The sequence below is a fragment of the Pelagibacterium limicola genome (assembly GCF_015694405.1).
Lineage (GTDB): Bacteria > Pseudomonadota > Alphaproteobacteria > Rhizobiales > Devosiaceae > Pelagibacterium > Pelagibacterium limicola.
The window spans coordinates 229,002-286,672 of the sequence record NZ_JADQDB010000005.1; the positions used below are offsets into that span (position 1 = coordinate 229,002).

The following is a 57,671-nucleotide window of genomic DNA, read 5'->3' on the forward strand; positions in this document are numbered from 1 at the left end:
GAGAACGCCAAGCTCAATGCGCTGCTGGGCGTCTGTCAGACCGCCTCGTGCCGCCGGCAGGCGATTCTTACCCATTTCGGAGAAAACCATCCGGGCAATTGCGGCAATTGCGATACGTGCCTCAATCCTGTCGAGACCTGGGAAGGAACGGAAGAGGCGATCAAGGCGCTGGCCGCGATCTACCGCACCGGCCAGAGGTTCGGCGCAGCCCACATCATCGATGTTCTGGTCGGGCGGGTGACGGACAAGGTCACGCGTTTCGGGCATGACAGCCAGCCGGTGTTCGGGGCGGGGCGCGAGCTGGACGCCAAAATCTGGCAGTCGGTCCTGCGGCAGTTGACGGCCATGGGGCTGCTCCATGTCGACCACGATTCCCACGGCGCGCTCAAGCTCGATGAGGGCGCGCGTGCAGTCTTCAAAAAAGACCGTCGGATCATGTTCCGGCGCGATCCGGTGCGCAAATCAGCGGACGTCAGAAGAGCGCTGAGCGCCACCGCCGATCTCGACCCTCAGGCCCGCGGCGTGTTTGAGGCCCTGAGAGAAACGCGCGCAAAACTCGCCAAGGCGCAGGGCGTGCCGCCCTATGTGGTCTTCCACGATTCAACGCTCAAGGCGATGGCGATGGCGCGCCCTGCAACGCTTGAGGCGATGGGCACGCTTCCGGGCGTCGGGGCAGCCAAGCTCGAACGCTTTGGCAGGGCGTTTCTTACTGCGATCGCGGGCGTTTAAAGCGATGTCGCCGTTATGATCGCTGGCGCCATGATGACGATGAACAGCACGGGCAAGAAGAAAATGATCAGCGGCACGGTCATCTTGGGGGGCAGGGCCGCCGCCTTTTTTTCCGCTTCCATCATGCGCTGATCACGACCTTCCTCGGCCATGACGCGCAACGCCTGGCCGACCGAGGTACCATAGCGATCGGCCTGGATAAGCGCGGTCATCACCGAGCGCACCCCATCGAGCCCGGTGCGACGCCCCAGATTTTCAAAGGCCCTTGTCCGATCCTCGAGAAAGGACAGTTCGGCGGTCGTGAGCGTCATTTCTTCGGCAAGTTCGGCGCTTTGAAGACCGATTTCCTTGGCCACGCGCTTAATGGCATGCTCGATCGACATGCCAGCTTCGACGCAAAGCAGCATCAGATCGAGGGCGTCGGACCAGGCTTTCCGGATTGATGCCTGGCGCTTGTCGATCCTGTTCTTGAGGAGCAGCACCGGCAGGTAGGCGCCGACGAGCCCCACGCCTAGAGCATAAACCACATTGAGGAAGGGCGGCCTGTCGCCCGGCATCACAACAATCAGGTAGAACGCCGCGACGATAAACAGTGCAATCGGGCTTACGAAGCGAAGAAACAGGAAGCGGGTCAACGCTGCCTGTCCGCGCAAACCGGCCTGGGCGAGCCGGTCGGTGGTATTCTCGTCCATGAAGGCCTTTTGCAGTGAAAACCGCTCGACCACGTCCTTCATGTAGGACTTGCTCTCGGCGCCACGGATATTGCGTCCGCCCTGTCCCTTGGCCGCTTCCTGGTTGCGCAGGCGCGCCATCTCCTTTGCGCGCATCTGTTCGCGCTCGGTGGCAACCCGCTTCATCCGGTCATTGCGTTCGAACCGCTCGGCCATGTGCGCGCCGAAGGTGAAGACGATCGCTGCAGCCGAAATCGCCGCAAAGAGCGCGGTCAGGAATTCGGGTTTGACGATCTGATCGACAAGGCTCACGCGGGGAACTCCTAGTAGTCGAACTGGATCATCCGGTTCATCACGAACATGCCGGCGGCGAGCATGAGCCCGGCGACGCCAAGGCAGATGATACCGACATTGGTCGTGATCAGCGGGAGAAGATATTGCGGGCTGATTACCGAAACCGCACCGGCCACGAAGATCGGCAGCGAGCCGATGATAATTGCGGAAGCCTTGGCTTCCGAACTCATCGCCTTGACCTTGGCCTTCATCTTCTTGCGATCGCGCAAGACGCGCGCAAGGTTGCCAAGCGCTTCGGAGAGATTGCCACCCGCCTGCTGCTGAACGGCAATAACGACAATGAAAAAATTGACCTCGGGCAGCGGGACACGTTCGAACAGCACCTCCACCGATTCCTGGATTGTTCGGCCCACCGACTGCTGTTCGAGAACGCGCGTAAATTCGGATCGGACCGGCTCCTTGACCTCCCGGGCGACGAGGCGGATCGAATCGTTGAGCGGCAGGCCCGATTTGACACCGCGCACGATCGCCTCAACGGCATTAGGCAACTCATCGAGGTATTTGCTCTGATAGGCCTTGCGCCGGTTGGCCAGATACATGTTGGGCAGCACGTAGGCGCCAGCAGCGGCAAAAACCGCCGCATACCAGATCGGCACTTGCAGGACGATGAGGACGACGAAAAGAACCACCCCAAGGATTATGCAATTGCGTATCCAGGCGCGCGGGTCGATCTTGATGCCGGACTGAAAGATGCGGGCCCGCAACGTTTTCTTGGCCTTGCGGGCATTGAGCTGCTGGCTCTGAGCCTTGAGCGCATCCTGCACAGTGCGGCGGCGACTGTCGCGGGTCTTCTGGGCGCTTACGGCCTGACGCTGGACCGTCACGTCGCCTTTGAGTGCTTTCTTGCGCTTCTCGGCCCGACCGGAGCCGGCCAGTTGGGGCACAAACGCAAAGCCCAGCGCCCCGACGCAGACCATGACCAGAATTGCCAAAAGGAGGGGGGACATCGTCTAGATATCCCTGAATTCGACATTGGCGCGCTCGAGTGCCTCGACAAGGGCTGCCTCCTCGTTGAAATAGCGCGCCTTTTCGGTGAAGTTGGGCTTGGTGATACCGGTCGAGCGATGCCGTCCGATAAGGTTGCCCGCCGCGTCCTCGCCCATAATGTCGTAAAGGACAATGTCCTGGGTCACGATCACGTCGCCTTCCATGCCCAGCACTTCGGAAATGTGCGTGATGCGGCGCGAGCCATCGCGCAGACGGGCAGCCTGAACGATGACGTCGATTGAAGAGACGATCATTTCGCGAATCGTGCGGCTGGGCAGGGCAAAGCCTCCCATCGTGATCATCGATTCGAGACGGGATAGCGCCTCGCGCGGAGAGTTGGCGTGGAGCGTGCCCATCGAACCGTCGTGACCGGTGTTCATGGCCTGTAGCAGATCGAACGCCTCGGGTCCGCGCACTTCGCCCACGATGATGCGTTCGGGCCGCATACGCAGGCAGTTGCGCACCAGTTCGCGCATGGTGATCTCCCCCTCGCCCTCGAGGTTGGGTGGGCGGGTTTCGAGGCGCACCACGTGAGGCTGCTGGAGTTGAAGCTCGGCCGAATCCTCGCAGGTAATGACGCGCTCGTCCTTCTCGATAAAGCCGGTGAGGCAGTTCAAAAGCGTTGTCTTGCCCGAACCGGTACCGCCTGAAATCAGGATGTTGGCGCGTATACGCCCCAGAATACGGAGCACTTCGGCTCCCTCCGGGGAAATCGAGGCGAATTTGACGAGCTGAGCGAGTGTGAGCTTGTCTTTCTTGAACTTGCGGATGGTGAGCGCGGGTCCATCGATCGAAAGCGGAGGCGCGATGACGTTGACGCGCGAACCATCGGGCAGGCGCGCGTCGCATATGGGCGAGGATTCATCGACGCGGCGGCCGACCTGGGAAACGATGCGCTGGCAGACATTCATCAGGTGTGCGTCGTCGCGGAAGCGCACATTGGTGAGCTTCACCTTGCCGCCCACTTCGATGTAGCACCTCTGCGAGCCGTTCACCATGATGTCGGCGATGTCGTCGCGCGCGAGCAGGGGCTCGAGCGGGCCGTAGCCCAGCACGTCGTTGCAGATATCCTCGAGCAGGTCTTCCTGCTCGGCAATCGACATCACGAAATTCTTGAGCGCGATGATTTCGGCGACGATGTCGCGGATTTCCTCGCGCGCCGAGACCTGATCCATCGCCGCGAGTTGAGAGAGATCGATCGAATCGATCAGGGCGTTGAATATCGAGGACTTGGTCTGGAAATAATTCTTGTCGCGCGCCGCGGACTCGGTCGCGTGGATATCCAACACTTCTTCGCGCGCCGGGCGAACGGGGGTGGACGGGGCTGCGTCCGGCCTGGCGGCGGGCGCGGCGCGGGGGACCTCGGCGCGCGGAGGAGGCGTCTCTGCCACGGGCCTCGGGACCGGAGGCGTCGCCTGCGTGTTACCGCCAAAACTCGTGCGCTTGCCAAACATCTCAGGTTAGTCCTTCCCTCGCCTTCCCTATGCGCGCTTGAGCTGGCGCAAAAGGTCGGGGAGCTTGAAACCCGCGGAACGCGATTGAGGCGCGGAAATGGTGCGGCCCGTAGCCTCGAGCCCGATGGTCTTGAGTTGGTCGTTGATCTTGTGGGTAGCGGAAACCTCGGAGATCATCTGTCCGTTATTGGCCGCGGTGCCGAATATGGCGGCATCGAAGGGAATCTGGCCGATCAGGCGACATTCAACGGCGCCGGCGAATTCGTCGGCCGGAATTTCCGGTCTTTTCGGAATGCCGGCCTTGTTGATGACGAGAAGGGGTTCGTGTTCGCCCGGCCGCAAACCTTTGACGATATCCGCGATGTTCTTTGCGTTCCGCAGGTTGGCAAGGTCAGGCTCGGCGACGATCACGATCTCGTCGACAGCGGCCAGCGTGTAGCGCACCCACTCAGTCCACACATGCGGGATATCGAGAATGACGCAGGGAACCTGCTTCTGGCTCAACTCGATGATCTGCTCAAAGCTGCGCTCGGAAAGATCGTAGGTCCGGTCGAGGACTGCAGGCGCCGTCAGCAGATGGACGTGGGCGGCGGCCTTGCTCATCAACCGCTCGAGCATCACCACGTCCATTTTTTCGTTGGCGAATACGGCATCGCCCATGCCCTGGGGCGGATCCTGGTTGAAATCGAGCCCCACGGTGCCGAAGGGCAGATCGAGATCGAGCACCAGAACGTCCTGACGGATGGCACGCGCGATCGACCAGGCGGTATTATGGGCGATGGAGGACGAGCCGGCGCCCCCCTTGGCCCCGATAAAGGCGATGGTGCGCCCGATCGGGGCTGCACCCTCCCCGGCGAACAATTCGGAAATGGCGTTGACGAGGACAGGCGTCGTGGCCGGCATAACGATATAGTCCGACACGCCCGAGCGCATCAGCTCGCGGTAAAGCACCACGTCGTTGACGTGACCGATGACAATGACGCGGGTCGAGGCATCGCAAACCTCGGCAAGCCGCTCAAGGCCCGCGAGCATGGTTTCTGAGGGAAGGGTCGTTTCAACGATGATGAGGTTGGGAGTCGGGTTGCTCCTATAGGTCTCGACCGCGCCTTCGAGCCCCCCGTTATGGGTTGTCAGGGCAACCTTGGCCATGCGCCGATCATGGGCCGCATCCTCGATCATCTGGGCGGTCTGGGATTGCTCGCAGAAGGCCTGGATGGTTATGCGCGGCACCAGCCGCGCCCCGGTCGGCGCTTCGGCCGCGGGCGCCTGATTGGCGGGATCGGACTTGTCGTTGTCGATAAAGCTCATCTTTTCTTCCGCCTTGCCCTTAATCCAGAACGAAGCCGACAGAACCGCGGAACTGTCCGCCGCCTTGCCCGCCGCCAACCCCGTAAAGGCTTTCCATACGACCAAGGAAGATCGCTTCGGCTTCGGTTGGCAGAACATAGGTGTCGGTCGGCAGTTGCGGCTGGGCATAGCTCGGCTGCACGATCATGGGGGTAACGAGAATGACCAGTTCGGTCTGCGAGTGGACAAAGTCGCGGCTGCGGAACAGCGCACCGAGGATCGGGATGTTACCCAATCCGGGCAGCGCGTTGATTTGCTGGCGCACACGGTCCTCGATCAGCCCGCCGATGGCCAGTGTTGCGCCATTGGGCAGTTCGACCGAAGTCGAAGCGCGACGTTCGCGCGTGGCCGGTATGGTCACGATGGGTGTGTTGATGCCACCCTCGGTGGTCAGTTCGGAAACCGAGGTTTCAACCACGAGGCCCACGATGCCGTTCGAGCGCACCGTCGGCGTGAAATTGAGCCTGACGCCGAATTCCTTGAATTCGTAGGTGATCTTGCCGTCAGCGTCCACCGAGACAGGAACGGGGAATTCTCCGCCCGCGAGGAACTCGGCCGACTGGCCGGAAATGGCGGTCAGCGTGGGTTCGGACAATGTGCGCATCGCACCGCGCCGTTCGAGCGCGCGCAACTGGGCGGTAAGCGAGAAATTGCCGGCGCCGATATTGGCGGTCAGCAGGTTGGGGTTGCCCGAGACACCGGAAGCGCCACCCAGAGACGGATTGGTCTGGAGAATTGCCGAGGTCCCGAAGGAGGCGTTGAGATTGATTCCAAGCTGGCGCACCGCCTCGCGGCTGACTTCGGCGACGGTCACCTTGAGCATGACCTGCTGGCCGCCCGCGACATTGATGACGCTGGTCACCGAATCTGGCCCGCCGACGAACTGGCCGGCTATGGCGACGGCCTTTTCGAGGTCGTCTGCGGAATTGACCTGCCCGGAAAGCACCACGGCATCGGCAAAGGACTGCACCTGCACGCGCGCGCCGGGGATGAGTCGGTTGATGGTGGCGGCGAGACCGGTTGCATCCTGCGCGACGGAAATCTCGATCACAGCAATGCCTGAGCCGCGGGAATCGAGGAAGAAGATATTGGTTTCGCCGGCCGCGATGCCCTGAATGACGGCCCGCGAGCGGGTGCGCATGATCGCGTTGGCCACCCCCGGCTGGGAAACGATCACCTCACCGGCTTCGACCGGCAGATCGATGATGATCGACTTGTTGACGCCGATCTGGATGTGCTGGGTGCGCCCGATCTCGTTATGCCCGATCAACAGATGGGCCGAGGAATTGGCAACCGCCGGCGCGGCCGCCATTGCCAGGCCAAGCGCGGCTAATCCCGCCAGAAGGAGACGGCGGACGCTGAGAGGGATGCAGGCGCTGTTCATTATTTTCGTCGGCATCTTGAACACCTATCTCAGCTCGCCCGGCGCGGCGTCGGGTGGGGTTGAATCGAACATGGGAACGGGATCGGACTCCGACCCCGAACCAGACTGGCTGAAGCCGGCAGACTGCCCTGAATCCGAACCCTGATAGCTACCGGCCATCACGGCTTGAGTTTGCCCGTAGCGAATGAGGCGGACGGCCTGGGTGCGACCTTGCTCGGCGCTCGGGGCCTGCGCGAAATCGATCACCGAGCGCAGCACCAGCGCGAGCCTTCCGGCGGTCGTCGCATTAAGAATGGTTTCAGCCTGAACCGGCGTCAGCTCCAGCGTCGCCACCTGATTGCCATCGAAGACCTGAGACGTAGGCTCCTGAGGATCGGCCGCGCCGGCAGTGGTCCCGACCTCGCCCAACCGCTTGCCGATGGCGAGAACGCGCACATTGGCCAAAATGGTTTCCGAATAGGCCGAGCCCGAGCGGGTGAGAACGACATCGACCCGATCGTTGGGCACGATATAGCCGCCCGAGGCCGACTCCGGTGTGACAGGGATTGAGACCGCCCGCATCCCTTCGGTGATGACGGCGGAAAGATAACCCTGCTCGGAACGGACGAGCTTGGCCTCGCGGATCGGCTCACCGGGGAAAAATTCGAACCGCGCCACCGAGCCCGCAATTTGCGCCGGTGCGTCGGGGATCTGTTCTGCTGTCAGGTATTCGGAGCGGATGGCGCCTTGCGGCCAGTCCTGCCAGGAAACATCGTTCGCCGTCAGCCGTTGGCCGAGGCCGATGGCACGAGTGGCCACCAGCACGCGTGTCTTGGGCTCTTCCCGGATCTGGGTGACCTCGACGGTCTGCGGCTGGGGTGTGTTGCCGCCCCGGGTTGCAAGAAACGCCGCCAGGCCTCCGGCCACAAGGGCAACAACAATAAGCAGAATACGCGCCGGTTTCATAGCCTTACTCCAACAACCGCCGCTCGCGGCAGGCAGACTTTGGGCGCAACTATGGGGTTCAAAGGGTCAAAACTTGGTTAACCGTGGCTTTTTTCTAAAGGTTAACCAATGGTTTAATGGATGCTTTAACAGGGTGCAGCGAACGGCCACCGAAAAAGCCGCCTGGGCAGTACTTCACTTCGCGGTCGGTTATTTCACCAATGCAAGAAAAACCGGGCTCGCGGGATAGACCATCAAGGCGGCGGCAGCGAGGGCGATGCCGTAGGGAATGCCGGTCTTTTCGTTGTGCAGGCGCTCTATCCAGCCAATCTGCATCAGGGGCGCCGGAAGCATGTAGCGGCGGCCTATGAGAATGAGAAGCGTCAGCGCGCCGCCATAGATCGAAGCATAAAGCAGGAAGGGCAGCATCGGCTCGAACCCGAACCACAGCGCGATGGCCGCTGCGAGCTTGGCGTCGCCGCCGCCGATCCATCCGGCGGCAAAAAAGCCGAAGGTGATGGCGAGCACCAGGGCACCGGCTGCGATGTGCCAGCCGATCTGTGCGATATCGAAGCCCACAACCAGCGCCAGGACAAAAAAGCTCGCCGCCGTCGCCAGCACGAGCTTATTGGAAATGCGCATGGTCAGAAGGTCAGAAAAGGCCGCGAAGGCCATGAGGGCGGGGAAGACAAATAGCAGAGCCCAAGCCACGTGCAATCGGGTCCGTCAACCAAATGAAATATTCGAGAAATACTCGGGAATTCTTCCAAATAAGCCGCCGACCGGCGTATTAATCAGCGAAACCGCAGCCAGAACTATGATCGACAGCAACGCTGCGATAAGGCCATACTCTATGGCTGTTGCGCCAGATTCATCTGCCAACATCCTTTTCACGGCTCTACCGAACATGAAGCGCCCCCTCAAACGGTTTGCAAGCTCTACGCAGACCCTAGGGTTGTGGAGTGAATTTGCCGTTAATATCAAACCCAATATATACAATAAAAAGGGGGGGCAATGCCCCCCTTCTCGACTGCACGCAAATGCGCACTTAGCCGCCGGTACCAGCGCCGGTCAGCGTGTTGCCGATATTCTGGAATGCCTGCTGGAGGGGTCCCCCAATCAAACCGATAGCGGTGATCACTACCACAGCCATCAAAGCCGCGATAAGACCATACTCAATCGCGGTTGCACCGGATTCGTCAGCGGCAAACTTCTTGAAGAGATTCATAACTTGCTCCTTGTTCGTGCGTCCATGAAGTGACTGCATCGTTCGACGCGTCACACATCGAACTCGGGCATGACGCTAGACTTGAGCCGTTGAAATTGAGTTAATCGAAAGCCCCAAAACTGTTGCTCTCAGGCCAATAATTCCTATGATTATTAAGTCGTTACGGCGATAGATAAAGTTGAATGAATTGCCGACCTTGAGCCTTAACTGGCGCTCTTTCCAGCCGAGACGAAACGTTGCGACCGTTCTCCGGTTCCACGCCCATGGGATAATTGCCCCAGGTGCAAACGGCTGCCGCCTGCTCATTTGCCAAATATAAACCATTGCCCGCCATCATCGGGTAACCATAGCGGGGTTGCCCGCGTATCCACGGGAATAAGTCATGCCGCGTTTCGTTCGCAGTGCGTTAATAGCCGCAAGCCTTGCCTTACCAGCCCTGGGAGGCGTCGGCCCGGTTGTGGCCAACGAGGAAACGACGCTCGTTTCGGTTAATGCCAATATGGCCCGCGTCCTGCGCCTTTCAGCTCCCGCGGCGACGGTCATCATCGGTAACCCCGCGGTTGCCGACGTCACCATCCAGGATCCGCAGACGCTGGTATTGACCGGCAAGAGCTATGGGCGGACCAACATGATCATTCTCGACAGCCGGGGCGACCCGATTGCCGATACCATCGTCGAGGTGACCCAGCTGGTTAGCGATACTGTGACCGTCTTCATGGGGAGCCAGCGCACCTCGCTTTCGTGCGCACCGGCCTGCCAGCCCACGATAACGCTTGGCGACGACGGCAGCTACACCTCGACCGTCATCATGTCGAGCTCGATGGTGAACGACGCAGCGCGGTAGAACGGCTTTCACAAGTCCTGCAATCTCATACGTTCACTTCGTCGGCCTTCACCCGAACGGCGAAGACGAAAGCGAGGCTGCTTGCTTAATAGTAGTGACAGACAAGCATTCTGGCGCCGTACTTAACTCCGGATTCACCCTTCCCCTAATTAGGCCGCACTTTAGGAATTGGTCTAAGGGTGCATTAGGGTAGCCGTGCTTAAAGTCTTCCCGGTTTTCGGACAATCGTTACCGGCTGTGGACGCAAATGAAATCGGCGCATCGTTCCCCCCTTTCGCTGGCGAGGCTTTTTGCGCGACGCGTGATGCGCGCCGATGGCGGCGCCACCGCGGTCGAGTTCGGCCTCCTCGCGCCCATCTTTTTCGCCATTATCGGAGCCGCGATGGAGACCGCACTGGTCTTTTTCGCCGGACAGGCGCTCGACAGCGCGGTCCACGATTCCTCGCGCCTCATTCGCACCGGGCAGGTACACCAGCAAGCATTGTCGGCCAGTCAGTATCGGGCCGATATCTGCGGGCGGCTTCTCGGCATGTTCGATTGCAACCAGTTGCGCATAACGGTTCGGGAGATTCAGGCGTTCACCAATTTCTCCACCGGCAATCCGCTGGACGCGGAAAGCGGGGAGTGGAGCATTCAGGAACAATACCAGCCCGGCACGGGGGGCAGCATTGTCGTCGTCGAAGCCTATTACAAGTGGCCCACGATCATTGCTGTTCCGGGCCTGATGACCGGGGTGACCGCCGATGGAAAGCGGTTGCTCGCCTCAGCGCGCGTGTTCCGCAACGAACCCTTCACCTTCCCCGCGCCGCCCCCCGGCAATTCATGAGGGTGGCGATGTCGATGTTCCGCGTTCGTTTCCGCAAATTGCTTGCCCTCCTCCAGCGCTCGGAGAAGGGTGTCGCAGCGGTGGAATTCGCCCTGGTTGTCCCGGTGCTCCTCGTCCTCTATCTCGGTTCGGTCGACATTTCCCAAGGGATACAGGCCGATCGCAAGCTAGCCTCGGTGGCGGGCACGTTGGGCGATCTCGTCGCGCAAACGCGGACCACGTTGCCGGTTTCGACGCTGAACGACTATTTCTCGGCCAGCCAGGCGATCATGCTGCCGTTCGACGGCAGCCAGACTTCGATGCTGCTGACCATCGTCTACGTCGATGCGGATGGCACGGCACGGGTACGAACCAGCCGTGGCGCAAACGGTGCCACCCCGCAAAGCCAGAACGCGACCTACCCACTCCCCGCCGAAATCACCAATCTGGCGCGCGACAACTATGTGGTCGTCTCGGAGGCCTGGTACACCTACCATCCGGTGGTCGGCTATGTGATCACCACCGATATCCAGCTCTATAAGCAGTTCTTCTATATCCCGCGCTTCGGCCAGGAGATCGTCATACAATAACAGGCGGCGAGGCCTGGCGCCCTCATCGAAGCCCCAGCGTGGCGAGGGCGGTAGCACGATCGGGACGTTTCCGCCCGAGGCTTTCAGCAATTGCTGCAATCGTCGCGACACTTTCGGCGTTGTCCCGCGGTGGCGCCCCGTCAGGCTTTTCGATAGAGTTCTCGAAACCCACCCTGGCGTGGCCGCCGAACGCGAGGCTGCAGCCGAGGCCGGCGATTTCTCCGCGGCCGAATGCGCAGGTCATGAACGGTCCCACCGCGTCTCCTGCCTCTCGCATTGCTGCTAGAAACGGCACAAGATCGCCGGGTGCGCTCTGCTGGTCTGTTGTATAGCGCCCAAGCACCAACAGTATCGACTGCTCCCGCCCCGGCACGATGCCGCGCGCAACGAAATCTGCGAGCCGTGTCAGTTCCCCCGGCGCGTAAAGGATATGCTGGACGGCTACGGCCCGCTCACTGCACCTGGCATAAAACGCCGCCGCTTGGCTTTCCTCGCTTACATCCGGGAGCATTTCCCGTAGCGCAACGGAGACCGCTTCGGGCCGGGCTGCATCGACCACCGCGCGTTGCTCGGCTGGCGAATAGCGGCCAACGGCTTCGGTGGTTATCTGTACGACCATATCGGGACCGGCTTGGCGCGCGATTGCGGCCATCAGTTCACGGTAGCCATCGGCATCGAGGATATGCGCCCCATCTCGGTCACGCAAATGCGCATGGATGGCGTCGGCCCCAGCCTCCCGGCACTCAGCCGCAACCCGCGCCGTTTCTGCAATGGTCAGGGGGATTGCCTCGTGGTCGGCCTTGGTGCGGCGCGCACCGTTGGGGGCGACCATGATGAGGGCGGGAGCGCTCATGCAGACGCAAAGGCCGTTTTAAGCGTCTTGTCGAGTTTTTCGGCCAATTCGCCGATCTGCTCGTCCGTTATGATGAAGGGCGGTGCGAGCAGGATATGGTCGCCGTTTTCCCCATCGATAGTGCCGCTCATGGGATAGCACATCAGACCGTTGCTCATCGCCTGGGCCTTGATCCGCGCGGCAATGCGTTCAGCGGGGGGAAAGGCCGTCTTGCTCTGGCGATCTTGGACGAGCTCAAGGCCGATGAACAATCCTCTGCCACGAATGTCTCCGACGAATGGATGCTGCCCGAAATCTGCGCGCAGGCGATCCATCAGAGCGGCACCCCGCTTTCGCACCTGCGCCAGCATATGCGGATCGGCAATCTTGTCCAGCACCGCACCAGCCGCCGCTGTCGCCACAGGATGGCCGATATAGGTGTGGCCATGCTGGAAAAACCCGGTACCAGCCTCGATGGCGTCATAGATATTTCCGGCAACAAGCAACGCGCCGATGGGCTGGTAACCCGCGCCCAGCCCCTTGGCGATGGCGATCATGTCGGGAACAACCTTGTCCTGCTCGCAGGCGAACAGCGTTCCCGTCCGCCCCATGCCGCACATCACCTCGTCGAGAATCAGGAGCACGCCGTATTTGTCGCAAACGGCCCTGATCTTTTTGAAGTAGCTTTCGACCGGCGGGACGGCGCCCATGGTTGCGCCCACCACCGGTTCGGCAAGAAATGCCGCAACGGTGTCTGGACCCAATTCGAGAATTTTTTCTTCCAGCTCGGCCGCGAGGCGGTCGGCGTAGGCGGCCTCGGTTTCGCCGTCCTCCATATAGCGCCAGGCGTGGCAGGGCGAGACGTGGTGCATGGCCTCGACCATGAAGGGCGCGAACTGCGCTCTGCGCCATCGGTTGCCGCCGGCCGAGAGCGCGCCGAGTGTATTGCCATGATAGCTTTGCCAGCGGGCGATGACGTTCCTGCGCTCGGGCTGGCCGATCTCGAGGAAATATTGGCGCGCGAGCTTTATCGCCGCTTCCATTGCCTCGGACCCGCCAGAGACGAAATAAGCCCTCTCGATCCCCTCTGGCGCCAGGTTTGCCAGTTTGTCGGCAAGGGACTCGGCAGCCTCGGTGGTAAAGAATGCAGTGTGCGCGTAGGCGAGCGTCTCGAGCTGGCGCTTGATCGCAGCAACGACATCGGGATCGGAATGCCCCAGGCACGAGACCGCGGCGCCGCCACAGGCATCGAGATAGCGCTTTCCATCACTATCGATCAGATACGCGCCATCGCCGGCGACGGCCACCGGCAGGTCCGCCTGGGTATGGCGGGGAAAGACGTGACGCGACTTCATCTAGGACAACTCCCCGATTACACGGTTCGTACAGTCGATACCCTCAATCGTCGTTGCGCACCACAAGGACCGAACAGCGCGCGTGGCGGACGACGCGGGCGGCGTTAGGCCCGAGCAGGTAGTCCTCGAGATCGGGACGGCCCGACGACATGACGATCAGGTCGCACTTGGTCTCACGCGCATAGTGGAGGATGATCCTATAGATGACGCCGTGATCGACGATATGGCGGTGCCTGATTTCAGCTGGAATCGCCTTGGCGGTGAAGGCATGGAGGTCGGCATCGGCCTTGGCGACGGCCTTCTTCTCGTGGTCGGCCGGGAAAAATCCACCCACGATCGACATGCCGAAATCGGGTACGACCGTGAGGATATGGAGCTGCGCACCGAACGCGCGGGCGTATTCGACCACCGTTTCGACGGCCTTTTTGTCCTGCTCGATATTGGCGATGTCCACCGCCAGGAGAATATTGGTGTACATGGCTGCTCCTCAGGCGTTGGCCTTGACGGCCCTGGCGCCCTCCTCCTTGGCCTTCCGCCGGCGTTGGACGAAGTAGATGCCGCCCAGCAGAGCTAGGGCCGGGATGAATATGATTTCCTTGGGTGGCCGGGTCTCGTCGGGAACCAGGACCTGGGTAATGTCCATGCCGAATTCGATGCCGACCCGCTCGGCCTGGGACGAAAAGTCGACGGCCATGACCTGGACATTGCCCCCCATTTCCATGACTTCGAGGCCTGCATGGCGAAGTCGCTCTATGGGCGGGGCGTCCGGCCCGAGATTGAGCATCACCGTCTTGGTGACTTCGCCCGAAAGCATCGAGAAGCCCTCGACCTGGAGCCGGATGAATTCGTTGGGGCGCTTGGTCTCGACGATTTCCATGAGTTCGCTGCCTGGCCGAATGTCGTAGGGCGGATCGATCATGTCCATCCAGAAGCCGGGCCGGAACATGGTGAAGGCGACCAGAAGCAGCAGGAGGGATTCATAGATGCGACTGCGCGTGACAAAAAAGCCTTGGGTTGCGGCAGCAAAGACCAGCATCGCGACGAGACCCGAAAGGAAGACGACCGCGAAGGTGAAAAGATCGTCGACGCCGATCAGCAGAAGCTGAGTGTTGAAGATGAAGATGAAGGGCAGGATGATCGTGCGGATGTCGTAGGAAATCGCGACGATACCGGTCCTGATCGGATCGCCGCGCGAGATGGCCGCCGCCGCGTAGGCCGCAAGTCCGACGGGCGGGGTCACATCGGCCATCAGCCCGAAATAGAAGACAAACAGGTGGACCGCAATCAGCGGCACGATAAGGCCCTGCTGGCTGCCCAGTTCCACGATCACCGGCGCCATGAGCGTCGCGACGATGATGTAATTGGCCGTGGTGGGGAGTCCGAGCCCGAGCACGATGCAAATGGCCGCAGTCATCAGCAACATGACGATCAGATTGCCGCCGGAAATGAACTCGACCACCTCGATGAGGACGCCACCGATTCCGGTCTGGGCAACCGTACCCACGATAATGCCTGCCGAGGCCGTCGCAACGCCGATTCCCACCATGTTGCGGGCGCCCTGTGCAAGTCCTTCAATTAATTCGCGGAAGCCCTGGATCAGCGCCGGCACCAGTTCGCGCGACCGGCGGAAGGCGGCGATGATCGGCCGCTGGGTCACAAGGATGAACATGAGGAAGCTGACGGCATAAAAGGCCGAAAGGCCCGGGGAAAGGCGCTCGACGATCAGGGTCCAGACAAGGACGACGACCGGCAGGAGAAAGTGGAGCCCGCTGCGCACGGTGGTGCCGACCTCGGGCAGTTCGAGCACCGGACTGTTGGGATCGTCCAGTTCGAGGTCGGGTTCACGGGCGGCCACCCAGAGCAGACCCACATAGGCGGCGAGAACGCCGATCGCCACCATCCAGCTTGCCGCCGGCCCAAAGACCGTGCGCGTCCAGCCGATACCGTAATAGACGGCTCCGGCGAGAATGATGATGCTTGCAACCGTAATGCCGAAGTTGATGGCGCTGCGGGCAAATGTCGTCGGATGACGGCGTGGCAGACCCTCAAGCCCGTCTTTGAGCGATTCGAGGTGAACAAGATAGATAAGCCCGATATAGGCGAGAACAGCGGGCAGGAAGGCGTGACGGATGACCTCGAAATAGGGGATGCCGACATATTCGACCATCAGGAACGCCGCGGCGCCCATGACCGGAGGCATGATCTGGCCGTTTGTCGAGGCGGCAACCTCCACGGCCCCTGCCCGTTCGGGCGGAAAGCCGACGCGCTTCATCAAGGGAATGGTGAAAGTCCCCGTGGTCACGACATTGGCGATGGACGAGCCCGAAATAAGCCCGGTCATGCCCGAGGCGACCACGGCCGCCTTTGCCGGGCCACCGCGCAGATGCCCTAAAAGGGAAAACGCGACCTTGATGAAATAATTGCCGGCTCCAGCCCTGTCGAGCAATGCGCCGAAAAGGACGAAGAGGAACACAAAGCTGGTCGAAACCCCGAGCGCGATGCCGAAAACGCCTTCGGCCGTCAGCCATTGCTGGCTCATCACGCGCTGGAAGGAAGCGCCGCGGTGGGCGATCATGTCCGGCATATAGGGGCCGGCAAAAGTGTAAAAAAGAAAGATCACGGCAATGACCAGCAGAGCAGGGCCCAAGGCGCGCCGCGTCGCTTCGAGCAGGAGCACCAGGCCCATGCCGGCAATGACGAGATCGAAGAGTTGAGGCGCGCCGGGGCGGCGCGCCAGATCATGATAGAAGATATAGAGGTAAGCGGCCGCGAACGCCGCGCCGAAAGCCAGAATCCAGTCGACAGCCGGCACCCTGTGGAGGGGGGCGGGCCGCGCAGCGGCATAAGCGGCGAGTGCCGTTGCGCCTGCCATGACGGCAAACGCGACCCATTGGGGATTACCCGCTAGTCCCTGATTGCCGGCGAAGACTGCGAGAGCCAGGGCCACGATCCCATAGATTATCGCAAAGACAGGGATCGCTGCGGTGCGCTTGACGATTCCTGGATAAGCCGTGAAGGCCAGAAACAATGCGAAGGCGAGATGGATCGAGCGCGCCTGCGTATCGTTGAAAATCAGGAAATTGAAGGCGAAGGGGAGAGGGGAAACGTACCAGAGCTGGAACAGCGACCACGCAAGAGCGACGCCGAACAGCATTTTTGCGGGAAATCCCTCCGGCGCCCGCGCGCCGGTATCGGCTGCTGCTACGAGATCCTCCGGACTTGCCGTTTGCCCGGAGTCTTTTTCACTGATCGCGCTCATCGCCTTCCCCTCGGATTCCAAACGGATGGCAGGGCGGTCCAGGCCGCCCTGCCATAAAGGCGTGGCCGATTACATCAGGCCGGCTTCCTCGTAATAGCGTACCGCTCCATCATGAAGCGGGGCAGAGTTGCCCGTTGTAACCATCGTTTCCCTTTCGAGAACCCCAAAGGCCGGATGGAGCGCTGTGAACTCGTCGAAGTTCTCAAAAACCGCCCTTACCACCTGATAGACGACCTCGTCGGAGGTATTGGTCGACGATACGACCGTGGCACCCACGCCGAAGGTGTGAACGTCCTCGCTGTTGTTATACATTCCGGCGGGGATGGTGGCGTGGAAGTAGTAGGGGTTATCTTCCACCAGGCGGTCGATGATGTCGCCTGTCACATTGACGAGGACGGCGTCGCAGGTCGCTATGGGCTCGGAAATCGAACCCGAAGGGTGGCCAACGGTAAAGACGAAGGCATCGAACCTGTTGTCGCACAGCGCCTGGGCCTGCTCGCGCGAAGGCAATTCGGCGGCCAGCGCGAAGTCGTCTGCGGTCCAGCCGTATTCGGCCATCAGCAGTTCCATCGTATTGCGCTGACCCGAACCGGGGTTGCCGAGGTTCACGCGCTTGCCCAGCAGATCCTCGAAATTGGTAATGCCGGCATCGGCACGAGCCACGACGGTAAAGGGCTCGGGATGAAGCGAGAACATGGCGCGCAGGTCTTCATAGGGACCGGCATCGGCGAACTGCTCGATTCCATGGAGCGAATTGTATTGCACGTCCGATTGAACGACGCCCATATCGAGCTCGCCCTCACGAATGGTATTGAGGTTGAACACCGAGCCGCCCGTCGATTCCGCCGAGCAGCGGATGCCGTGTTCGGAGCGCCCCTGGTTCACGAGGCGGCAAATCGAGCCGCCCGCAGGGTAATAAACACCGGTCACCCCGCCAGTGCCGATGGTCACGAACTGCTGTTGGCCCAAAGACGGAGCCGCGGAAAAGGCCAGCATGGCGCCGGCCGCGGCTACAACAGCGGCAGTCTTGGTTCCCATACGCTTGAGATGTGTGCTCACGTTATTCTCCCTGGTGCTTTTGTTGTGCATGACGATAGCCATGAGAATATTGCATATTTTCAGGAAGACGTCCTACGGATCAACCCCAAAATGGAAAAACGTGCTCATGCGCGCGGCCGCAAGGCCACGTGCATGAAATTCACCGGTAGGGTGCGATCAGGCCGGAAGCAAGGTTTCCTCGCGCCGGGCGAGGCGCACCAGCGCTTTTTGCAAGAGGATGAAGGCCAGGACCAGCAGCCCGATAACGATCTTGGTCCACCAGCTCGAAAGCGTGCCGTCGAAGACGATATAGACCTGGATCAGCCCCATGGTCAGGACGCCGATAAAGGTGCCGAACATGTAGCCCGCCCCGCCCGTCAGGAGCGTGCCGCCGATGACGACGGCCGCGATCGCCGTCAGCTCGGTGCCGACGGTGGCCAGCGAATAGCCCGAGCCGGTATAGATCGAGAAGACGATCCCCGAGAGCCCGGCCATCAGGCCGGAAAAGGCGTAGATCATCACGGTGACGCGGCCCTTGCGGATGCCCATCAGCCGTGCGGTCGCTTCCCCGCCGCCAAAGGCATAGACGGCCGTGCCGAAGCGCGTCTTGTGGACGATCAAAATGCCGGCGATGAATACGAGGATCATCAGGAAACCGATAAGCGTCAGCCGCCCGCGCCCCGGCAGGGCAATGTAGGACTGCAAGAGGCCATAGAATTCGTGCTGGATCGGCACCGAGTCGATCGAGAGCATATAGGCGGCACCGCGTGCGAGGAACATTCCCGCCAACGTCACAATGAAGGCGGGCATGGCGAGAGCATGGATCAGCCCACCCATCGCTGCCCCGAACAGGGTGGTGATCGCGAGCAGCATGGCAAAGACGATCATCGGGTGAAGGCCGGTATCGCGCAACACGACGGCAATAAAGACGCCGGAAAACGCGATAACCGAGCCCACCGAGAGATCAATCCCGCCCGAAAGAATGACCACCGTCATCCCGACCGCAACGATACCGAGATAGGCGTTGTCGGTCAGAAGATTGCCCAGCACCCGGGTCGAGAACATATTGGGAAACTGGATAAAGCAGATCAGGAGAGCGAGCAGAAAGATCGCGATGGTGGCGAAAAGCGGCAGGAGACGCGGGTTTCTCATGGCTTTGGCTTTCCGGTTTGTTGCACTTGCTCCGAGGGCCGGCGCGTGGGCAGCGCTCCGCGCAGGAAGGCGAAGTGCGTGACGAGATTCGGCGACTGCAGCACAAGGATCACGACGACCAGCGCGGCCTTGATGACGAGGTTGTATTCGGGCGGAAACCCGCCGAGCAGGATGCCGGCATTGATGGTCTGAATGATCAGCGCCCCGATCACCGAAGCGGCGATCGAGAAACGGCCGCCGAGCAACGAGTTGCCACCGATAACCACGGCCAGAATGGCGTCGAGTTCGAGCCAGAGACCGGCGTTGTTGGCGTCGGCTCCGCGGATGTCGGCGGTGACCACCAACCCGGCCAGTGCCGCACAGAAGCCCGACGCAGCGTAGACCGCGATGAGCAGCACCCTGGCGTTGACCCCCGAAAGCGCGCTGGCGCGGCGGTTTATGCCCACGGCCTCGATGAGCATCCCGAGCGCAGTGCGCCGCAAGAGGAGCGCCATCAGCACGCCGGTCGCCAGCCACAGCCAGACGGGAACCGGCAGTCCGAACAAGGTGCCCGATCCGATCCAGCCGAAGCTGGGATCGGTAAAGGTCAGGATGCGTCCTTCGGTTATGAGCTGGGCGATGCCGCGCCCGGCGGTCATCAGGATGAGCGTGGCAACAAAGGGCTGGATGCCGACCATCGAGACCAGGACCCCGTTCCAGAGCCCGCAGGCAATCCCGGCGGAAAGCGCGATGACGAGGGCCGGCCCGAGCCCGTATCCGGCGCTCACGGCCCAGGCCGCCGAAGCGCCACAGATGGCGATGATGGCGCCCACAGAAAGGTCGATCCCCTTGGTGGCGATCACCAGGGTCATGCCGATGGCGAGGAGCGCCACAGGAGCGCTGCGCTTGGCGACATCGACCAAGGGCCCCACGAGACGCCCATCGACCATCGAGAGGTTGAGAAACGAGGGAAATATGAAGGTAATCAGAATGATCAGCGCAACGAGGGTGCTCAGTTGCGGCGCGATGCGTTTCAGGGTTGGCACCATCATGCCGTCGCCTCCTTTGCGGTCCCGGGCGCGGCGATGGCACGCACGATGGTGTCAGCCGTCATGTCGGCTCCGGTCAGTTCGGCCACATGCCGCCGGTCGCGCACCACGATGATGCGGTCCGAAGCTGCCACCAGTTCCTCAAGTTCTGAGGAAATGACGAGCAACGACATGCCCTGGGCGTTCAGCTCGCGGATCAGGCGCAAAATTTCGGCATGCGCGCCGACGTCGATGCCACGGGTCGGTTCATCGAGAATGAGAAAGCGAGGATTCATGGCCAGCCAGCGCGCAAGGATAACCTTTTGCTGGTTGCCGCCCGAAAGCTCGCCGATCATCTTTTCGCGCCCCGTCGTGCGGATATCGAGGCGGCGGATATAGTCGTCGGCCAGCCGGTTCTGCTCGGCGCGTGGGATGGGGCGCATCCAGCCCTTGCTCGCCTGCAACGCAAGAACGATGTTCTCGCGGATCGTCAGGTCGGCAACGATGCCGTCCGTCTTGCGGTCCTCGGGAGCAAAGCCGAAACCCGCCGCAATGGCGGCCCGCGGATTGCGGATATTGATCGGGCCATTGGCGTCGCGCGCTTCGCCGGTCAGGGCGACCCTGACCCCATATAACAGTTCGGCGCTCTCGGTGCGGCCGGAGCCGAGCAGGCCGGCGAGCCCCACAACTTCGCCCTCGTGGATGTCGAGATCGAATGGTTCGATCATCCCCTGGCGTCCGATGCCGCGGAAACTGAAGGCGAGGGGACGGACAGGCTGCTCGTCCGCATGGGCCGCCATCTGGGCCTCGACCTCATGTTCGAGCGCGTGGCCGAGCATGTGCTCAATCAGTTTGACCCGATCGAGTTCGGCTGTCTTTTCGGTGATGATCTTGCGCCCGTTGCGCAGGACCGTGATACGGTCGGAGATCGCGAAGACCTGATCCAGAAAATGCGAAATGAAGATGATTCCGAGCCCTCGGCTGCGCAGGTCTCGCACGACCTTGAACAGCATTTCGACTTCGCGCGCATCAAGGCTCGCGGTGGGCTCATCAAGGATCAATACCTTGCCCGAAAGCGACACGGCGCGCGCAATGGCAACGATCTGCTGGATGGCGACCGAATAGCTCGACAGGTCGCGATTGACGTCGATATCGAGGCCATAGCCTTCGATCATTTCTCGCGCCATCCGGGTGCGGGCGCGCGCATCGACGAGCCCGAAACGGGTCGGTTCGCGGCCGAAAGTCAGGTTCTGCGCCACAGTGAGATTGGGCAGGAGGTTCACTTCCTGATAGACGGTGCCGATGCCCAGATCCTGCGCTTGCGAGGTCGAACGCGGATCAATGGGCTGGTCGTCCAGCGCGATCTCGCCCGCATCGCGGTGATAGGCGCCAGTCAGACATTTGATGAGGGTCGATTTGCCCGCGCCATTCTCGCCCAGAAGAGCGTGGACTTCTCCGGCTGCCAGATCGAAATCGACAGCATCGAGCGCCCTTGCGCCAAGGAACGACTTGGACAGGCCTTTTACGGTCAGCAGCACGGGGCAGGACCTTTCGGATTTACAAGTATTGGTGGACGCGGGCGGCTGCGCCCGCGTCCTTTGGGCTCAAATCAGTAGCCGAGATCCTTGCGGCGGTCATATTCACCCTGCGGATCGTCGTCCTGGGTGTAAAGGGCCGATTCGGTCTGGATGAATTTGGGCGGCATGGTGCCATCGGCCCAATAGGCTTCAAGGGCATCGAATGCCGGACCGGCCATGTTGGGGGTCAGTTCGACAGTCGCGTTGGCTTCGCCTGCCGCCATGGCAAGGAAGATATCGGGCACGGCATCGATCGAGACGACGAGGATATCGGTGCCGGGGTTGAGACCGGCTTCCTTGATCGCCTGGATGGCGCCGACGGCCATATCGTCATTGTGGGCATAGACCGCACAGATATCGGCCCCGCCGCCTTCGGCCTGCAGGAACCCTTCCATGACGCTCTTGCCGCCCGAACGGGTGAAGTCGCCGGTCTGGCTGCGCACGATTTCGACATTGGCATGATCGGCAATGGCCTGTTCGAAGCCGTTCTTGCGATCGATGGCCGGGCTCGAGCCAGTGGTGCCCTGAAGCTCGACCACGCGGCAATCTTCGCCAGCAACGGTATCGACCAGCCATTCGCCGGCCACATAGCCCTCATGGACGAGGTCGGAGCCGACGGCGGTGAGGTAGAGATCGTCGGAGCTGTCGACCATGCGGTCGAGCAGAATGACCGGGATTTCGGCCTCGGCCGCTTCCTGGAGCACCGCGTCCCAGCCGGTCGCAACGACCGGTGCGAGCAGGATGGCGTCCACATCCTGTGCGATGAACGAACGGATGGCGGCAATCTGGTTTTCCTGGCGCTGCTGGGCGTCGGAGAAGCGCAGATCATAACCGCGTTCTTCAGCCTGCATGCGGGTCAGCGTGGTTTCGGCAGCGCGCCAGCCCGATTCCGAACCGATCTGGGAAAAGCCGATTACCTGTGCATGGGCACCGCCCGCAGACAGGGCCACAAGGGCCGTAGTGGCCAGAAGTGTCTTATAGGTCATAATATTCCTCCCTAGGGTTGACCGTTGACAACACTTGTCATGAAGGGAAGGTGCGCTAGGGCACCGTCCCGCTTGCTTTGATCCTTCCGGCCCGTCGCTCTGTGGGCGGGGAGAACCAAACCGTCCGGCAAACCAGCCGGGACGTTCCTGAAAGTCCGAGGGCGGCGCTCATTGCGCCGCGCTCCATTCGAAAGGCTCGACGCTGTTGCGGCGTCCGAGGGTCAGCGCGTCGGCAACGTGGATCATGGGAGAAAGGTCGACGTCCGATCGCCCCTCCTCTACGAGCCTCGTCATATGGGCATAGAGTGCGGGGTATTCCCCCATGATGGAATCGTCGCCCTCGACGGCGCGTCCATCAATTTCGAGTACGTTGCCGCCCATGCGCAGAACCAGGGTCCCGGCATCGGTCGCAATCGTGATATCCCATGTCTGGGGGCCTTCCTGGCGCCAATCGAAATCGGCGCTGGCATTGCCCGTGAAGGTCAGCCGGGCAGCAATCGGGGTCTGTCGGTTAGCCGGGAAATCGAGCTCGGCGGCGGTCAGATGAACCGACAGAGGCAGGATTTCGGTCAAGATCGAGAGTGCGTTGACGCCCGGATCGAAAACCCCCATCCCGCCGGGCTCGAACACCCAATCCTGTCCCGGATGCCAGTGGCGGACGTCTTCGCGCCAAACGATCGCCGCCGACCGGACGGTCTTGCCCGCCAGCCAAGACTTTGCCGCGGCAACGCCCTTGGCCATGCGCGAGTGCCAGGTCGCAAATAGGGTCAAGCCGTTGCTGGCTGCAATCTTTTCGAGAGCGTGCACTTCGGCGAGCGTCGCACCGGGAGGCTTTTCGAGCATCACGTGACGGCCCGCTTCGAGCGCCATGCGCGCGTAATCGAACCGGGGGACTGGCGGCATGGCCAGCGATACGACCTCGATATCGGGCCGTTCGGACAGAAGCGCGGAAAAATCGGTATAGCCGGGCACGCCCTCGACGCGTCCATGGCGTGAAAAGGTCGCCGCCAGATCCCAGTCGCCCGAGGCCTTGAGCGCGGGGACGTGCTGGTCGATGGCGATCTTGCCGATGCCTGCAAGTGCGAGTTTCATCAGTGGCTGTCCCTTCCAACGTCGCGGCCGCGTTTGCCGCGCAGGAAATCAAGATCGGCTCCGGTATCGGCGCCCTGGACATGCTGTTGATGGAGCCAGGCATAGCCGGAAGCCGGAACCTCGTGGGTCGGGGTCCATTGCGCCAGGCGCGCGGCCAACTCCTCATCGGAGATATCGAGATGTATCCGGCGCGCCTGGACGTCGATCTCAATCATGTCGCCCGAACGCACGACGGCCAGCGGGCCCCCGGCGGCGGCTTCGGGCGTAGTGTGGAGCACGACCGTGCCGTATGCCGTGCCCGACATGCGTGCATCGGAAATGCGCACCATGTCGGTGATGCCCTTGCGCAGCACCTTGGGCGGGAGGCCCATGTTCCCGACCTCGGACATGCCCGGATAGCCCTTGGGGCCGCAATTCTTGAGGACCATGATGCAGGTCTCGTCGATATCGAGCGCTTCGTCCTCGATGCGCGCCTTGTAGTCGTCGATATCCTCGAAAACCACCGCCCTGCCGCGATGCTTCATGAGATGCGGGGAAGCGGCAGAGGGCTTGAGCACCGCGCCCTTGGGAGCAAGGTTGCCCTTAAGGACGACGACACCTCCCGACTGGGTCAACGCCTTGTCCGCGGGAAGGATTACATCCTCGTTCCAGTTCCTGACGTCCTTGATCTCATCCCAGATCGTCGTGCCCGAAACGGTCAGCGCGTCCTTGTGCAGGATGCCCGCCTCTCCCAGCCGCTTGAGAACGACGGGCAGGCCCCCTGCATAGAAGAACTCTTCCATGAGGTATTTGCCCGAGGGCTGGAGGTTGACGATGGTCGGCACGTCGCGTCCGAGCCGGTCCCAGTCGTCGAGCGTCAGATCGATGCCCACCCGCCCGGCAATCGCGAGAATATGGATGACGGCATTGGTCGAACCGCCGATCGCGGCATTTGTACGGATGGCGTTTTCAAATGCCTCCCGGGTCATGACGTCGGACGGCTTCAGGTCATCCTTGACCATCTGGACGATGCGCCGGCCCGTCAGCTGCGCCATCACACGCCGCCGGGCATCGACGGCGGGAATGGCCGCATTGCCCGAAAGCGCCATGCCGAGCGCCTCGGCCATCGAGGCCATTGTCGACGCCGTGCCCATGGTATTGCAGGACCCCGCCGAACGCGTAACGGCGGCCTCGGCCTCCAGAAATTCGTACTGGGACATTTCTCCGGCCTTGACCGCTTCGGAGAACTGCCAAAGATGGGTGCCGGCGCCCACGGGCTTGCCGCGCCACCAGCCATTGAGCATCGGGCCGCCCGAAACGACGATCGAGGGGATATCGGTCGAGGCCGCAGCCATCAGAAGCGAGGGCGTGGTCTTGTCGCAGCCGACCATCAGCACCGCGCCGTCGATGGGCTGGCCGCGCATGGCTTCTTCCACCGCCATTGCCGCAAGGTTGCGGAACATCATCGCGGTGGGGCGGAAGGTATTTTCCGAGGCCGAGAACACCGGCACTTCGAGCGGAAAGCCCCCGGCCTCCCAGATGCCCGCCTTCACCTTTTCAGCAAGTTCATTGAGGTGCCCATTGCAGGGCGTCAGCTCTGACCATGTATTGAGGATGCCGATCACCGGGCGCCCATCGAAGAGGTCGTCCGGGTAGCCTTGATTCTTGAGCCAGCCGCGGTGATAAATCGTATCGCGCGAGGTACCGCCATACCAATGCTGTGAGCGGAGCTTGCGGGGCCAGGGAGCGGGTGTGAACGGCATGTGCGCTATGTCCTCCCGCCTTAAAGGGTCCGGACCCGCGCGACGCCGGTATCGTCGGCGCGCTCGAGTGGATTGACCAGCGGCAGGCCGAAGGGCGCCGCCTCGATTTCGAAAACGTCACCGGGTTCGGTCTTGATACCGTCGGCAAAGCTCAAGGTCGCGGTGCCGAACATATGGATGTGCACATCGCCGGGCTGACGGAAGATCGGATATTTGAAATGGTGGTGTTCGAGATTGGCGAGAGCATGGGACATGTTCGCTTCGCCAGAAACAAACGGTTTTTCCCAGATCACCTGATCCTTGCGACGGATGCGGGAAGTGCCCTCGACGCTTTGCGGGAGATCGCCCACGAGTATTTCGGGACCGAAGGCCGCCATCCGCAGCTTTGAATGCGCCAGCCAGAGATAGTTGACGCGCTCGGTCACGTGATCGGAAAATTCGTTGGCCAGCGCCCAACCGACCCGGCACGGCGTGCCGTCCGAAGCGATGATGTAGATACCTGCAATTTCCGGCTCTTCCCCGCCATCTTCGGCGAAGCCGGGCATGGTGAGTGGAGCGCCGGGCGCCGCCAGGGCGTACCCGTTGCCCTTGTAGAACCATTCAGGCTGTGCACCGGGGAGCGCTGCGGGCTTGCCACCTTCGAGACCCATGCGAAACATGCGCATGGAATCGGTAAGGGTCTCCTCGGCCGCATTCGCCTTTGCGTGCATGGCATCGCGGGTCGCGGCGGAGCCGAGATGGGTCAGTCCCGTACCCGTCAAATGCAGATGCGCGGGGTCGGGATGGAGGATGGGCGGGAGCAGGCGCCCTTCGCGCGCTTCGGCCTCGATATCGACAGCCTCGCCCAGCCCAATGGCACTTATGGCGTCGGCAAGGCGCAGTTTGCGCTCCGCGCAATCGCGGGCGAATTCGTAAAGCGTTGTGTCCTTGCCGAGTGCATAGGCTTCCGGCCCGTCGCGGACAACAACCTGGGTCCGGCCATCAGCAGTGCGGCGCTGGGAAAGCAGCATCGGCATAGTCCTTCTTAACTTTTCGGCGTGTGGGGGAAATCGTGTGGCAGCGGTCTTCCGGCGTGGAAGCTCGGGCACTCCCGCTTCCAACGACCGTCGACTCACAAAGTCATACTGCCACGACACCTCCCCGGCAACGCTACCTGCAATGACGTGCTCCTTATTTTGGACCATCGCTCCCTGCAGGCGGGTGCACACTGGCTTGACTCATCATGCATAGCAAATATTCCTTTAGCCTCTGAATATACCGAAAGTGATATATCAATGACTCAATGGACGGGACCGGGCGGGCTACAGGATGAGTTTATCCGACGGGGCATGAGGCTTGCTCATTTGCGGTTGCTGGTGGCTCTCGAAAGCACCGGACAGATGTCGGGCGCCGCCTCGCATCTCGCGATCACCCAGCCCGCAGCGTCCCGGCTCATGGCTGAACTCGAGCGCATCGCCGGCGCGCCTCTTTATACACGTCATGCAAAGGGTGTGTCCCTCACCCTTGCCGGCAAGCTGCTGGCCGAAAAGGCCCATGCGATCCTGCGGCAACTCAACGATGCCAAGGACGAGATCGGCGAACTGGTCGAAGGCGTGCGCGGGCAGGTCCGCATCGGGGCTGTGACCGGGCCGGCGCTCGAGATCGTCCTGCCGGCGCTGCGCGAGATGCGCATTGCCTATCCCGAAATCGAAATTTCGGTCGATGTGGAAACCAGCGACAAGCTGGCGGCGTCCCTGCTTTCACGCGAGCTCGATTTTTACATCGGTCGCCTGCCGGAGCGGTTTGACGGACGAGCCGTGCGGATGCGCCGGATCGGGCCGGAACCGGTGGCCTTCATCGCCCGGCCGGACCATCCGTTGATGCGAAAGAAGCAGGTCACGATTGCCCAGTGCCTGCCTTTCGATTGGGTGATGCAACCGACCGGCGGGCTAATGCGGCGGGAGGTCGAAACCTACCTTCTGGAAAATGGCTACCCGATCCCCCAGCGCATTCTCGGCACCGCCTCGCTGCTGCTGACGCTCGCGATCGTCAGCGAAACCAATGCCGTAGCGCCCGTTGCGCGGTCCGTGGGCGAATTTCATGCGCGGGGCAATGCACTCGGCGGCAATATCGGGCTGCTCGACATCAAGGACCCGATCGCCGTCTCGCCCTATTCGTTCGTCCTGCCGGCGGAAGCAGAGCTCTCCCCCGCGGCGGCCCGCGTGTTTTCGGCGCTCGAGCAGAAGACCATCCATTTGAAACCGTAAAGGTCCTGTCCGACCGTTCTGCCTGTTTCCGACGGACTTGGGCGCAAGGGCGTTGCCATCCTTATCTTGTATCGAGCAATTTCAGCGCGAGCACCGACTGCCATGACACATCGATCTGGCGGGCCACCTTTTTCCTGCACGCAACGTCATCGGAAGCCGTATCGATCCTGAGTTCCCATTGCCCCTTGGGCAACACGAAGCGGCAGTCGTCACCGGCGTTGAGCACGATCAGGACGCTTTCCTTTTCTCCTGCACAGATATTGAGGCCCATGCATCTGAGGGATCCATCCTGCCAATCCTGCTCGGTCATTTGCCTGCCGCGCGGATGGAGCCATTCAGCGGTAGGTTGGATCTCCGGCTCGTCGGTCTCGGCCACCGTGAAGCGCGCCTTGGAAATTGAGACTTCGGCGCGGAAGGCGCTCAAGGCTGCTACGGCCTTCTGGAGCTCGGGACGGGCCTTGGACCAATCGATCCAGGATAGCTCGTTGTTCTGGCAATAGGCATTATTGTTGCCGCTCTGGCTGTTTCCCAGCTCATCGCCCGCCAGGATCATGGGAATTCCCTGGCTCAGCAGGACGGTGGCCAGCATGGCGCGAACGCGTCTTATGCGGGCGCCCACCACCTCGGGATCGTCGGTTTCACCTTCGACACCCATATGGTCGGACAGATTGTGGTCGTGTCCGTCCTGACCGTTCTCGCCGTTCGCCTCGTTGCGCTTTTCGAGGTAGCTGACCGTGTCCCAGAGGGTAAACCCGTCATGTGCGGCGACGAAATTGACGCTGGAGGTGGCGGGACGGTGGCTGTGATTGAACTGGAGCGGTGACCCGACCAGTCTTTGAGAGATTTCGGGCAATAACCCCGGATCCTTGCGCCAGAATGCGCGGGTATTGTCGCGGAACTTGTCGTTCCACTCCCGGAACGGCCAGCGATAGCCCCCCACCTGATAACCACCTTCTCCAACATCCCAGGGCTCGGCGATCAGCTTGACGCTCGAGAGAACGGGATCCTGGCGGAGCGCCGTGAAGAACGCGCCGTCGCGCTCGAAACCCTGGGCTTCCCGGCCGAGCGTCGAGGCAAGATCGAACCGGAATCCGTCGACATGCATTGCCTGAACCCAGTAGCGCAGGCTGTCCAATACCAATCGCATCACCATCGGATGCGCGACGTTGAGGGTGTTCCCGGTGCCGGTGGTATCAAAGCTGTGCCGCCTGTTTTCCTCCGAGAGCAGATAGTAGCAGGCATTGTCGATGCCGCGGAAAGAGAGCGTGGGGCCAAGCTCGCTTCCCTCGGCCGTATGATTGAAAACCACGTCGAGAATGACTTCGATGCCGGCCGCATGGAATTTGCGGATGGCTTGCTTGAGCTCGCGAATCTGGCCGCTGTGCAGGTAGGGCGCATGCGGCGCAAAGAAGGCGAGGGTCGAATAGCCCCAATAATTGGTCAGCCCCTTTTCGACCAGGTGCCGATCGTTGACAAAGGCATGGACCGGCATCAACTCGATCGCCGAGACGCCGAGTGCCTTGAGATGAGAAACGATCGCCTCGTCTGCCAACCCCGCAAAGGTGCCGCGATAGTGCTCGGGGACATCGGGATGAAGCTTCGTAAGGCCCTTTACATGAGCTTCGTAGATGAAACTGTCCTGCCAGCGGGTACGGAGGGCGTTGTCCGCATCCCAGTCGAAGTCGGTATCCGCCACTACCGCCTTTGGCATGAACGGGGCGCTGTCGCGCGTATCGAAGCTCGTATCGTCCTCGCCGATGACATAACCAAAGAGCGCATCGTTCCAGGCGATCTCGCCTTTTATCTGCCGGGCGTAGGGATCGAGCAAAAGCTTGTTGGGGTTGAACCTGTGGCCTTCCTCGGGTGCATAAGGACCGTGCACCCGATAGCCGTAGACCTGACCGGGGCCGACGCCCGGCAGGTAGCCGAACCAGATGCCGCCCTCCATGGCCGGCAGGTCCAGGCGATGGAGCTCGGTCAAGCCGCTGGGATCGAACAGGCAGAGTTCGATGCGGGTTGCGTGCTCGGAAAACAGCGCGAAGTTGGTGCCGTTGCCGTCAAATTCGGCGCCGAGCACGTCCGCACGAGCTGCGAATAGGTCGAATTGCGGGGGGCCGTCGTTTCTTTTAAGCACGCGAATCGTCCAGTGCCGGGAGCAGGACCCCAAGATTGAACCGGCCGGCGGGGCGAGAGGCTGTCGAGCGAGGCCGTACGCTCGCGCGATGCTCCATCCAGCGTTCGACCATCGTCTGGTTGATCAGCACCGTGCCCCCCTCGGTGCAGCGGAACCAGCGACGATCCTCATCCGTGTCTTCACCGGTCACCAGGCCGCTTGGGATGTGGACTCCGGGCGCCACTATCGTGCGCGACAAGCGCGCGCCCGGCGAAACCAGCGCTCCCGGCATCGCAATGGTTCCACGACCCAGAAACCACGAGGTGGCGGAGGGCTCTCCCGGCAAACGACAGGGGGCTTTATGGGCGAATTCGATCTGGGTGAGACGGAAGGCATCGAGGGTGCCGACATCCCGCCAATAGGGTCTGCCCATACCCTCGCTCGCCGGCAGACGATAGGTCGTTGCTACCCGCTGATCGACGGCCAGGGGAATAACATGGTGTCCGAAGTCGAGCGCCCGTTCCTCTTTGAGAAGGACCTCCTCCAGCCAGACACGGGAAAAAACGTAAATACCCATGCTGACCATGGAATATCCCGGCTCACCGATAATGGCTGGCGGGCAGGCAGGCTTTTCCTGGAAGGACGTGACGACGCCCTGCTCATCGGCGTGCATGACCCCGAAACCCGATGCGTCCGACTGCGGCACGACATCGACGCCGACAGTGACAGCTGCGCCCGAGGCCCGGTGCGCCTCGATCATTGCCGCATAGTCCATTTCGTAAACATGATCGGCGGCCAGAACCACGATTGTATCGACTACGGGGTCGGAGACGAGAGACAGGTTGTTCCGGACCGCGTCGGCCGTCCCCCGATAGGCACCTTTCCCATTCTGAAGAATACATTGCCCCAACTGGAAATGGTGCCCCCAGCGCAAAGGGACATGCGCTTCAAGCGTGCCCGGAGCAAATTGGGTCGCCACCACCAGACGGTCAAGGCCAGACCTCACGACATTTGCCATGACAAAATCGATAATGCGGTGCGTCCCAGCGAAATACAAAGCCGGCTTGGCTTGCCTTGCGGTCAGTTCGCAAAGCCGCGTGCCCTGGCCACCGGCGAGAAGAATCGTCGCGACCGAACCCTGTCCGGCCACACAAGAGATTCGCGTTTGTTTCACGCTCGCATCCTCGAAGAAAAGCCGGCCAGGCAGCGGTCTGCCTCTACAAACGCATCAGGTGTGAAGGTGTTCCATCACGCCCATCCTATGGCGAGGGTCAAGGGTTTGCGCTCCGCCCGATAAAGAATGCTGGTGGCTTCCACCCGCGGATCCATGCCCCAGAACGTCCTGAGTTCCCGGCCGTTATGGGTGCGGCGCATGCAGAATGACCTGTCCCGGGCCCCGATGGACGCCGTTGCATGAGCAAGGAAATCTCCATGCTCCTTTCTGAACCCCAGGAGGAGGGCCGTCAGCCTCGCTTTCTCTCCGGAAAAAGTCTCGTCACCAGCCAGCCGGCCGAGGGCCCCGATATCCACCGGCAGGCGATTATCTGGGTCGGTGAGGGCCAGAAACTCGCCCTCGCTCCCTCGGTAGAAATCCGGGAAGCCCGGCATCAGCACCTTGAGGGCGAGTTGGGTCAGGATCAGATATTGGGCGATTGACATAAGTTCATCGAGAGCGGGCGGGCGATCCCGGCTCCAGTCATTGCAGAGTGCGTGCGCGAAATCGACTGCGGCGGTCTCTGCTTGCTGGTTCGGTCGGGTCCAGAACGTGATGTCCTTGGCCTCGCGCATCGCCTTTACCATGTGGTCACCGAGCCGCTGGGCGATATCGCCCTCGCCTCCCCAGAGGGCGAGAGCGGACTGCACGACATACCATTGCCAACGGGCGCTGACCTGCTTTGCCTCGGGCAGGCTACCGGCCCGCTGCATGAGAGAGGCAAAGGCACGAGGGCGATGGGAGATCGCGACCAGACGCATACGCGAATCTTCGGAGCGCTTGGTATCGTGTGTCGAGGTCAGCGTCATTTCGGTCGCGGCGCGCGCCGTGAGAAAGTCGTTGGCGTCATCGAGCGTCATGGTGGCGTGGTCGGGCTCGGCACCGACTTCGCTGAGGGCTAGATATCGTGGCCACCGGAACCCGGCAGTGTCCTCCTGCGCCTTGGCCGTGAGCGCGCCGGACACCTGCTGGAACCGCGTGACAAATCGGTGGGCCGAGGCATTTTGCGGGGAGAGAAAAAGGGATGTCAGCGCGTCGAGGGTCGTGGACGAGCGCAGATGCGCACGCGACGTCTCGACCACAGATTTCATTAGTTCACGATCGGTCCGGCATCCAGTCCCACCCATGAAATAGGTGCGATATCTGGGCATGGCCGTCAAAAGAGCCGTTATCGCTTCGCGCAAGCTTTCCGGGCCAGGCTCCGCGATGTGGCTATCGATGCAGGCAGCTTGCGCGAGAAAGATCAGTTGATGGCGTTCGGCCGCCAGTTCGTGGTCAAGGATATCGTGCTTGGCAACGCTCAGGGCCGCGGCAAAACCATCGTCCGGCCCGACCCAATGGGACCAGAGTTCATCCATCCGGGCGAAACCGGATTTGTCTGTCAGAAGCCTTGCGATCAGGGCGGCGGCTTCGTAGCCCGTGGTGCCGACGGTTTTCCAATCGCCCGGCAATGTCTCGTTGGCGGTCAGAATTTTCTCGACCCATACAGGAATGCCGCCCGTCGCCTCCGCCAGCCATTGGAGATAAGTCCTGGGGTCAGCCAGCCCGTCGATATGGTCGACGCGCAATCCGTCCACAAGCCCGGCGGCAACCAGTTCAACGATCAGGGCGTGCGTATCGTCGAACACCTGGCGATCCTCGACCCGCATACCAATAAGGCTCGTGACGTTGAAAAAGCGCCGATGGGTAATGCCGTCCCGCTCGATCTCCCAATGGCGCAGGCGCCAGTGTTGGGCCTTGTGGACAGTCCGCGCGTCGCCGTCACCGGTCCCGTCCGCGAGCGGAACTTTGGTATCGTCGAAGGTCAGAAAGCCGTCGGCAATGCCGATCCTGTGTTCCGCCAGCATTTTCTCGAAAGGTTCGGGCAGAAACGGCAGGACCAGCGGCCCGGCGTCCCAATCGATATCGAAATGCCGCGCGTAGCGGCTGCTTCGGCCCCGCCGGAGGACGTCGCACAGCCAGTTGTTTTCGAGCGAAAAGGCCGTGTGGTTGGGAACGATGTCGAGAAGGATGCCCAGGCCCCGCGCATGGGCGGCACGGGCCAGTTCCTCGAAAGCCTCGCGCCCGCCCAGTACGGGATCGATCCGGGTGGGATCGACGACGTCGTAGCCGTGGGTGGAATTGCGACATGCGGTGAATATCGGCGAGAGATACAAATGCGAGATCCCGAGGTCGGCGAGATAGTCGAGGTGGCTGCGGCAGGCGTCAAAGTCGAACCCTTCACGCAACTGCACGCGATAGGTGGCGTTCGGGATTTGGCCGGGGCGCGTCATCGGACCCACGCCGCGAATGCAAACGGATCCGATTCAATTGCGTTGAACCGAAGACCGGCGTCCTCGTCATCCTGAGAGAAAGCACCTACGCTCCCCAGGTTGAGCGCCACTGACAGACGGCCGTCCCGGAAGGTCCACTGGGCCTCCAGCGACCCGTCCCCGCATCGGCGCGCGATACTCGCACGGTGGCCAGACTTGAGAAGCGGCACGACATATCGGGTACGGAATTCAAGGCAAGTTCGCGTCAGGTCCTGCCATTGGCGTGACCCGTCGGTCACCGTCCAATCGAGCCTCGACGCCTCGAACGTCTCGAGACTGGTGGGGTCGGGGATCGCGTCGCCAAGGCCCGCTATTGCCTGAAACTCAGCAGCCCGCCCTTCGCGGACCCGTTGGCCCAATTCGCCTTCGTAGTCGGCAAAGAACAGAAAAGGTGCGGTTTCGCCGCGCTCCTCGCCCATGAAAATCATCGGGATATAGGGGCTGACGAGCAAAAGGGAGAAAACCATCTGGAGCGCCTGGGGGTCAGCCAGGGCGATCAAGCGCTCGCCAAATGGGCGATTGCCCACCTGATCGTGGGTCTGGGTGGAATTGACAAAGGCGATGGGAGGCAGGTGCTCGGAAGGGGCGCCCCGCGGCACCGCGCGACCCTTGCGCTTCTGGCCCTGTTCGACATGTCCCTTTTCGAGAGCGAGGACAAGGTCACCGATGGGATCGACGGCAAAGCTCTCGTAATAATCCTGCTCTTCGCCGGTCAGTGCGACATGGACGGCATGATGAAAGTCATCGTTCCAGTTCGCCACATAGCCGGGCTTCTCCCGCAGCACCGGCTCGTTGCGTTCGTCTTCCAAGATGATGTGAAGGGGCCGGCCGAGCTTAAGCCCCTGAACCGCCGTGCCGAGTTCGTTGAAGAACTGATCCGAGCCCGGGCCGGCGATCTGATGAACGGCGTCCAACCGCAGGCCGTCGAGATGGTAGTCTTCGAGCCAGGAAAGTGCGCATTCGATCCAGAAGGAGCGCACCGCAGGCTGGGAAAAGTCGATTGCGGCGCCCCAGGGGTTTTTGCGATCACTGTCGAAAAATTCCGGCGTCGAGGCATGCAGGTAGGCGCCGTCGGGTCCGAGATGGTTCATAACCACGTCGAGAATCACCATCATGCCCAGGCTATGGGCGCGCTCGACGAACTGCTTGACGTCGTCGGGCCTGCCATAAGCAAGATGCGGCGCGAAGGGCAGCACCCCATCATACCCCCAGCCCCTGTTGCCCGACCATTGCCCGATGGGCATGATCTCAATCCCCGTGATGCCGAGCGAGGCCAGTTGCGCGAGTTTTCCCGCTGCGGCCGCAAAGGTGCCCTCAGGGGTGAACGTTCCAATGTGCAGTTCGTAGAGGACGGCCTCGGGCCACTCGCGCCCCTTCCAGGCCTCGGTCCAGCGATAGGCATCGTGATCGACGAGAACGGACGCGCCGTGCACATCTCCCATTTGCAATCTGCAGGCGGGGTCGGGAATGAGGGTATCGTCAACACGGAAGCGATAGGGGGCGCCGGGTTCGGCGGCAGCCCTCGCATGCCAATACCCGGTCGCATCCATTCGAGCAGGAAGGGTATGCTCGCCGATCGTTACCGACACTGAACGGGCAGAAGGGGCCCAAATCCGGATTTCCCAATCGCCGTCATGGCGGATAGCGCCCCAGGTTCTCGACGGCATAAGGACTCCTCATCGGTCAGCCCTCACAAACGCGCCCGAGTCTGGACCGTTCCACGCGACGGGTCGACCCGGGAGGGGCCGGCGTCGGCGACCGTCACGGATTTCCTCGTTTGCAAATGGCGCTGTCTGTCGCGCCTCGCCGCGTTTCTAAGGTGTCGTCACCACCAGCGCCTGGCAAACGCCTTCGCCCGCACGGCGATAACTATGGGGCACGTTTGAGTCGAAATAGATTGCATCCCCGGCATCGAGGATGGTTTCCTCGCCCCCGACATCGACATGCAGAGCCCCGCTCAGGACGTAAATGAATTCCGCGCTGCCATGCCGGTGCGGCGCCGAAGAGGAGGCGTCAGCGGGGAACTCTGCATAAAATGCCTCCATCCTGCGATCGGCCACAGGATAATCGAGGCTCTCGAAAAGCCAGGCAGGAGGGTCCTCGCCCGGGGGGGCGGGCAGCCTGATCCTCTCGTCTTTCCGAACGACAGCAACCAGCGGCTTGTCCTCCTGCGAGGTGAAGAAGTGTTCCAGGCCGACATTGAACACCATGGCGATCCTGAGCAGAGTGGGTAGAGTGGGAAAGAGTTGTCCCCGCTCGATCTTGGACAGCATCGCTGTCGAAAGCCCGGTGTGAGACCCCAATTGAGCGAGGCCGAGCTTTTTCTTGAGGCGTAGCGCCTTGATGCGCGGCCCAATGGCATAGCGGTGCAGTTCGTTGGTGAGCGTGTCGGAAATCAATCTGATCGAGCCTCATTTTCTCCTTGGGACATTAACCTAGATACTTTTTTCATTTCAAGAAAAATCGATATACTGTCACGAAAAATTTACTGGCAAGAAAATTCATTTTCATCTTATGACTTCCGGGTCCCGTATTGAGGGTCGCCAAGTCATAAAGAGGAACACCACCATGCAATTGAAGACCGCATTCCTTGCCGCAGCCATCAGCCTTGCCGGAAGCTTCGGCGCGGTCGCGGCTGACAAGGACATTGTCGAAACGGCGCTGGAAGCGGGCCAGTTCGAGACGCTGGCCGCAGCCCTCGCCGCCGCAGACCTCGTCGATACGCTCAAAGGCCCGGGACCGTTCACGGTTTTCGCCCCGACGGATGAAGCCTTCGCCAAGCTCCCTGCGGGCACAATCGAAACCCTGCTTGCTCCGGAAAACAAGGACCAGCTCATCGCCATCCTTACCTACCACGTCGTTGCTGGGCAGGTGATGGCGGCGGATGTGGCAAATATCGACGAGGCGACGACGGTGAATGGCCAGACGATCGCCATCGCGGTCGATGGCACGTCGGTCAGCATCAACGATGCCACCGTCATCACCGCCGACATCGTGGCCTCCAACGGCGTGATCCACGTCATTGATACGGTCATCCTGCCGGCTCAAGACTGACAAGCAACCCTTGGAAGGGGAAGTGTCATGAAATACCTCAACATCCTAACGCTGATCCTCGTCATCGTGGGCGGTCTGAACTGGGGGCTTGTTGGCCTCTTCGGTTTTGATCTCGTTGCCGCTCTCTTCGGCGCCGGCTCGGCGCTCTCAAGGATCGTTTATGTACTGGTGGGCCTGTCGGCCGTCTGGCAGATCGTGCCGCTGTTTTCCCAGTTCGGATCGGGCGAGCTTGCTGCCCCCCGAAACCACTAGCGATTGCAGGGAGCCGCTTGACCGTCAAGCGGCTCTCCTTCTTGCACGGGGTGTCCAATGGACGGCTTGGAATTGCTCATGCTGGCCGCCTTTCTCAGTGCGAGCTTTGTGGCCGCGTCGGCGGGTGTAATCTTCCGCCCAGGCACTTGGTACCAACGGCTCGACAAACCGCGCTGGCGGCCGCCTGACTGGCTGTTCGCGCCGGTATGGACCGCGCTTTATGCGATGATCGCAGTCTCTGGATGGCTTGTCTGGCGCGAGGCTGGATTTGTCGGAGCGAGTCTGCCGCTGGGTATCTTTGCGGTCCAGCTTCTGCTCAACGCCGCATGGTCGCCGCTCTTTTTCGGGCTCCACCGGATGGACCTGGCTCTGGTCGAGATCGTCATGCTCTGGATCGCGATCCTTCTCACCATCATTGTTTTCCAGCCCATTAGTATCGTCGCTGCCTGGCTGCTCGCTCCTTATCTGGCATGGGTGACCTTCGCCTGCGGGCTCAACTTCTCGATCTGGCAGCGCAACGCTGTCCGACCCGTGGGGCCAGCCCAATAATGTCGCCACGCCGGATTGTCGTCGACGACCTGATGCAGCGCGAATACAGCTACGAGCTCGTCGCGCCGACCGGTCGCGATTTCCACCCTGATTTCCGGCCCGACCTTACGCCATTAGAAATGCTGGCACTGGGGGTTTTCGGCGGCAAGTACATGACCGATTGCGTGGAGGAATTTCCCAAAGCCTGGTTCCGGGACGCCAAGCTTTCCTCTGGACGGCGAGATCCCTCCCTTAACTGGTTCGGCGTCGATGCAAGCCAACCGCTCAGTGTTTGGCGGGCCCGAGGCTGGATCCATCCCGACGACCCGCGAGGCTGGTTCCAGTGGTATTGCCGCTATTATTACGGGCGCAGGATGATGGGCGAAGATGAGCGCCAGATCGGCCGCTGGAAGGCGATGCGCCGCCATGTTGCGCAGCTCCGCCGGGCCTGCGATCCGGGCGACCGATGGTGCCGCCCGCGCCAACGCCAGGCCCTGCTTCATTGGGCCTATGATAGCCGCAAATTATAATCTCGCCCTTTTTTGCGCCTTTCCGGGGTTCGGTAACCCGGTTCCGCACGGCCGAGCGTCCGGCGAGATCGTCTTCGGGGGAACTCCCAGCGGCCGGGGGCGTTTTTCTCTCATGACCCACAAAGGAGGTTGCGATGGACTGGAATCGTGTTGAAGGAAACTGGAAGCAGTTTACCGGCAAGGTCAAGGAACAGTGGGGTAAACTCACTGACGACGAGATCGATCAGATCAACGGCAACCGTGAGCAGCTCGAGGGCAAGATCCAGGAGCGCTACGGAAAAGCCAAGGACGACGTCAAACGCGAAGTCGATGAATGGCATAACCGCCTTCACTGATCGGATAATCGAAAACCCCGCCCCATCTGGCGGGGTTTTGCTTTGTCCGGCCCGCGACGCTTCACTTGATTTTTGAACAAGCGGCCTCTGGCCTTCCCCGTGGACCTTTCCCAAGTGTGTGCTAGTCTGGCCCCGACCGAGGGGAGCCCCGACAGGGGGCTGAGATTCTGCCGGCCGCATAGCAGCGCAGTGACCCTTTGAACCTGATCCGGATCATGCCGGCGAAGGGACGGGCACAGGCGCCTTATCCCTTTTGCCGGCCGCACCGTCGAGGGCGCCCATGACAATTTCCCGTATTCCATCCTCCCCCGTCCAGCGGGCAGACGCCCCGGCCATGACGTCAGCCGGTGAGCGTCGTCAGGAAGCTCCCGGCACGGCCTTCGGCTTGCTGACGGCGGTTATCGCGCCATGATCGCCAATGTTCTCAGTATCGCCGGCACCGACCCGACGGGGGGAGCCGGCATACATGCGGACCTAAAGGTCATCTCGGCGAATGGCGCCTACGCCATGGCTGCGGTCACGGCGGTGGTGGCGCAAAACACGCAAGGGGTGCAGGCCGTCCTCCCCCTCGAACCCGGCATCGTCTGTGCCCAGATCGACGCCGTTTTCGAGGATGTACGGGTCGATGCGGTCAAGATCGGCATGGTGGCGAATGCGGACATCGCCGAAGCGATTGCCGGTCGCCTCCGCCATCATGGCGCGGCCAACATCGTGCTCGATCCCGTCATGGTGGCCAAGAGTGGCGATGACTTGCTCGATCCCGACGCTGTGGCCGCGGTCCGCGAATTGCTCGTGCCTCTCGCGCGGATCATCACGCCGAACCTGCCCGAAGCCGGCGTTCTGCTCGGTGCTGCTCCCGACTGGACGCTGGAGGAAATGCGAGCGCGGGTTGCGGACCTGCGGCGGCTGGGGCCGGAATGGACCCTGCTCAAAGGCGGTCACCTCCCAGGATTGACCGAAAGCACCGATTTGCTGCATGGACCAGCCGGAACGATCGAATTATCGGCGCCCCGGATCCGGACACGCAACGACCACGGGACCGGGTGCACGCTCTCGGCTGCCATTGCGGCACTCTTGCCAAGGCATACAATGGAAGAGAGCGTGAGGGGGGCAAAGATCTATCTCTCCGGCGCGCTGGCGGCGAGCGAGGCATTGACAGTGGGGCGCGGCCACGGCCCCCTCCATCATTTTCACGAGCTTTGGGATGGCCTGGAATCCCGGTCGGGGTAACCGATCGGGCGGCCGCCGGACCGCAGTGATTTGCCTGAGGCGCGGCTCGCTGCGATGGCCCTGGCAAGTCCATGGGCGGCAGCCTGGGGATCGGGCTGGCCGCAGATGGCCGATACCACCGCGAGCCCTTCCGCACCGCTCGCCATCACCGAGGCAACATGATGCGGTTTCAGCCCACCGATGGCGACGGCCGGGACCGGGCTAAGCGCGACGATACGCGCCAGCCCCTCGATACCGATCGGGCGCTCGTGGTCGGGCTTGGTCGGGGTGTCGAAAACGGGACCGACGCCCACATAGTCGACCGCCGAAGCGTCGACCCTGCTGACAGCCGCCTCGGTTTCCACCGACAGGCCGAGGATCTTGCCGTGCCCAATCCTTTCCCGCGCTTGCCGCGCGCCCATGTCCTTCTGCCCGACATGAAGGCCATCGGCGTCGACAGCGAGCATGGCGTCGAGGTTGTCGTTGACAATCAGGGCCGCGTCGGTGCCGGCCAGGGCCGATTTGAGCGCTCGGCCTACCGCGACGAGGCCGGCGGTTCCCGCGGTCTTGTCGCGGAGCTGGACCATCGTTGCGCCGCCTGCCACCGCCGCGCGCGCAGTCTCCACCATGGAGAGGCTTCGGCAAAGATCGGGATCGAGCACGAGATAGAGCGAAAGGTCGAACTGCGTCATGCCGACACGATCCGGCCCTGGGCTTCCAGGGTCTGTGCATCGAGGGCATGGAGAGCATCGAGGAAGCGCACCGCGAAGGAGCCCGGCCCCTCGGCACCATGCGCCGCCCTTTCTCCTGCCACGGCGAAGACGGCGAGCGCGGCCACCGTTGCATCGAACGGCTCATCCGGAGCGATTGCGGCGAAGGCGCCGACCAGCGCGGTCAGCGAACAGCCGAGCGCGGTCACCTTGGGCATCAGCGCCGAGCCGCCCGAAATGCGCACCTGCCTTTCACCATCGGTGACAAAATCGACGGCACCCGTGACGGCGACGACCGCCGCGCACGCCTTTGCCAGCTGCCGCGCGACATCCTCTGCGCGCTCGACCGGATCGCCGCTATCGACACCCTGGCCGGAACTTTGCCCGCCGCCGAGCGCGATGATTTCCGAGGCGTTGCCACGAATGATAGCCGGGCGCAGGTCGAGCAACTCGGCGACCGTCCTTTGCCGCAATCTGGTGGCGAAATGGGCAACGGGGTCGAGCACCCACGGCCTTTTGGCCCGGGTCGCGCCCTTCACCGCCGCCTTCATCCCGGAAATCCAGGCGGGCGACAGCGTGCCGATATTGACCGTCAGGGCCCCGGCGATCATCGCGAACTCTTCGGCCTCCTCCTCGGCATGAACCATGGCTGGAGAAGCCCCCGCCGCGAGCAGAACGTTGGCCGCGACGTTCATCGCCACATAGTTGGTGATGCACTGGACGAGGGGTGCGGCGGCGCGCATGCGGATGAAGAGAGATGAGGGCGTGGTCATTGTTCAAGCCTCCTGCCGGGTGGGAATATAGAGGGCGCCGCCCTCGCGAAATTTTTCTGCCATGGCCGCCATGCCTTCCTTGCGCGCCTCGGCACGGATGTCGTGAGAGATGCGCATGGAACAGAATTTGGGGCCGCACATGGAGCAGAAATGAGCCAGCTTGTGCGCCTCTTTCGGGAGTGTCTCGTCGTGAAAATTCCGTGCGGTCTCGGGATCGAGGGCGAGGTTGAACTGGTCCTCCCAGCGGAACTCGAAGCGGGCCCGGCTGAGCGCATCGTCGCGCAGCTTGGCGGCCGGATGCCCCTTGGCGAGATCGGCTGCGTGAGCCGCGATCTTGTAGGTGATGACGCCGGTCTTGACGTCGTCCCGATCGGGCAGCCCCAGGTGTTCCTTGGGTGTGACGTAGCAGAGCATAGCCGTGCCGAACCATCCGATCATGGCTGCGCCGATCCCGCTCGTGATGTGGTCGTAACCCGGCGCAATGTCGGTGGTCAGAGGTCCGAGCGTATAGAACGGGGCCGCGCCGCAGACGGCGAGCTGCCTCTCCATATTCTCCTTGATCTTGTGCATCGGCACGTGTCCCGGACCTTCGATCATCACCTGGCAGTCGTGCTGCCATGCGATCCGGGTCAGTTCGCCCAATGTCTCGAGTTCGGCAAATTGCGCGGCATCGTTGGCGTCGGCGATCGAGCCGGGTCGCAGGCCGTCGCCGAGCGAGAAGGTCACGTCATAGGCGCGCATGATCTGGCAAATGTCCTCGAAATGCTCGTAGAGGAAGCTCTCCCGATGGTGATGCAGGCACCATTTGGCCATGATCGAGCCGCCCCGGCTGACAATGCCGGTCACCCGGTTCACGGTCAGCGGGACGTGGGCGAGCCGAACGCCGGCGTGGATGGTGAAATAATCAACCCCCTGCTCGGCCTGCTCGATGAGCGTGTCGCGGAAAACCTCCCATGTCAGCTCCTCGGCCACGCCGCCCACTTTCTCGAGCGCCTGGTAGATGGGCACCGTACCGATTGGCACCGGCGCATTGCGGACGATCCAATCGCGGATATTGTGGATGTTGCGGCCGGTCGAGAGATCCATGACCGTGTCCGCACCCCAGCGGATGGCCCACACCATTTTTTCGACTTCCTCGGCCATTGAGGAGCTGAGGGCCGAATTGCCGATATTGGCGTTGATCTTGGTAAGGAAATTGCGCCCGATGATCATGGGCTCGAGTTCGGGATGGTTGATGTTGGCCGGGATGACGGCGCGTCCCCGCGCAACCTCGTCGCGCACGAATTCAGGCGTAACGAAATCGGGGATCGCGGCGCCGAAGCTCTCGCCGTCCCGCTCTTGGGCGGCGCACATCTGTTCGCGGCCGAGATTTTCGCGGATGGCCACGAACTCCATTTCCGGCGTGACGATGCCGGCGCGGGCATAGGCGAGCTGGGTCACGGACGTACCGGTTTTCGCGCGGAACGGACGGTGGCGGACCGGAAACGCCGGCGTCAGTCGATCGGGCGAGACAAAGCCGTTATCCTCCGGCCTGTCATTCCGGCCCTCATAGGGCTCGACATCGCGCCGACCGGCAATCCAGCTTTCGCGCAAGCGCGGCAAGCCCAGTTCGATGGCAATCGTTGCTTCCGGGTCGGTGTAGGGGCCGGACGAGTCATAGACCGTGACCGGCGGCTCGCCGGCGCTCGGATGCAGGGCGATCTCGCGCATAGGCACCCGGATTTCGGGGTGAATCGCACCGGGCTTGAAGATCTTGGCCGAAGCCGGAAACGGTCCGGTGGTGACGTTCGGGGCGGGATGGATTGTCATGTCGAGGCTCCTCGCTTGGCAAGCAACGGAGACCCAGCTCTGACGGGAAGGATAAACGCCTCGTATCGCGAAGGCCGCCTGGCCATGAGGGCATCTGCACCGTCCCTACGCCAGTGTGAACTGGATCAGGTTCGTAGGGTCCCTGCGCTGCCTCGCGGCCTAGCAGTATCTCAGCCCCTTGACGGGACACCCCTGGTGAAGGCTGCAAAATGCGAGTGGATGCGGGAGATGTCAATCGCCTTTCCGACGAGCGGTCCGCGCCGCCTCAGCGCGCCGCCCAGAGCAAGCCGCGCCGGAGAATTGTGCGGACATGGGGAATCTCCAGTTCGTCCGCGGTGTGGCCGAGCGAGGAATAGAACACGCGCCCCTTGTCATGGTTGGTGACGAAGACCACCGGCATGACGACATCCTTGCGCCAGGGATGAAACTCTCCCGAAAACGTCGTGGTGGCCAGCACGTCCACGGCCGGGTCGTAGTTGAGGTAATACTGCTCGGAGGTATGCTCGAAGCTCTCGATCCCAGCCATGATGGGGTGGTCCGGGCGGGTAACCTCGACCCTATAGGTCACGATATCGCCGGGGTGCTGCACCCAGTAGCAGCTGGCGGCATAGCGGAACGGGACGCTGGCGCGAAAGGTCGTGGCGAGGCCCATGTGATAGCTGGCAAGCCCGGTGCCCGCCCGGATGGCGGCTATGAGCCTCTCCATCTTCTCGGGCGCCAGAGTACCGTCGGTGATGACCGGCACGACGAGATCGTTGCTCCCCACGTCTTCGGCCCCGAGGGCGTCGTAGTCCGGCGTAACCGTGACGGCAAACCCCTCTTCCTCGAGCAGGGTCCGCACCACCTGCGCGCCGCGCTCGGGCGTATGCAGTTCCATGCCGCCCCAGACCACGAGCGCCTTCTTTTGTTGCGTCATAGTCCGAGCCCCACCGCTTGCGTGCGATGCACGCCCTTGGGCACGAAGGCGAAATCGTCCTCGATACCCAAGAGCTTGGCCGCCAGATGCACGACCGAGAGCCACATTTCGGTGCCCTGCAAGCCAGGTTCCTGCCCATCGGCGAAGGGAAAACCCTTTTCATCCTGCCAGCGTTCTCCGGCGCGAGCGATAATGGCGCGCGCGACCTCCTCGGCTTCGGCCCTACGGTGATCTGTCTGACCAAGGCAGAGCAGCAGGGGATGAATGGTGTCGAGCAGGTTGCAGGCAGTATAGGTCGCACCTGAAAAGCCGCCATATTGACGGTAATTGAGCAGCACGGAATCGATCGCGCGCTCGGGCCTGGGCACGGCAATGCCGAATTGCGCATAGGTGCCGCGCGTGAGCCGGTAAAAGCCATTGACGGGCTGGAGCAGGCCTTGCTCCAGGGTGGGTGAGCCCCACAGCCCCGTCCCCCTGTCCTGATGCAGCGCCAGCCAGCCGAACAGGGTTTCGCGCACCGTGCCAGAGGTGAAATAGCGGGCGTTGAAATAGAGCGCGGTGCCGATGGTGTCCACGTCCGCGCCGGCTGCCCAGGCCCGTTCCCGCCAGGTCAGACTTTCGAGCCACTGGCAGAGTTCATGGGCCGGGAGTTCCACCGCTGAAACCGGATGGAGCGGTCGTGCGCCCAGCACCTCAAGCGCATAACCGACAGCGAGAACGTTGTAGAGGGCGAGGCCGTCCCGGCGCAATTCCGCGCCCGGAAGCGGTCGCTGCCAGGGGTCGGGAAAAAGACCGGTCACGGGCTCCTGGACGGCCTGAAGCCGCGTGACGGCCGCGTCCCGATCCAGCCCCTCGGGCGTACCGCCGAAGCCGGTGGCGATCTCGATGGCATCGCAGAGATGCCGGATGCTCATGCGATTTTCGCCATGGTTCTCGCGCGAGAGATATTCGCCATTGTCCATGTTGCGCCTAAGAATGGCCTGGTGTTGCGCGGCGGCGCGGGCGCTCAGCGTCCGCAGCTGCTCGCGCACCCCGTCCTGCCTGCCGCGCCCGCGAAACCGCAGCACCTTGGCCGGAACTCCGCCGACAATGGCCAGCGGCGGCACGTCCTTGCTGACTACGGCCCCTGCAGCGATCACCGCGCCGCGTCCGATGCGCACCCCGTCGACGACGACAGCATTGGCGCCGATCCACACATCGTCCTCGATTGTGATGCCGCGCGTTTCGTGCGCCTGCTTGTAGATCGGCACGTCCGGGTCGTCATAGCCGTGATTGAAGCCGACAAGCGAAGCATGACTGGCAATGCGCACGCCGTCGCCGCAACTGACCTTGCCAGACAGCGTCGCATAGGGGTTGACGGTGCAATGGGCGCCCAGCGTCACCTCTCCGCGCACCAGGGCATGACCGGCGATCCAGCTTTGCTCACCCAAGTCTAGCCGAGTGGTGAAAATGGCGGCTTCGGCGGCGATATAGGCGGTTGGGTGGATAGCGGCGCCAGCCCTTTCGCGCAGTAGCGCGAGACGCGCCTGGTGCTCGGGACTCGCAATGTCGTCGGCCTGGCGTTCCCAGGTCAGGAATTGCAGACGGGCGCGATGCAGGGCCGCTTCATCGGACTCATGCCGCGCGCCCTCCTCGGCTGCCCCTAATGCCTCTGCACGCTCTCGGTCGGTGTCGCGGTGGTGGTCCGCCAACGGGCCCGATGGGTGGGTTAGTCCGGACATTACGCCAACCTCTCGAGCAATTCGGGTACGATTTCATAGAGCAGGGGTTCGCCGCGCGTATAACGTTCGACTTCCTCCACGGCCATCAAGCCCAGCCGGGCCCGCTCCGTGCCAATGGCACCGGCGATGTGCGGGGTGAGAAAGACGTTGGGTAGCGTGAAAAAGGGCGATCCCGGCTCGGGGATTTCCGGATCGGTGACGTCGATCACGGCATGGATGCGCCCGGTCTGCAGTTCGGCCAGCAGGGCTGCCTCGTCGACCAGGGCACCCCTTGCCGTATTGATGAACCCCGCGCCGTCCCGCATGAGCTTGAGCTGACTGGACCCGATCATGGCCCGTGTGGTTGGCAAGGAGGGGGCATGGAGCGAGACGACATCGGACCGGGCCATCAACGCGTCCAGTTCGACAAGTTCGACATGCTCGGTCACCGGATCGCCGGGCTGCACGAAGGGGTCGTAGAGCAGAACGGTGAAATCGAAACCTGCCAGCATGGCGGCCACCTTTCGACCGATGCGCGAAGCGCCGATCAGCCCTATGGTCCGGTGGAAATTGCCGATGTTCTCATCGGTCAGGGCGTGGCAGGAGCGGCGGCTGGGGTCGGCGCGGTAGAGGTCGCGCAATTCGAAGACGCGCTTGTTGGCAAAAAGGATCGCCGCCAGGGTGAATTCGGCCACAGGGACGGCATTGGCTTCCGCCGCGTGGGTGACGCGGATACCCAGATCGTAGGCAGAAGGATCGACGGTAAACTTTACCGTACCGGCAGCGTGGGCGATCAGCCGAAGATTGGGCGCCGAACGCAGGGCCTCGGAGGTGAGCATGGGCCCACCCCAGCCGGTGACCAGCACTTCGGCTTCCGCTAAAAGCCGGCGCGCCTCCGGCTCCCCGAGGCTTTCAATGGGCGCCGGCGAGAGCACCTCGCAACACGCGCCGAGCCGCTCGAGCGCCTCGCCATCGAAGACGTGGCGGGTCTTGTCCGCTCTGAAGGAAAAGGCGAGTTTGGGACGCATTAGAACCGCTCCGGCACCAGAATGGCGTTCACATCAACGCCGTTGCTGGCAAATAGAGCCTCGAGCGCCGCAATTCCGGGCGCCTCGGGCGGGTTGGAAAGCGCCATGTCGGCCTCATCGCCTGCCGGCAGCGCCAGAGCCGCCGTCACCAGCACCGTGGCGCCGGGGGCGATCTCGCCGCGCAATTGCGGCACGATGGACTTGGAGACGATGAGATTTGTGTTGGGCAGGGTGCGGAACGCTCGCCCTTCGCGCTGGCCGACGAGATCGACAATGGCACTGAGATCGGTCCGGCTCCGCGCGATGGCCCTGCCGGTTTCGTCGATATAGGTATCGGCATTGAAATCGGCGCGAGCAATGGCAAAGCCGCCTTCAGTGGCATGCAGCGGGCGCGGGGTTTCGATGCGATGGACGCGGACATGCCAATAGCCGGCATGAAGGAGATAGGTGTCCACCGTTACATCGGGCCAGGGCTTCCAGCGCGAGAACAGCGTGTCGCCGGCAATCCTGGCGATTTCGTTGGTTTCACGCACCCGGTAGTGGCGGCCATCGTCCGAAAAAGCGAGCATCCCGTCGAAGGCTCCGGAATGGTAGGCGCGCTCGTCCGCCTCGACGGAAAAACCGTAGCGGCTCGAATAGACGAACTTGGCGTATTTTTCGGCGCCAGCGCGCATCTGCCAGTTCTGCTGGCCGCTGGATAGCGCCACCACATTGCCCGGCGTGTGCTGCATGACCATGCCGGGATGCCGGAGCGGCACCGGTTCGGGAGAGAAGTCGGCGTCCACCTCCTCGGCTGTCCAGAAGGGATGATCCTTTGGCAGAGCCAGGGGCAGGAAGGCCTTGAGCGCCCAATAGGGCGAGCCGGCCGAATTATAGCTCTCGGACATCAGGAGGTTGGGATAGCCATAGCCAATCGAGAGGACGCCGTCCCCGCTGGCGATGGGCAGCTGGCTCCACCAGCGCAGATGCCGCAGGAAGTGGCCCTTGATGACACCCCAGGGCAAGGCCTCGACATCGGCAAAGGCCAGCGCGCCCCAGAAGCCGCTACAGGCAAACCGATAGGTCAGGCTGCGCCCGAAGGCCAGCGCGCCGCCATCCTCGTCGAACCAGTGCTGGATGTCTTTAGCAAAAAGCCGCGCGCGCTCCTTGTAGTCGGCCACGCGCTTGTCATCTCTATTGGCCAGCCTGGCATAGATCAGCCCGTAAAAATGCATGGCGAAGGGGATGTAATGGTCGATGCGCCGCACATTGCCGTCGCGGTACCAGCCATCGCCGAGATAGAAGTCCTCGAGCTCGCTCAGATAGGCATCGGTGTAGGAACGGTCGAATTCGACCCCGCATTCCTCGAGTCCCAGATCGACCAGGATGCGGAAGAATTTCCAGTTGTTGTCCGCGTAGTCGAATTTTCGCGCGTGCTTGAGATAGGCCGCCAGATTGTCCTTGGCCCGTTGCTCCAACGGGTCCCACACCAGATGGGGCAGCATTTTCATGGTAAAGCCGATGGCCGCCAGTTCCACCTGACGCTGGTCGATGCCGTTGACCGCACCCCAGTATTCGGGATGCTCGGGATCGGTCCCGTTGGCAAGACCCTGGCGGTAGAGCGCCCAATGGTCGAAAAGGCCGCCGCCGGCCGCCAGCGGCGTCAGGCCCCAGAGCGGGCGGGCAAAGCCTTCGAGATCGGCTGCTGCCCGGTCGAAATGGGCCCCCACGCCGTCGAGCCGCACCCGCGCCCCGCCCTTGGAAAAATAGGGCAGAAGCGGCGTAAAGAGAGCGTTTAGCCCGCGTTCGACGTCATCGCGGGTGCGAAGCGGGTTGCCGAAGAGCGGATTGGCCGTGGCAGGATCATAGGTCATTTCAAGCGCTCGCCTTTTGCGGCGCCTCGAAGGCGCCCTGTAGTTCAAGGGCTTCGGCAAAATGGCAGGCGGCCATCTGGTCTGTGCCATCGATGGCGCGGAGCGCCGGCTTCTCGCTGCGGCAGCGGTCCTGGGCGTATTTGCAGCGCGTATGGAACGGGCACCCCTGCGGCCGGTTGCCGAGATAGGGGATTTCTCCCCTGGGCGTGGTGCTGCGGCCCTTGCGCCGGGTGGGATCGGCGACTGGCAGGGCGGCGAGCAGCATTTCCGTATAGGGATGGCGCGGGCGCTCGAACAGCAGGTCGGTGGGCGCGTTCTCCACCACATGACCCAGATACATCACCACCACCCGGTCCGCGATGTAGTTGACCACCCCCAGATCGTGGCTGATGAAGATGTAGGTAAGGCCGAACTCTTCCTTGAGATCGTCGAGAAGGTTGAGCACCTGGGCCTGAATGGAAACGTCGAGCGCGGACACGGCCTCGTCGGCGATGACCAGCTTAGGATCGAGCACCAGGGCGCGGGCGATGCCGATGCGCTGGCGTTGGCCGCCCGAAAAGGCGTGCGGATAGCGCCCGGCGGCGTCCGATGGGATGCCGACCTTGGCCAGAACGTCGTAGACCCTTTCCTCGAGTTCGCGGCCGCGTGCGATGCGATGGATGCGCAACGGTTCTGCCACGAGGTCGAAGACCCGCATGTTCGGGTTGAGCGACGACATGGGATCCTGGAAGATCATGCGCACGTCGCGGCGCCAGGGCTTGAGTTCGCGCTTGGACAAAGCGGTCAGCTCAACCTTTGCGGCGTCCTTGGGATGATAATAGACGCGTCCTTCCGTTGCGGGTTGCGCCTGAATGATGCAGCGTCCGAGGGACGTCTTGCCGCATCCGCTTTCGCCCACGATGGCCAGGGTTTCGCCGGCCTTGACGGTGAGACTGATGTCGTTGAGCGCCACCAGCTCCCGCGAGGGCCCGAAAAGGCCGCTGCCAAGCGTATATATCTTGGAGAGGTTTTCGACCGAGAGGATCGTGCTCATGCCAAGGCCTCCATCTTTGTGCGGGCCAGGAGGTGACACCGCGCGAGATGACCCGCACCGACCTCGGTCGGGGCGGGACGGGTGCCGGCGCAGGGCTCGAAAACGTAGGGGCACCGGCTGGTAAACGCGCAGCCAGCCGGCCTGTCCTTTGGCGAGGGCACGGTGCCCTTGATCGGCGAGAGGCGCTGGCGGTCCGCCTTGCGCCGCAGATGCGGCACCGAGTTCATCAAGGCCTGGGTGTAGGGGTGCTGGGGCGACCTGAAGACTTCATAGACATCGCCTTGCTCGACCACGTCCCCCAGATACATGACGGCGACTTCGTCGGCGATTTCGGCCACCACGCCCAGGTCGTGGGTGATGAACAGCATGGCCATGCCGAAATCATCCTGAAGCTGGCGCAAAAGATCGAGGATTTGCGCCTGTGTCGTGACGTCGAGCGCCGTGGTGGGCTCATCGGCAATCAGGAGTTTGGGCGTGCAGGCCAGAGCCATGGCGATCATGGCGCGCTGTCGCAATCCTCCCGAGAGCTCGAACGGATAAGCATTGGCCCGCTCGCGGGCGCCCGAAATGCCGACCTGATCGAGCAGGTGCACGGTGCGTTCGCGCGCCTTTTTGGGCGATACGCCTTCATGCAGCACGATGACCTCGTCGATCTGGTCGCCGATGGTGTGCACCGGAGAAAGCGAAGTCATCGGCTCCTGGAAGATCATCGAGATTTCCGCGCCGCGGATCGAGCGCATGGCAAGGCTGTCGGGCTTCAGCCGGGCGATATCGACCGTGCCTTGCCCGTGGTTGAAGAGAATCTCTCCGCTGGGAAGCAAAGCCGACTTGTCGAGCAGACGCAGGATGGCGCGCGCCGTAACCGATTTTCCGCAACCGCTTTCGCCGACCAGGGCCAGCGTCTTGCCGGCCGTGAGGGTCAGGTCGACCTGCCGCACCGCCTCGACATCGGCCTCGTCGGGCGAGGTGAAGGTGATGGACATGTTCTTGATCGCAAGGATGGGTTCAGCGGCCATGGGGATCTGCGGCATCACGGAGGCCGTCTCCAAGGAAATTGAGGGCGAGAATGACCACGATGACGCAGAGGCCCGGCATCAAGAGCCAGGGTGCGGTCGCGAGCGTGCGGATGTTCTGGGCGTCCTGGAGTAGTGTGCCCCAGGAAACGATCGGGGCCTGCAGGCCCAGACCAAGGAAACTCAGCGCCGTTTCCGCAAGGATCATGCCGGGAATGGCGAGCGTGGCCGCAGCGATAATATGGCTTGTGAAGCTCGGGACCATGTGACGGGTCACGATGCGCCAGTCGCTCGCCCCGTCGAGTTGCGCAGCGGTCACGAAATCCTCGGTCCTGAGGCTCAGGAAACGCCCGCGCACGACGCGCGCCAGTTCCGTCCAGCCGATCAGCGAGAGGATGATCGTGATCGCGAAATAGGTCTGAAGAGCGCTCCAGTCCCTGGGGAGCGCCGCGGCAAGACCGAGCCACAGCGGAATCGTGGGCATGGAGCGAATGAATTCGACTACGCGCATGACGACGCCGTCGAACCTGCCGCCGTAAAAACCGGCAAAGCCCCCGATGACAATGCCAAAAAAGAGACTCAGCGTTACGCCGGCGAGCCCGATCGAGAGCGAAATGCGCGTGCCGTGAATGAGACGGCTAAGCAGGTCCCGGCCCAGCCTGTCAGCGCCCAGGATATAGAACGGGTCGCGCGGGTTCTCGAGACCGATAAAACGCGTCGACATCGGGATGAGGCCGGCCAGGCGATAAGGCGCACTCTCCGCAAAAAACCGGACCGGCAGGCGCACTTCCTCGTCTATGACGAAAGTCCGGCGCAAGGCGACCGGGTCGATCTCGGTCTTGTAGCCGTAGACGAAGGGACCGAAATACCAGCTGCCGTCCTCGTTCCGGTCGAAGAAATGGATGCCCTGCGGCGGCGCATAGGTATAGCGGGCGTTGTAGGCCGAGGGATCGGTGGGCGACAGGAACTCGGCCAGAATGGCAACGGCGTAAAAGAAGACCACCACCCAAAGGCTGATCAGCGCCAGCCGGTGCTGGCGGAAACGCCTCCACATCAGGCCGAGCTGGCTTTCGCGGGCGATCCTGCGCGGGGCAATTTCCGAAACTGGCGTTTCCATGAGCAGGACGGCCATCACCTGGCTCCGTAGCGAATGCGGGGATCAATAAGGGCAAGAAGGATGTCCGAGATCAGCGTGCCGATCACGGTGAGGACGCTGAGCAACAGGATGATCGCGCCGGCCAGGTACATGTCCTGGGTGGTGAGGGACCGCAGCAGCATCGGTCCGGCTGTCGGCAGGTTCATGACCACCGAGACGATCACCGAACCCGATACGAGGGCGGGCAACAGCCAGCCAATGGTGGAGATCAGCGGGTTGAGGGCGAGGCGGACGGGATATTTGAGGATCACCTTCCACTCGGGCAGGCCTTTGGCGCGGGCGGTCACCACATAAGGCTTCTTCATCTCATCGAGCAGGTTGGCCCGCAGGATGCGGATCAGCTCGGCAGTGCCTGCGGTGGCGAGCACCAGAACCGGTGCCCAGGCGTGGCTGAGGAAATCCCAGACGCGCGGAAGGCTCCAGCGTGCCATCTCGAATTCCGGCGAGAACAACCCCCCGAGCGTGGTTCCGAACCAGGTATAAGCGAGGTACATCAGAATGAGCGCAAAGAGGAAGTTTGGTACCGCGAGGCCAATGAATCCCAGGATGGTCGAGAGGTAGTCGCCCAGCGAATACTTGCGGACCGCCGCGTAAATGCCGATGGGCAGGGCGACGAACCACATGACGATGACGGCAAGTCCCTCAAGGAGGATGGAATTGCCGATGCGGCCCCAGATCAGTTCCCAGACCGGACGCTTCCATTCGAAGCTATGGCCGAAATTGCCCTGCACGACACCGGTAATCCATTTCCAGTACTGGACATAGAAGGGCTCTCCCAGACCATATTGGGCGCGCAGGTTCTCGATAACGCGAGGATCGACCTGATCGCCGGTTGAGGCAAGCTGGGCAATATAGCTCGTCAGAAAGTCGCCGGGCGGCAACTGGATTATGGCGAAGGCCACGATGGAAACGGCCAACAGCGTGAGAAGCATGGCGATGAAGCGCCTGACGATGAAACCAACCATAACCGGCCTCCGGGTATCTGGGGTTTCCCCCCGCAGCCTGATGCCGCGAGGGGACTAAGCGGGGTGGGAGATCCGCGCTTATTCGAAATACCACGTAACCGGGTCCATTGGCGCCGGGGTCGGGAAGAGCCAGGCGTTGAACATGGTTTCGGGTGCGTTCCGGAGATTGTTGCGGATGATCGAGTAGGAGTCCGGCATCAGGCTCACCCCGATCACCGGGAACTGTTCCTTGGTGATGGCGAGGATCTGGCGCATCAGGTCGGCGCGTTCGTCGGGATCAGACGAGGAGCGGATCTGGCGATAGAGTTCCATCTGCTCCTGGGCCCAATCTGCCGGCTCCTCGGCAATTTCGGGACGCGTGCCGTTGAACCACTGCGCCCAGCGATAGGCCCAGACCGATTCATCGCTGAAGGGGAAGTAGTAGCGGGGCTCCTGTACCACTTCGAGACCACCGTCGCCCGCCCAGACCTGAGCGTCGTAGTCATTGCTCGGGCGCTTCTCATAGAACAGCGTGCGATCGATATTGTTGAGTTCGATCTCGACACCGACAGCCGCAAGCTGGAGTTGCATGATTTCGAGAATGTCGATCCATTCGGGACGGAGCGCCGAGATGACGTCGACGGTGATCCTGACCGGCTGGCCGTCGCTCATGAGGCGAACGCCATCGCCGTTCATTTCCGTCAGGCCCGCGGCTTCGAGGTGCTCGATGGCAAGCTCGGGGTTGAACTCGGTATACTGCTTGGCCAGTTCTTCGTCATAGAAGGGGGACTGGGGACGTGGCGCGACCTGGTAGGGCTCTCCCTGGCCGGTAAAGACCAGATCCACGATCTCCTCGCGGTCGATGGCATGAGAAATACCGATGCGGAAATCCCTGTTCTGGAAGAGTTCGCGCTTGACCGGATCGTCGTGGCTGAAATTGAGCTGGAACACCAGCGTATTGGAGGCGGAGGGAATCACCGCGCCCAGATGATATCCACCCTGCTCCTGTCCATCAAAGAACAGCGGCTTGTTCACGTTGGTGGCAATGTGGCGTTCCTGGAAGTCGATCTCGCCATTGAGCGCGGCGAGGGTCAGTTCCTCGACGCCGCCCTGGCTGACACGCATGTCGAGCCTGTCGATATAGGGCAACTGGTTGCCTTCGCTGTCGACCTTCCAATAGTAGGGATTGCGCTTCCAGGTGACGCGGGAGGCGTTGGCCGTCAGCGGTTGGTCGAGCACCCATGCATAAAGGGTGGGCAGGTCGGGATTGGCGAAGCGGATGGTTTCCCAGCCCCAGGCACAACGGTCCTGCAAATGCAGGGCCCAGCTCGAGAAGCCCGCAGCTTCGGCATCGGCAGCCGCGTTCTCGTTGTAGCTGGGGTGGAACTGGCTGCAATAGGCCTTCTGAAGCGAAGTGATGTGGATGCCGTTGACGCTGGCCATCTCGTCCATCAGCATGCCGTTCGGCCGGTTGAACTTGAACTTGAAGGTCAGGTCATCGATGACCTCGACGGTCGCCGGGTTGTTGATGTTGTCGATCCAGCTGCTCGCCGCATATTCGGGGTCCTGGTACATTTCGACGGTGAAGGCGATGTCGGCGCTGGTGAATGGTGCGCCATCCGACCACTTTACCCCTTCGCGCAGCTTGAAGGTGTATTCGGTCGCTTCGGCATTGGCCTCCCAACTTTCGGCAAGGTTGGGAATGACGGTCTGCCATTCGCGGTCGAAGCGTACGAGGCCCTCATAGGCCACCGTTTTGGCGATGAGGCCATTGTCGCCCCCGCCATTCATTCCCATGCGCCAGGTGCCGCCATATTGGCCGATGCTCTCGGCGTCCAGCACTAGGGGGTTGGCTGGCAGCCGCTCCTCGAGGGGCGGGATTTCACCGCTCTGCACCAGGGCGTCGAGCATGGGCGACTGCCCTGCGCCGAGCGCCGGTCCTGCAGCGGTCAGCATGGCCACAATGGCCACGGCGCCCGCCGCCTTAAAACATTGGGTCTTGTTCATTCTGGTCCTCCCTTTTCCGGGGCTCAGCGGCCACCGGGTTCCAATTCAAGGTCCGAACGCTCCTCCGCGTAGGACCCGCGCCTGATCTGCCCGATGCCGGACAGCCCTCTCCGCACCGAAAGCGGCGAGATTTCGAGCGCGACACTCCCCACCGGGCGCCTTTGCCTGGGGGTGAACACCACGCGCGTGAGGTCGACGGCCGGCTGGTACTGTTTCTCCACGCCGGGATGATGCTCGAAAGCCACATCGAGCAAGCCGCTATCGAAGGTGATGCGTACCCCTGCATCAACTTCGCCAACGATGACGCTATCGCCTTCGAGCCGGGTATTCATGGGCGTTACCAGGACGGACTGGAAAAGGCTGTCCTCGGCATGGAAGCGATAGGTATCGTCAAGCAACACACGTCCGCCGGAATGGGACCGATCCAATGTCAGGCTGCGCCGAAGCGAGTCCAGCCCGGCGGCTTGCGGATAGGCCGCTGCCATTTCGAGCTCCAGCCGGTCTGCATCCACGCCGTGATGGTGGCTGATGACCTGGGCCGCGTGTGCCCGGCCCTCGACCTGCTCGAAGCCGTTGACCAGCGGCACGGAGTGGCCGCGCGATGACGCCATGAGGTTCTGATAGCGCTCAGGCCCGAAATAGGCCTTCGAGTAGCGGCCGCGGCCGGGATCGGTGAGCACGACCTTGCCGCCGGATACGACCATGAACGAACCGACATCGTTCTGGTTGTGCATTTCGTCGTTATGCCCCCCTTTGACGGCGAGCCGCAGCGCTGCCGGATCGGTGGGATCCAGGCGGCTGATCATCCAGGCCATCTCCTCATACCAGTCGTGGGGGCCGAGGCGGGCCGGTTCGGCCTCCGGGGGCAGCGGCCAGGCAAATTGGCGCAGGGGCCAGGCGAACTGGTTGAAGTGGGAAAGCACGTAGTCGTTCTTCATGCCCAGCCCCAGAAGACCGGGCAGCTCGAGACGGCGCGCCAGATAGGTGAGCAGGCCGGGATGGAACACGGGATTGCTGTCGCTGTCAGAAAAGCTCACCCACACGCCGGGGCCCAGCATGGTGCGTAACGGGAACTGAGCGATGTCGCGCAGGGCCGGCCCGGCGAGCAGGTCGATGGTGCCACCGGACCGCAGATCCAGCAGGTGGGCCAGCACCACGTAATTGCCGAAACCGTACGTCCAGTAGTCGGGCCCTTCGGACGATCCGCCCTGGGAATCGAATGTATCGAGATAGTCGGCCAGGCTGTGCAAGCCGCGGGTCACGATGCGCGCCAGCCTGTCTGTATCCGCCTCCAGATAGAGCGCGGCGCCGACCACGCCGGCCACGCACACCGCCGTCCAGTTGTTGACCTGCTTGTGTGGCGTCGTGCGCAGCCACCAGTGATCGTCCCGATCGAGAAACGGCGCGACGACGCGGCGGTCGACCTCGGCCCGCAGGCGGGCCCGAAGGTTGGGGGAGAGGCGCTCCCCGACGAGATAATCGAGCTCGGCCATGTCGAGCGCGGACATGGCAGCCGCCAGGTCGAGCGTGGGGTGATCGGGATGGTCGAGGCCGCGGGCATGGGCGGGCCAGGACCAGTTCGTTTCCTCCAGCCGCGCCCAGGCAATCTCCTCGAGGGCCGGCACAAAGCGCCCTTCGCCTTCGAGCCACTCGGCCAGCGTCAGGCCATAGAGCATGGTGCGGCGGCGGCGCTGGGCGTCCTCGTAGCCCTCGCGGCGACCTGTCTTGCGGAACTCGTCATAGAGCCGGGCCGGAAGGGCGGGCATGGGAGCGTCCCGGTCGGCCTCGGCCCGGACCAACAGATCGGCCATGGCCTCAGCGCCGAGTTCGGCAGAGAGTCGAACGCATTCGGGCGTACCGCTGCGCGGAAACGGCGCGAAGGCCTCGGCCTTCTTCAAGACCGAGGCAACCTGCCCAGAGCTCCATTGCCGCAAATCCACCTGCTCGCCTCCCGCGGAGAGCCCGGAGCACCCGGGCACCCTGCAACGGTATGCACAAAATTGCGCAATTTCAAGTTTTTTGCGTTATTCATGCAAATTTTGCAAATTTTCGAAATTTGCATTGGCTCTGGAACCGGATAGCTCGCTTGCTCGGGCGGGGTTGGCGACTCTTTTCAACAACCCCGCCCGAAATAATTGCGCCCGGGCCTCAGGAAATGGTGCGAACCGTTTCGCCCTCGACGAGGGAGACACCAATCTCAAGTTGCTGAACGGCGCGCTCGCCGTTCAATTGATCGGCCAGCAGGCGCACGACCCCCCGGCCGATCGCTTCCCGATCGACGCGGACAGTGCTGAGGCGCGGATTGGCCATGCCCGCAATCGGCAGGTCGTCGAATCCCATGATGGAAAACCCCCTGGGCATCGGAGAATCCTGTCCCAAGAGCGTTTCGACCATCTCCACCGCAGCACTGTCGTTCCAGCAGAAGATCGCCGTCACATCGTGCTTGTGGGCGAGCAATGCAGCCAGAAGAACCTGGCTCGAGTGTTCGTTGGAAATCACCACGCTTCCCGTGACGCCCGGATTGGCGGCAATCGCAGCCTCGAAGCCTCGCCGGCGTTGCAGAATGGTGGGGCGAAGGCGGTAGGTATAATGGAGGATCTTGCGGTGCCCCGCCGCGATCAGGCGCTGGGTCGCCTGGAACGCGCCGTGGAAGTTGGCCGGTGCGACGGAGCTGACCCGCATTTGCGGATCGACACCATTGGCCAGCACCATCGCGATGCCGGCGTCCTGGGTCCACTGAACGATCTCGTCGTCCGGATCGATGCCGGCCAGAATAAGGCCGTTGGCGCCGGTCTTGGAGACCTGCCGACGGAGGAAGTCCAGCGTAACGGTCTCCTCGTTGACCAGGCGCACGTCGAGCGCCATGCCCGCAGTCTGGGCCTGGGAGCGCATGCCCTCCACGATACCGTGATAAAAACTGGCGAGATTACCTATCGCGCTGTTGAGAGGCACCAGCGCCAAGGCCCTTTTGTCGAGATTTTCACCTGCAACAGGGTGCTTGGATTTGTAGCCCAGCTGACGCGCCACCCGCAGCACCTCGCCCCGGACACCTTCGCTGATCCCGATCTCATTGGCCAAGGCCCGCGACACCGTGCTAACGGAAACGCCCAGTCGCTCGGCGATATCGGCCTGGCTCGCGCGTTTTCTGGGCGCCATGTCCTGTCCCTCACTCCCGTAACGCAATATTTGCGTTTCTTGAGCAAAGCAACCCCTCACTGTTGATTGTCACTGACAAAGCGCCGCGCCCATGGCGGCCCACCCGGGGACCGCAAATTTCGAAGACGTCGCCCCGCGATGAGGGTTTGACCGACAGCTTTGGGGGAAAAATGGCACACCGAAGCAATACAGAGGGGCGCTGCAAATACCGGGACGTTTCTAGCGCGACCCATTGATGGTACGGCATCTTTGCGCTCAAAATCGACAGTTCTGTTACGAACCCTTTGCCGCGAAAATGGGGAGATCCTCTTGACGACGTTAGGCGTTCCGGAACTCCGGCAAGAGATCCGTCATGGCGCGGCCACTTCCGTCCATTGCCATAGGGAAACTGGCATGTTCGTGGACAATTTTCCAGGACCCGGCG

The 57,671-nt window shown here is 62.2% G+C and carries 53 protein-coding genes and 2 riboswitches (2 of these 55 cut by a window edge); of the genes, 12 read left to right on the plus strand and 41 right to left on the minus strand.

Translation table 11 applies throughout. The features are described from left to right. Positions 1–729: the 3' portion of a DNA helicase RecQ gene (gene recQ, locus I2G20_RS11930; RefSeq protein ID WP_343070337.1), read on the plus strand. 1,095 nt of this gene lie to the left of the window's left edge; only the last 729 of its 1,824 coding nucleotides appear in the window; its start codon lies beyond the left edge, outside the window; it ends in the stop codon at positions 727–729. Here the strand turns inward: recQ and I2G20_RS11935 are convergent. The 9 genes from I2G20_RS11935 to I2G20_RS11975 form a co-directional block, all read right to left on the minus strand. Further along, positions 726–1,712 (minus strand): type II secretion system F family protein, encoded by a 987-nt coding sequence (locus tag I2G20_RS11935; RefSeq protein WP_196259941.1) that lies wholly within the window; start codon positions 1,710–1,712, stop codon positions 726–728. The genes recQ and I2G20_RS11935 overlap by 4 nt on opposite strands. An 11-nt stretch (positions 1,713–1,723) precedes the next feature. Then, on the minus strand, positions 1,724–2,701 hold the full coding sequence (locus I2G20_RS11940; RefSeq protein WP_196259942.1) for a type II secretion system F family protein: 978 nt from the start codon (positions 2,699–2,701) through the stop codon (positions 1,724–1,726). Positions 2,702–2,704: 3 nt separating this feature from the next. Then, positions 2,705–4,195 (minus strand): TadA family conjugal transfer-associated ATPase, encoded by a 1,491-nt coding sequence (locus I2G20_RS11945; protein WP_196259943.1) that lies wholly within the window; start codon positions 4,193–4,195, stop codon positions 2,705–2,707. Between the two features lie 27 nt (positions 4,196–4,222). Beyond that, positions 4,223–5,608 (minus strand): CpaE/TadZ family protein, encoded by a 1,386-nt coding sequence (locus I2G20_RS11950; protein WP_246473045.1) that lies wholly within the window; start codon positions 5,606–5,608, stop codon positions 4,223–4,225. Further along, positions 5,523–6,941 carry a type II and III secretion system protein family protein gene (locus tag I2G20_RS11955; protein ID WP_196259944.1) on the minus strand — a complete coding sequence of 473 codons (1,419 nt, stop codon included), beginning with the start codon at positions 6,939–6,941 and terminating at the stop codon, positions 5,523–5,525. The genes I2G20_RS11950 and I2G20_RS11955 overlap by 86 nt, the downstream gene beginning before the upstream one ends. A gap of 9 nt (positions 6,942–6,950) precedes the next feature. After that, on the minus strand, positions 6,951–7,871 hold the full coding sequence (gene cpaB, locus I2G20_RS11960; protein WP_196259945.1) for a Flp pilus assembly protein CpaB: 921 nt from the start codon (positions 7,869–7,871) through the stop codon (positions 6,951–6,953). Positions 7,872–8,060: 189 nt separating this feature from the next. Next, positions 8,061–8,561 carry an A24 family peptidase gene (locus I2G20_RS11965; RefSeq protein ID WP_425502638.1) on the minus strand — a complete coding sequence of 167 codons (501 nt, stop codon included), beginning with the start codon at positions 8,559–8,561 and terminating at the stop codon, positions 8,061–8,063. Between the two features lie 15 nt (positions 8,562–8,576). Beyond that, positions 8,577–8,759 (minus strand): Flp family type IVb pilin, encoded by a 183-nt coding sequence (locus I2G20_RS11970; protein ID WP_196259947.1) that lies wholly within the window; start codon positions 8,757–8,759, stop codon positions 8,577–8,579. A gap of 139 nt (positions 8,760–8,898) precedes the next feature. Then, the gene (locus I2G20_RS11975; RefSeq protein ID WP_196259948.1) at positions 8,899–9,078 is read right to left on the minus strand and encodes a Flp family type IVb pilin; all 180 of its coding nucleotides are present in this window, start codon (positions 9,076–9,078) and stop codon (positions 8,899–8,901) included. 382 nt (positions 9,079–9,460) lie between these two features. On the opposite strand from I2G20_RS11975, the gene I2G20_RS11980 reads away from it, so the two are divergent. The 3 genes from I2G20_RS11980 (at position 9,461) to I2G20_RS11990 (ending at position 11,317) form a co-directional block, all read left to right on the plus strand. Next, positions 9,461–9,922: a pilus assembly protein N-terminal domain-containing protein gene (locus I2G20_RS11980; RefSeq protein WP_196259949.1), complete on the plus strand. Its 462-nt coding sequence runs from the start codon at positions 9,461–9,463 to the stop codon at positions 9,920–9,922. A 247-nt stretch (positions 9,923–10,169) separates the two neighbouring features. Further along, positions 10,170–10,748: a TadE/TadG family type IV pilus assembly protein gene (locus I2G20_RS11985; protein ID WP_196259950.1), complete on the plus strand. Its 579-nt coding sequence runs from the start codon at positions 10,170–10,172 to the stop codon at positions 10,746–10,748. 14 nt (positions 10,749–10,762) lie between these two features. Then, positions 10,763–11,317 carry a TadE/TadG family type IV pilus assembly protein gene (locus tag I2G20_RS11990; RefSeq protein ID WP_196259951.1) on the plus strand — a complete coding sequence of 185 codons (555 nt, stop codon included), beginning with the start codon at positions 10,763–10,765 and terminating at the stop codon, positions 11,315–11,317. Positions 11,318–11,339: 22 nt separating this feature from the next. Here the strand turns inward: I2G20_RS11990 and I2G20_RS11995 are convergent, their stop codons facing one another. The 12 genes from I2G20_RS11995 to araD1 form a co-directional block, all read right to left on the minus strand. Next, complete coding sequence (locus I2G20_RS11995; protein ID WP_196259952.1) at positions 11,340–12,170, minus strand: beta-keto acid cleavage family enzyme; 831 nt, start codon at positions 12,168–12,170, stop codon at positions 11,340–11,342. Further along, positions 12,167–13,504: an aspartate aminotransferase family protein gene (locus tag I2G20_RS12000; protein WP_196259953.1), complete on the minus strand. Its 1,338-nt coding sequence runs from the start codon at positions 13,502–13,504 to the stop codon at positions 12,167–12,169. Before I2G20_RS12000 ends, I2G20_RS11995 begins: the two co-directional genes overlap by 4 nt. 43 nt (positions 13,505–13,547) lie before the next feature. Beyond that, positions 13,548–13,982 (minus strand): universal stress protein, encoded by a 435-nt coding sequence (locus tag I2G20_RS12005; RefSeq protein WP_196259954.1) that lies wholly within the window; start codon positions 13,980–13,982, stop codon positions 13,548–13,550. A gap of 9 nt (positions 13,983–13,991) precedes the next feature. Continuing rightward, entirely contained in the window at positions 13,992–16,658 is a 2,667-nt protein-coding gene (locus I2G20_RS12010) for a TRAP transporter permease (RefSeq protein WP_425502641.1), read from the minus strand. A 174-nt stretch (positions 16,659–16,832) separates the two neighbouring features. Further along, positions 16,833–17,801 carry a TAXI family TRAP transporter solute-binding subunit gene (locus I2G20_RS12015; RefSeq protein ID WP_196260099.1) on the minus strand — a complete coding sequence of 323 codons (969 nt, stop codon included), beginning with the start codon at positions 17,799–17,801 and terminating at the stop codon, positions 16,833–16,835. Between the two features lie 177 nt (positions 17,802–17,978). Continuing rightward, a complete protein-coding gene (gene yjfF / locus I2G20_RS12020; protein ID WP_196259956.1) occupies positions 17,979–18,953 on the minus strand; it encodes a galactofuranose ABC transporter, permease protein YjfF in 975 nt (324 codons plus the stop codon). Next, positions 18,950–19,981, minus strand: a complete 1,032-nt coding sequence (locus I2G20_RS12025) for an ABC transporter permease (RefSeq protein WP_196260100.1) — start codon at positions 19,979–19,981, stop codon at positions 18,950–18,952. Before I2G20_RS12025 ends, yjfF begins: the two co-directional genes overlap by 4 nt. After that, positions 19,981–21,498, minus strand: coding sequence for an ATP-binding cassette domain-containing protein (locus tag I2G20_RS12030; protein ID WP_196259957.1), 1,518 nt, complete (start codon positions 21,496–21,498; stop codon positions 19,981–19,983). Before I2G20_RS12030 ends, I2G20_RS12025 begins: the two co-directional genes overlap by 1 nt. 71 nt (positions 21,499–21,569) lie before the next feature. Then, complete coding sequence (gene ytfQ / locus I2G20_RS12035; protein WP_196259958.1) at positions 21,570–22,523, minus strand: galactofuranose ABC transporter, galactofuranose-binding protein YtfQ; 954 nt, start codon at positions 22,521–22,523, stop codon at positions 21,570–21,572. Between the two features lie 168 nt (positions 22,524–22,691). After that, positions 22,692–23,615, minus strand: a complete 924-nt coding sequence (locus I2G20_RS12040) for a Gfo/Idh/MocA family protein (RefSeq protein WP_196259959.1) — start codon at positions 23,613–23,615, stop codon at positions 22,692–22,694. Continuing rightward, the gene (gene araD / locus I2G20_RS12045) at positions 23,615–25,357 is read right to left on the minus strand and encodes an L-arabinonate dehydratase (RefSeq protein ID WP_196259960.1); all 1,743 of its coding nucleotides are present in this window, start codon (positions 25,355–25,357) and stop codon (positions 23,615–23,617) included. The genes I2G20_RS12040 and araD overlap by 1 nt, the downstream gene beginning before the upstream one ends. Before the next feature lie 20 nt (positions 25,358–25,377). Next, positions 25,378–26,367, minus strand: a complete 990-nt coding sequence (gene araD1, locus I2G20_RS12050; RefSeq protein ID WP_196259961.1) for an AraD1 family protein — start codon at positions 26,365–26,367, stop codon at positions 25,378–25,380. A gap of 318 nt (positions 26,368–26,685) precedes the next feature. Between araD1 and I2G20_RS12055 the strand changes: the two genes are divergently transcribed. Next, positions 26,686–27,603 carry a LysR family transcriptional regulator gene (locus I2G20_RS12055; RefSeq protein ID WP_196259962.1) on the plus strand — a complete coding sequence of 306 codons (918 nt, stop codon included), beginning with the start codon at positions 26,686–26,688 and terminating at the stop codon, positions 27,601–27,603. Positions 27,604–27,664: 61 nt separating this feature from the next. Here I2G20_RS12055 and glgX read toward each other — a convergent pair whose 3' ends face one another. From glgX to I2G20_RS12080, 5 genes are all read right to left on the minus strand, one after another. Then, positions 27,665–29,737: a glycogen debranching protein GlgX gene (gene glgX / locus I2G20_RS12060; RefSeq protein ID WP_196259963.1), complete on the minus strand. Its 2,073-nt coding sequence runs from the start codon at positions 29,735–29,737 to the stop codon at positions 27,665–27,667. Further along, entirely contained in the window at positions 29,730–30,890 is a 1,161-nt protein-coding gene (locus I2G20_RS12065) for a sugar phosphate nucleotidyltransferase (protein ID WP_196259964.1), read from the minus strand. The genes glgX and I2G20_RS12065 overlap by 8 nt, the downstream gene beginning before the upstream one ends. Positions 30,891–30,964: 74 nt before the next feature. Beyond that, positions 30,965–33,202 (minus strand): malto-oligosyltrehalose synthase, encoded by a 2,238-nt coding sequence (gene treY / locus I2G20_RS12070; protein ID WP_196259965.1) that lies wholly within the window; start codon positions 33,200–33,202, stop codon positions 30,965–30,967. Next, positions 33,199–34,908: a malto-oligosyltrehalose trehalohydrolase gene (gene treZ / locus I2G20_RS12075; protein ID WP_196259966.1), complete on the minus strand. Its 1,710-nt coding sequence runs from the start codon at positions 34,906–34,908 to the stop codon at positions 33,199–33,201. Before treZ ends, treY begins: the two co-directional genes overlap by 4 nt. Before the next feature lie 147 nt (positions 34,909–35,055). Continuing rightward, entirely contained in the window at positions 35,056–35,640 is a 585-nt protein-coding gene (locus I2G20_RS12080) for a helix-turn-helix domain-containing protein (protein WP_196259967.1), read from the minus strand. A 169-nt stretch (positions 35,641–35,809) separates the two neighbouring features. On the opposite strand from I2G20_RS12080, the gene I2G20_RS12085 reads away from it, so the two are divergent. The 7 genes from I2G20_RS12085 (at position 35,810) to thiD (ending at position 39,170) form a co-directional block, all read left to right on the plus strand. Next, positions 35,810–36,295 (plus strand): fasciclin domain-containing protein, encoded by a 486-nt coding sequence (locus I2G20_RS12085; RefSeq protein WP_196259968.1) that lies wholly within the window; start codon positions 35,810–35,812, stop codon positions 36,293–36,295. A 27-nt stretch (positions 36,296–36,322) separates the two neighbouring features. Then, a complete protein-coding gene (locus I2G20_RS12090; protein ID WP_196259969.1) occupies positions 36,323–36,547 on the plus strand; it encodes a DUF378 domain-containing protein in 225 nt (74 codons plus the stop codon). A 57-nt stretch (positions 36,548–36,604) separates the two neighbouring features. Next, positions 36,605–37,096: a TspO/MBR family protein gene (locus tag I2G20_RS12095; RefSeq protein ID WP_196259970.1), complete on the plus strand. Its 492-nt coding sequence runs from the start codon at positions 36,605–36,607 to the stop codon at positions 37,094–37,096. Then, positions 37,096–37,605, plus strand: a complete 510-nt coding sequence (locus I2G20_RS12100; RefSeq protein WP_196259971.1) for a hypothetical protein — start codon at positions 37,096–37,098, stop codon at positions 37,603–37,605. Before I2G20_RS12095 ends, I2G20_RS12100 begins: the two co-directional genes overlap by 1 nt. 134 nt (positions 37,606–37,739) lie before the next feature. Beyond that, positions 37,740–37,940, plus strand: a complete 201-nt coding sequence (locus I2G20_RS12105) for a CsbD family protein (RefSeq protein ID WP_196259972.1) — start codon at positions 37,740–37,742, stop codon at positions 37,938–37,940. 129 nt (positions 37,941–38,069) lie between these two features. Further along, a riboswitch (TPP riboswitch) is annotated at positions 38,070–38,187 on the plus strand. Positions 38,188–38,220: 33 nt separating this feature from the next. Next, positions 38,221–38,352 (plus strand): hypothetical protein, encoded by a 132-nt coding sequence (locus I2G20_RS17410; protein WP_281389716.1) that lies wholly within the window; start codon positions 38,221–38,223, stop codon positions 38,350–38,352. Next, positions 38,349–39,170, plus strand: coding sequence for a bifunctional hydroxymethylpyrimidine kinase/phosphomethylpyrimidine kinase (thiD, locus tag I2G20_RS12110; protein WP_196259973.1), 822 nt, complete (start codon positions 38,349–38,351; stop codon positions 39,168–39,170). Before I2G20_RS17410 ends, thiD begins: the two co-directional genes overlap by 4 nt. Here the strand turns inward: thiD and thiE are convergent. The 15 genes from thiE to I2G20_RS12185 all read right to left on the minus strand — a co-directional run. Further along, positions 39,131–39,841, minus strand: a complete 711-nt coding sequence (gene thiE, locus I2G20_RS12115; protein WP_196259974.1) for a thiamine phosphate synthase — start codon at positions 39,839–39,841, stop codon at positions 39,131–39,133. The genes thiD and thiE overlap by 40 nt on opposite strands. After that, entirely contained in the window at positions 39,838–40,632 is a 795-nt protein-coding gene (gene thiM / locus I2G20_RS12120) for a hydroxyethylthiazole kinase (protein WP_196259975.1), read from the minus strand. Before thiM ends, thiE begins: the two co-directional genes overlap by 4 nt. A 3-nt stretch (positions 40,633–40,635) precedes the next feature. Beyond that, positions 40,636–42,441, minus strand: a complete 1,806-nt coding sequence (thiC, locus tag I2G20_RS12125) for a phosphomethylpyrimidine synthase ThiC (RefSeq protein ID WP_196259976.1) — start codon at positions 42,439–42,441, stop codon at positions 40,636–40,638. A gap of 84 nt (positions 42,442–42,525) precedes the next feature. Next, a riboswitch (TPP riboswitch) is annotated at positions 42,526–42,645 on the minus strand. A 61-nt stretch (positions 42,646–42,706) separates the two neighbouring features. Then, positions 42,707–43,357: a ThuA domain-containing protein gene (locus tag I2G20_RS12130; protein WP_196259977.1), complete on the minus strand. Its 651-nt coding sequence runs from the start codon at positions 43,355–43,357 to the stop codon at positions 42,707–42,709. Further along, positions 43,354–45,078, minus strand: coding sequence for an acyltransferase (locus tag I2G20_RS12135; RefSeq protein ID WP_196259978.1), 1,725 nt, complete (start codon positions 45,076–45,078; stop codon positions 43,354–43,356). Before I2G20_RS12135 ends, I2G20_RS12130 begins: the two co-directional genes overlap by 4 nt. Beyond that, a complete protein-coding gene (locus I2G20_RS12140) occupies positions 45,078–46,085 on the minus strand; it encodes a hydroxyacid dehydrogenase (RefSeq protein ID WP_196259979.1) in 1,008 nt (335 codons plus the stop codon). The genes I2G20_RS12135 and I2G20_RS12140 overlap by 1 nt, the downstream gene beginning before the upstream one ends. After that, positions 46,085–47,938, minus strand: a complete 1,854-nt coding sequence (locus tag I2G20_RS12145; protein ID WP_196259980.1) for a DUF2264 domain-containing protein — start codon at positions 47,936–47,938, stop codon at positions 46,085–46,087. Before I2G20_RS12145 ends, I2G20_RS12140 begins: the two co-directional genes overlap by 1 nt. A gap of 1 nt (position 47,939) precedes the next feature. Beyond that, entirely contained in the window at positions 47,940–48,971 is a 1,032-nt protein-coding gene (locus I2G20_RS12150) for an ABC transporter ATP-binding protein (protein WP_196259981.1), read from the minus strand. Then, positions 48,968–49,987 (minus strand): ABC transporter ATP-binding protein, encoded by a 1,020-nt coding sequence (locus tag I2G20_RS12155; RefSeq protein WP_196260101.1) that lies wholly within the window; start codon positions 49,985–49,987, stop codon positions 48,968–48,970. The genes I2G20_RS12150 and I2G20_RS12155 overlap by 4 nt, the downstream gene beginning before the upstream one ends. Next, positions 49,977–51,116: an ABC transporter permease gene (locus I2G20_RS12160; RefSeq protein WP_196259982.1), complete on the minus strand. Its 1,140-nt coding sequence runs from the start codon at positions 51,114–51,116 to the stop codon at positions 49,977–49,979. Before I2G20_RS12160 ends, I2G20_RS12155 begins: the two co-directional genes overlap by 11 nt. Then, complete coding sequence (locus I2G20_RS12165; protein ID WP_196259983.1) at positions 51,116–52,105, minus strand: ABC transporter permease; 990 nt, start codon at positions 52,103–52,105, stop codon at positions 51,116–51,118. Before I2G20_RS12165 ends, I2G20_RS12160 begins: the two co-directional genes overlap by 1 nt. Positions 52,106–52,183: 78 nt before the next feature. Next, positions 52,184–54,091 (minus strand): ABC transporter substrate-binding protein, encoded by a 1,908-nt coding sequence (locus I2G20_RS12170; protein WP_196259984.1) that lies wholly within the window; start codon positions 54,089–54,091, stop codon positions 52,184–52,186. A 23-nt stretch (positions 54,092–54,114) separates the two neighbouring features. Continuing rightward, complete coding sequence (locus I2G20_RS12175) at positions 54,115–56,031, minus strand: heparinase II/III domain-containing protein (protein ID WP_196259985.1); 1,917 nt, start codon at positions 56,029–56,031, stop codon at positions 54,115–54,117. Positions 56,032–56,239: 208 nt separating this feature from the next. Further along, a complete protein-coding gene (locus tag I2G20_RS12180) occupies positions 56,240–57,247 on the minus strand; it encodes a LacI family DNA-binding transcriptional regulator (protein WP_196259986.1) in 1,008 nt (335 codons plus the stop codon). A 318-nt stretch (positions 57,248–57,565) separates the two neighbouring features. Next, on the minus strand, positions 57,566–57,671 hold the 3' end of the coding sequence (locus I2G20_RS12185; RefSeq protein WP_196259987.1) for a YybH family protein. The gene runs 341 nt beyond the window's last position; only the last 106 of its 447 coding nucleotides appear in the window; its start codon lies beyond the right edge, outside the window; its stop codon occupies positions 57,566–57,568.

Excerpts from the sequence above, each read along its gene's own strand:
- araD1 (WP_196259961.1), bottom strand. The coding sequence starts at position 26,367 with ATGCTGCTTTCCCAGCGCCGCACTGCTGATGGCCGGACCCAGGTTGTT.
- I2G20_RS11955 (WP_196259944.1), bottom strand. The coding sequence starts at position 6,941 with ATGCCGACGAAAATAATGAACAGCGCCTGCATCCCTCTCAGCGTCCGC.
- I2G20_RS12055 (WP_196259962.1), top strand. The coding sequence starts at position 26,686 with ATGAGGCTTGCTCATTTGCGGTTGCTGGTGGCTCTCGAAAGCACCGGA.
- I2G20_RS12155 (WP_196260101.1), bottom strand. The coding sequence starts at position 49,987 with ATGGCCGCTGAACCCATCCTTGCGATCAAGAACATGTCCATCACCTTC.
- I2G20_RS12105 (WP_196259972.1), top strand. The coding sequence starts at position 37,740 with ATGGACTGGAATCGTGTTGAAGGAAACTGGAAGCAGTTTACCGGCAAG.
- I2G20_RS12010 (WP_425502641.1), bottom strand. The coding sequence starts at position 16,658 with ATGCTGTTCGGCGTCGCTCTTGCGTGGTCGCTGTTCCAGCTCTGGTAC.
- I2G20_RS12150 (WP_196259981.1), bottom strand. The coding sequence starts at position 48,971 with ATGAGCACGATCCTCTCGGTCGAAAACCTCTCCAAGATATATACGCTT.
- I2G20_RS11990 (WP_196259951.1), top strand. The coding sequence starts at position 10,763 with ATGTTCCGCGTTCGTTTCCGCAAATTGCTTGCCCTCCTCCAGCGCTCG.
- thiD (WP_196259973.1), top strand. The coding sequence starts at position 38,349 with ATGATCGCCAATGTTCTCAGTATCGCCGGCACCGACCCGACGGGGGGA.
- I2G20_RS12145 (WP_196259980.1), bottom strand. The coding sequence starts at position 47,938 with ATGACCTATGATCCTGCCACGGCCAATCCGCTCTTCGGCAACCCGCTT.
- I2G20_RS12085 (WP_196259968.1), top strand. The coding sequence starts at position 35,810 with ATGCAATTGAAGACCGCATTCCTTGCCGCAGCCATCAGCCTTGCCGGA.
- I2G20_RS11985 (WP_196259950.1), top strand. The coding sequence starts at position 10,170 with ATGAAATCGGCGCATCGTTCCCCCCTTTCGCTGGCGAGGCTTTTTGCG.
- I2G20_RS12130 (WP_196259977.1), bottom strand. The coding sequence starts at position 43,357 with ATGACGCAACAAAAGAAGGCGCTCGTGGTCTGGGGCGGCATGGAACTG.
- I2G20_RS12040 (WP_196259959.1), bottom strand. The coding sequence starts at position 23,615 with ATGAAACTCGCACTTGCAGGCATCGGCAAGATCGCCATCGACCAGCAC.
- I2G20_RS12180 (WP_196259986.1), bottom strand. The coding sequence starts at position 57,247 with ATGGCGCCCAGAAAACGCGCGAGCCAGGCCGATATCGCCGAGCGACTG.
- I2G20_RS11970 (WP_196259947.1), bottom strand. The coding sequence starts at position 8,759 with ATGTTCGGTAGAGCCGTGAAAAGGATGTTGGCAGATGAATCTGGCGCA.
- I2G20_RS11945 (WP_196259943.1), bottom strand. The coding sequence starts at position 4,195 with ATGTTTGGCAAGCGCACGAGTTTTGGCGGTAACACGCAGGCGACGCCT.
- I2G20_RS12165 (WP_196259983.1), bottom strand. The coding sequence starts at position 52,105 with ATGGTTGGTTTCATCGTCAGGCGCTTCATCGCCATGCTTCTCACGCTG.
- I2G20_RS11980 (WP_196259949.1), top strand. The coding sequence starts at position 9,461 with ATGCCGCGTTTCGTTCGCAGTGCGTTAATAGCCGCAAGCCTTGCCTTA.
- I2G20_RS12090 (WP_196259969.1), top strand. The coding sequence starts at position 36,323 with ATGAAATACCTCAACATCCTAACGCTGATCCTCGTCATCGTGGGCGGT.
- I2G20_RS12140 (WP_196259979.1), bottom strand. The coding sequence starts at position 46,085 with ATGCGTCCCAAACTCGCCTTTTCCTTCAGAGCGGACAAGACCCGCCAC.
- ytfQ (WP_196259958.1), bottom strand. The coding sequence starts at position 22,523 with ATGACCTATAAGACACTTCTGGCCACTACGGCCCTTGTGGCCCTGTCT.
- I2G20_RS11975 (WP_196259948.1), bottom strand. The coding sequence starts at position 9,078 with ATGAATCTCTTCAAGAAGTTTGCCGCTGACGAATCCGGTGCAACCGCG.
- thiE (WP_196259974.1), bottom strand. The coding sequence starts at position 39,841 with ATGACGCAGTTCGACCTTTCGCTCTATCTCGTGCTCGATCCCGATCTT.
- I2G20_RS11995 (WP_196259952.1), bottom strand. The coding sequence starts at position 12,170 with ATGAGCGCTCCCGCCCTCATCATGGTCGCCCCCAACGGTGCGCGCCGC.
- I2G20_RS12095 (WP_196259970.1), top strand. The coding sequence starts at position 36,605 with ATGGACGGCTTGGAATTGCTCATGCTGGCCGCCTTTCTCAGTGCGAGC.
- I2G20_RS11940 (WP_196259942.1), bottom strand. The coding sequence starts at position 2,701 with ATGTCCCCCCTCCTTTTGGCAATTCTGGTCATGGTCTGCGTCGGGGCG.
- thiM (WP_196259975.1), bottom strand. The coding sequence starts at position 40,632 with ATGACCACGCCCTCATCTCTCTTCATCCGCATGCGCGCCGCCGCACCC.
- I2G20_RS12170 (WP_196259984.1), bottom strand. The coding sequence starts at position 54,091 with ATGAACAAGACCCAATGTTTTAAGGCGGCGGGCGCCGTGGCCATTGTG.
- treZ (WP_196259966.1), bottom strand. The coding sequence starts at position 34,908 with ATGCCGTCGAGAACCTGGGGCGCTATCCGCCATGACGGCGATTGGGAA.
- I2G20_RS12000 (WP_196259953.1), bottom strand. The coding sequence starts at position 13,504 with ATGAAGTCGCGTCACGTCTTTCCCCGCCATACCCAGGCGGACCTGCCG.
- I2G20_RS12005 (WP_196259954.1), bottom strand. The coding sequence starts at position 13,982 with ATGTACACCAATATTCTCCTGGCGGTGGACATCGCCAATATCGAGCAG.
- treY (WP_196259965.1), bottom strand. The coding sequence starts at position 33,202 with ATGACGCGCCCCGGCCAAATCCCGAACGCCACCTATCGCGTGCAGTTG.
- I2G20_RS12160 (WP_196259982.1), bottom strand. The coding sequence starts at position 51,116 with ATGGCCGTCCTGCTCATGGAAACGCCAGTTTCGGAAATTGCCCCGCGC.
- I2G20_RS12135 (WP_196259978.1), bottom strand. The coding sequence starts at position 45,078 with ATGTCCGGACTAACCCACCCATCGGGCCCGTTGGCGGACCACCACCGC.
- I2G20_RS12100 (WP_196259971.1), top strand. The coding sequence starts at position 37,096 with ATGTCGCCACGCCGGATTGTCGTCGACGACCTGATGCAGCGCGAATAC.
- I2G20_RS17410 (WP_281389716.1), top strand. The coding sequence starts at position 38,221 with ATGACAATTTCCCGTATTCCATCCTCCCCCGTCCAGCGGGCAGACGCC.
- thiC (WP_196259976.1), bottom strand. The coding sequence starts at position 42,441 with ATGACAATCCATCCCGCCCCGAACGTCACCACCGGACCGTTTCCGGCT.
- cpaB (WP_196259945.1), bottom strand. The coding sequence starts at position 7,871 with ATGAAACCGGCGCGTATTCTGCTTATTGTTGTTGCCCTTGTGGCCGGA.
- I2G20_RS12015 (WP_196260099.1), bottom strand. The coding sequence starts at position 17,801 with ATGGGAACCAAGACTGCCGCTGTTGTAGCCGCGGCCGGCGCCATGCTG.
- I2G20_RS12025 (WP_196260100.1), bottom strand. The coding sequence starts at position 19,981 with ATGGTGCCAACCCTGAAACGCATCGCGCCGCAACTGAGCACCCTCGTT.
- araD (WP_196259960.1), bottom strand. The coding sequence starts at position 25,357 with ATGCCGTTCACACCCGCTCCCTGGCCCCGCAAGCTCCGCTCACAGCAT.
- yjfF (WP_196259956.1), bottom strand. The coding sequence starts at position 18,953 with ATGAGAAACCCGCGTCTCCTGCCGCTTTTCGCCACCATCGCGATCTTT.